The organism is Erythrobacter aureus (assembly GCF_003355455.1).
GTDB classification, from domain to species: Bacteria; Pseudomonadota; Alphaproteobacteria; order Sphingomonadales; family Sphingomonadaceae; genus Qipengyuania; species Qipengyuania aurea.
In genome coordinates, this window is record NZ_CP031357.1 from 551,367 (window position 1) to 606,230 (window position 54,864).

Annotated in this window: 60 protein-coding genes and 1 pseudogene (2 of these 61 running past the window's edge); 36 read left to right on the forward strand and 25 right to left on the reverse strand. The window is 63.2% G+C overall.

The genetic code is table 11. The features are described 5' to 3' along the window. The 4 genes in view from mnmG to DVR09_RS02750 are tightly spaced (each overlapping or abutting the next) and all read left to right on the forward strand, a layout consistent with a single transcriptional unit that may run on beyond the window. Positions 1-60, forward strand: the 3' end of a protein-coding gene (mnmG, locus tag DVR09_RS02735; protein ID WP_115415579.1) for a tRNA uridine-5-carboxymethylaminomethyl(34) synthesis enzyme MnmG. It extends 1,791 nt beyond the left edge of the window; the window shows 60 of its 1,851 coding nt (coding positions 1,792-1,851); the start codon falls outside the window, past its left edge; its stop codon occupies positions 58-60. Next, the gene (rsmG, locus tag DVR09_RS02740; RefSeq protein WP_115415580.1) at positions 57-686 is read left to right on the forward strand and encodes a 16S rRNA (guanine(527)-N(7))-methyltransferase RsmG; all 630 of its coding nucleotides are present in this window, start codon (positions 57-59) and stop codon (positions 684-686) included. The genes mnmG and rsmG overlap by 4 nt, the downstream gene beginning before the upstream one ends. Further along, positions 683-1,474, forward strand: coding sequence for a ParA family protein (locus tag DVR09_RS02745; protein WP_115415581.1), 792 nt, complete (start codon positions 683-685; stop codon positions 1,472-1,474). The genes rsmG and DVR09_RS02745 overlap by 4 nt, the downstream gene beginning before the upstream one ends. Then, positions 1,471-2,448, forward strand: a complete 978-nt coding sequence (locus DVR09_RS02750) for a ParB/RepB/Spo0J family partition protein (protein ID WP_115415582.1) — start codon at positions 1,471-1,473, stop codon at positions 2,446-2,448. The genes DVR09_RS02745 and DVR09_RS02750 overlap by 4 nt, the downstream gene beginning before the upstream one ends. Positions 2,449-2,973: 525 nt before the next feature. Here the strand turns inward: DVR09_RS02750 and DVR09_RS17510 are convergent. Further along, entirely contained in the window at positions 2,974-3,960 is a 987-nt protein-coding gene (locus tag DVR09_RS17510) for a glycine zipper 2TM domain-containing protein (protein ID WP_234041529.1), read from the reverse strand. Between the two features lie 120 nt (positions 3,961-4,080). Further along, positions 4,081-4,563 carry a GAF domain-containing protein gene (locus DVR09_RS02760; RefSeq protein ID WP_115417745.1) on the reverse strand — a complete coding sequence of 161 codons (483 nt, stop codon included), beginning with the start codon at positions 4,561-4,563 and terminating at the stop codon, positions 4,081-4,083. A 77-nt stretch (positions 4,564-4,640) separates the two neighbouring features. On the opposite strand from DVR09_RS02760, the gene DVR09_RS02765 reads away from it, so the two are divergent. Further along, entirely contained in the window at positions 4,641-6,101 is a 1,461-nt protein-coding gene (locus tag DVR09_RS02765) for a PQQ-dependent sugar dehydrogenase (RefSeq protein ID WP_115415583.1), read from the forward strand. A 7-nt stretch (positions 6,102-6,108) separates the two neighbouring features. Here DVR09_RS02765 and DVR09_RS02770 read toward each other — a convergent pair. After that, a pseudogene (locus DVR09_RS02770) lies at positions 6,109-7,846 on the reverse strand (acyl-CoA dehydrogenase family protein). A 46-nt stretch (positions 7,847-7,892) separates the two neighbouring features. Here DVR09_RS02770 and DVR09_RS02775 point away from each other — a divergent pair. Further along, a complete protein-coding gene (locus DVR09_RS02775; protein ID WP_115415584.1) occupies positions 7,893-8,822 on the forward strand; it encodes an L-threonylcarbamoyladenylate synthase in 930 nt (309 codons plus the stop codon). Here DVR09_RS02775 and DVR09_RS02780 read toward each other — a convergent pair. From DVR09_RS02780 to DVR09_RS02815, 8 genes are all read right to left on the reverse strand, one after another. Then, on the reverse strand, positions 8,819-9,148 hold the full coding sequence (locus DVR09_RS02780; protein ID WP_174223713.1) for a hypothetical protein: 330 nt from the start codon (positions 9,146-9,148) through the stop codon (positions 8,819-8,821). The two genes, DVR09_RS02775 and DVR09_RS02780, sit on opposite strands and share 4 nt — an antisense overlap. A 54-nt stretch (positions 9,149-9,202) precedes the next feature. Next, positions 9,203-10,030 (reverse strand): head GIN domain-containing protein, encoded by an 828-nt coding sequence (locus DVR09_RS02785; RefSeq protein WP_115417747.1) that lies wholly within the window; start codon positions 10,028-10,030, stop codon positions 9,203-9,205. A gap of 136 nt (positions 10,031-10,166) precedes the next feature. Then, positions 10,167-10,904 carry a head GIN domain-containing protein gene (locus DVR09_RS02790; RefSeq protein WP_162814830.1) on the reverse strand — a complete coding sequence of 246 codons (738 nt, stop codon included), beginning with the start codon at positions 10,902-10,904 and terminating at the stop codon, positions 10,167-10,169. Positions 10,905-11,060: 156 nt separating this feature from the next. Continuing rightward, positions 11,061-11,594, reverse strand: coding sequence for a CarD family transcriptional regulator (locus DVR09_RS02795; RefSeq protein ID WP_115415586.1), 534 nt, complete (start codon positions 11,592-11,594; stop codon positions 11,061-11,063). Positions 11,595-11,816: 222 nt separating this feature from the next. Beyond that, positions 11,817-12,605 (reverse strand): YihY/virulence factor BrkB family protein, encoded by a 789-nt coding sequence (locus tag DVR09_RS02800; RefSeq protein ID WP_115415587.1) that lies wholly within the window; start codon positions 12,603-12,605, stop codon positions 11,817-11,819. A 13-nt stretch (positions 12,606-12,618) separates the two neighbouring features. After that, the gene (gene fdxA / locus DVR09_RS02805) at positions 12,619-12,957 is read right to left on the reverse strand and encodes a ferredoxin FdxA (RefSeq protein ID WP_115415588.1); all 339 of its coding nucleotides are present in this window, start codon (positions 12,955-12,957) and stop codon (positions 12,619-12,621) included. Positions 12,958-13,009: 52 nt separating this feature from the next. Next, on the reverse strand, positions 13,010-13,267 hold the full coding sequence (locus DVR09_RS02810; RefSeq protein ID WP_115415589.1) for an RNA-binding S4 domain-containing protein: 258 nt from the start codon (positions 13,265-13,267) through the stop codon (positions 13,010-13,012). A gap of 13 nt (positions 13,268-13,280) precedes the next feature. Continuing rightward, positions 13,281-15,785 (reverse strand): helicase-related protein, encoded by a 2,505-nt coding sequence (locus tag DVR09_RS02815; RefSeq protein ID WP_435867802.1) that lies wholly within the window; start codon positions 15,783-15,785, stop codon positions 13,281-13,283. A 242-nt stretch (positions 15,786-16,027) separates the two neighbouring features. On the opposite strand from DVR09_RS02815, the gene DVR09_RS02820 reads away from it, so the two are divergent. From DVR09_RS02820 to DVR09_RS02845, 6 genes are read left to right on the forward strand one after another with little or no spacing between them, the layout of a single operon-like run. Then, the gene (locus DVR09_RS02820; protein WP_115415590.1) at positions 16,028-17,596 is read left to right on the forward strand and encodes a M23 family metallopeptidase; all 1,569 of its coding nucleotides are present in this window, start codon (positions 16,028-16,030) and stop codon (positions 17,594-17,596) included. A 37-nt stretch (positions 17,597-17,633) separates the two neighbouring features. Then, on the forward strand, positions 17,634-18,632 hold the full coding sequence (gene hemB / locus DVR09_RS02825) for a porphobilinogen synthase (protein ID WP_115415591.1): 999 nt from the start codon (positions 17,634-17,636) through the stop codon (positions 18,630-18,632). Then, the gene (locus tag DVR09_RS02830; RefSeq protein ID WP_115415592.1) at positions 18,625-19,182 is read left to right on the forward strand and encodes a GNAT family N-acetyltransferase; all 558 of its coding nucleotides are present in this window, start codon (positions 18,625-18,627) and stop codon (positions 19,180-19,182) included. The genes hemB and DVR09_RS02830 overlap by 8 nt, the downstream gene beginning before the upstream one ends. Then, entirely contained in the window at positions 19,175-19,732 is a 558-nt protein-coding gene (locus DVR09_RS02835; protein ID WP_115415593.1) for a GNAT family N-acetyltransferase, read from the forward strand. Before DVR09_RS02830 ends, DVR09_RS02835 begins: the two co-directional genes overlap by 8 nt. After that, positions 19,729-20,301, forward strand: a complete 573-nt coding sequence (locus DVR09_RS02840) for a gamma carbonic anhydrase family protein (RefSeq protein WP_115415594.1) — start codon at positions 19,729-19,731, stop codon at positions 20,299-20,301. The genes DVR09_RS02835 and DVR09_RS02840 overlap by 4 nt, the downstream gene beginning before the upstream one ends. Further along, entirely contained in the window at positions 20,282-20,560 is a 279-nt protein-coding gene (locus DVR09_RS02845) for a DUF167 domain-containing protein (protein WP_115415595.1), read from the forward strand. Before DVR09_RS02840 ends, DVR09_RS02845 begins: the two co-directional genes overlap by 20 nt. Here the strand turns inward: DVR09_RS02845 and DVR09_RS02850 are convergent. From DVR09_RS02850 to DVR09_RS02875, 6 genes are all read right to left on the reverse strand, one after another. Beyond that, a complete protein-coding gene (locus DVR09_RS02850) occupies positions 20,557-21,198 on the reverse strand; it encodes a DUF1275 family protein (RefSeq protein WP_115415596.1) in 642 nt (213 codons plus the stop codon). The two genes, DVR09_RS02845 and DVR09_RS02850, sit on opposite strands and share 4 nt — an antisense overlap. Positions 21,199-21,228: 30 nt before the next feature. After that, positions 21,229-22,821: a cisplatin damage response ATP-dependent DNA ligase gene (locus DVR09_RS02855; RefSeq protein ID WP_115415597.1), complete on the reverse strand. Its 1,593-nt coding sequence runs from the start codon at positions 22,819-22,821 to the stop codon at positions 21,229-21,231. Further along, the gene (locus tag DVR09_RS17515; protein WP_369692549.1) at positions 22,821-23,330 is read right to left on the reverse strand and encodes a DUF5946 family protein; all 510 of its coding nucleotides are present in this window, start codon (positions 23,328-23,330) and stop codon (positions 22,821-22,823) included. Before DVR09_RS17515 ends, DVR09_RS02855 begins: the two co-directional genes overlap by 1 nt. Then, positions 23,311-24,315 (reverse strand): ligase-associated DNA damage response exonuclease, encoded by a 1,005-nt coding sequence (locus tag DVR09_RS02865; RefSeq protein ID WP_115415599.1) that lies wholly within the window; start codon positions 24,313-24,315, stop codon positions 23,311-23,313. Before DVR09_RS02865 ends, DVR09_RS17515 begins: the two co-directional genes overlap by 20 nt. 67 nt (positions 24,316-24,382) lie before the next feature. Then, a complete protein-coding gene (gene clpA, locus DVR09_RS02870; protein ID WP_115415600.1) occupies positions 24,383-26,767 on the reverse strand; it encodes an ATP-dependent Clp protease ATP-binding subunit ClpA in 2,385 nt (794 codons plus the stop codon). A gap of 129 nt (positions 26,768-26,896) precedes the next feature. Next, the gene (locus DVR09_RS02875) at positions 26,897-27,097 is read right to left on the reverse strand and encodes a DUF1192 domain-containing protein (protein WP_115415601.1); all 201 of its coding nucleotides are present in this window, start codon (positions 27,095-27,097) and stop codon (positions 26,897-26,899) included. A 141-nt stretch (positions 27,098-27,238) separates the two neighbouring features. On the opposite strand from DVR09_RS02875, the gene DVR09_RS02880 reads away from it, so the two are divergent. The 5 genes from DVR09_RS02880 to DVR09_RS02900 all read left to right on the forward strand — a co-directional run bounded on the left by DVR09_RS02880 (position 27,239) and on the right by DVR09_RS02900 (position 32,879). Beyond that, positions 27,239-28,216 (forward strand): NAD(P)H-quinone oxidoreductase, encoded by a 978-nt coding sequence (locus DVR09_RS02880; RefSeq protein ID WP_115417749.1) that lies wholly within the window; start codon positions 27,239-27,241, stop codon positions 28,214-28,216. Positions 28,217-28,316: 100 nt separating this feature from the next. Next, positions 28,317-29,201 (forward strand): UDP-2,3-diacylglucosamine diphosphatase, encoded by an 885-nt coding sequence (locus DVR09_RS02885; protein WP_174223714.1) that lies wholly within the window; start codon positions 28,317-28,319, stop codon positions 29,199-29,201. Between the two features lie 92 nt (positions 29,202-29,293). After that, entirely contained in the window at positions 29,294-30,280 is a 987-nt protein-coding gene (locus DVR09_RS02890; RefSeq protein ID WP_115417750.1) for a glycosyltransferase family 4 protein, read from the forward strand. A gap of 104 nt (positions 30,281-30,384) precedes the next feature. Next, the gene (locus DVR09_RS02895; RefSeq protein ID WP_115415603.1) at positions 30,385-31,110 is read left to right on the forward strand and encodes a DUF1013 domain-containing protein; all 726 of its coding nucleotides are present in this window, start codon (positions 30,385-30,387) and stop codon (positions 31,108-31,110) included. 95 nt (positions 31,111-31,205) lie between these two features. After that, entirely contained in the window at positions 31,206-32,879 is a 1,674-nt protein-coding gene (locus DVR09_RS02900; protein WP_115415604.1) for a long-chain-fatty-acid--CoA ligase, read from the forward strand. A 105-nt stretch (positions 32,880-32,984) separates the two neighbouring features. On the opposite strand, the gene DVR09_RS02905 is transcribed toward DVR09_RS02900, so the two are convergent. Further along, entirely contained in the window at positions 32,985-33,368 is a 384-nt protein-coding gene (locus tag DVR09_RS02905) for a bactofilin family protein (RefSeq protein WP_115415605.1), read from the reverse strand. 16 nt (positions 33,369-33,384) lie between these two features. Then, complete coding sequence (locus DVR09_RS02910) at positions 33,385-34,542, reverse strand: M23 family metallopeptidase (protein WP_435867803.1); 1,158 nt, start codon at positions 34,540-34,542, stop codon at positions 33,385-33,387. A 255-nt stretch (positions 34,543-34,797) separates the two neighbouring features. Here DVR09_RS02910 and DVR09_RS02915 point away from each other — a divergent pair, with 255 nt between their 5' ends. From DVR09_RS02915 to DVR09_RS02925, 3 genes are all read left to right on the forward strand, one after another. Further along, positions 34,798-35,460, forward strand: a complete 663-nt coding sequence (locus DVR09_RS02915; RefSeq protein ID WP_115415606.1) for a nicotinate-nucleotide adenylyltransferase — start codon at positions 34,798-34,800, stop codon at positions 35,458-35,460. A 57-nt stretch (positions 35,461-35,517) separates the two neighbouring features. Further along, positions 35,518-35,937 carry a ribosome silencing factor gene (gene rsfS, locus DVR09_RS02920; RefSeq protein WP_115415607.1) on the forward strand — a complete coding sequence of 140 codons (420 nt, stop codon included), beginning with the start codon at positions 35,518-35,520 and terminating at the stop codon, positions 35,935-35,937. Positions 35,938-36,067: 130 nt separating this feature from the next. Continuing rightward, entirely contained in the window at positions 36,068-36,490 is a 423-nt protein-coding gene (locus DVR09_RS02925) for a 23S rRNA (pseudouridine(1915)-N(3))-methyltransferase RlmH (protein ID WP_115415608.1), read from the forward strand. Here the strand turns inward: DVR09_RS02925 and DVR09_RS02930 are convergent. After that, positions 36,437-36,880 carry a hypothetical protein gene (locus DVR09_RS02930; RefSeq protein WP_115415609.1) on the reverse strand — a complete coding sequence of 148 codons (444 nt, stop codon included), beginning with the start codon at positions 36,878-36,880 and terminating at the stop codon, positions 36,437-36,439. The two genes, DVR09_RS02925 and DVR09_RS02930, sit on opposite strands and share 54 nt — an antisense overlap. Positions 36,881-37,067: 187 nt before the next feature. Between DVR09_RS02930 and DVR09_RS02935 the strand changes: the two genes are divergently transcribed. The 7 genes from DVR09_RS02935 (at position 37,068) to wecC (ending at position 43,365) form a co-directional block, all read left to right on the forward strand. Then, entirely contained in the window at positions 37,068-37,721 is a 654-nt protein-coding gene (locus DVR09_RS02935) for a murein hydrolase activator EnvC family protein (protein ID WP_234041531.1), read from the forward strand. 104 nt (positions 37,722-37,825) lie between these two features. Then, positions 37,826-39,166, forward strand: coding sequence for a S41 family peptidase (locus DVR09_RS02940; RefSeq protein WP_115417752.1), 1,341 nt, complete (start codon positions 37,826-37,828; stop codon positions 39,164-39,166). 15 nt (positions 39,167-39,181) lie between these two features. Beyond that, a complete protein-coding gene (locus tag DVR09_RS02945) occupies positions 39,182-39,658 on the forward strand; it encodes a disulfide bond formation protein B (protein WP_115415611.1) in 477 nt (158 codons plus the stop codon). After that, complete coding sequence (locus tag DVR09_RS02950) at positions 39,655-40,182, forward strand: demethoxyubiquinone hydroxylase family protein (RefSeq protein ID WP_115415612.1); 528 nt, start codon at positions 39,655-39,657, stop codon at positions 40,180-40,182. Before DVR09_RS02945 ends, DVR09_RS02950 begins: the two co-directional genes overlap by 4 nt. A gap of 92 nt (positions 40,183-40,274) precedes the next feature. Next, entirely contained in the window at positions 40,275-40,865 is a 591-nt protein-coding gene (locus tag DVR09_RS02955; protein ID WP_115415613.1) for a hypothetical protein, read from the forward strand. A 41-nt stretch (positions 40,866-40,906) separates the two neighbouring features. After that, positions 40,907-42,031 carry a non-hydrolyzing UDP-N-acetylglucosamine 2-epimerase gene (gene wecB / locus DVR09_RS02960; RefSeq protein ID WP_115415614.1) on the forward strand — a complete coding sequence of 375 codons (1,125 nt, stop codon included), beginning with the start codon at positions 40,907-40,909 and terminating at the stop codon, positions 42,029-42,031. 68 nt (positions 42,032-42,099) lie between these two features. Then, a complete protein-coding gene (gene wecC, locus DVR09_RS02965; RefSeq protein ID WP_115415615.1) occupies positions 42,100-43,365 on the forward strand; it encodes a UDP-N-acetyl-D-mannosamine dehydrogenase in 1,266 nt (421 codons plus the stop codon). 101 nt (positions 43,366-43,466) lie between these two features. Here the strand turns inward: wecC and fabI are convergent, their stop codons facing one another. From fabI to DVR09_RS02980, 3 genes are read right to left on the reverse strand one after another with little or no spacing between them, the layout of a single operon-like run. Continuing rightward, positions 43,467-44,276: an enoyl-ACP reductase FabI gene (gene fabI / locus DVR09_RS02970; protein ID WP_115415616.1), complete on the reverse strand. Its 810-nt coding sequence runs from the start codon at positions 44,274-44,276 to the stop codon at positions 43,467-43,469. Further along, complete coding sequence (locus DVR09_RS02975) at positions 44,273-45,289, reverse strand: YihY/virulence factor BrkB family protein (protein ID WP_115415617.1); 1,017 nt, start codon at positions 45,287-45,289, stop codon at positions 44,273-44,275. Before DVR09_RS02975 ends, fabI begins: the two co-directional genes overlap by 4 nt. A gap of 3 nt (positions 45,290-45,292) precedes the next feature. Then, positions 45,293-46,246: a DnaJ C-terminal domain-containing protein gene (locus tag DVR09_RS02980; RefSeq protein ID WP_115415618.1), complete on the reverse strand. Its 954-nt coding sequence runs from the start codon at positions 46,244-46,246 to the stop codon at positions 45,293-45,295. Between the two features lie 201 nt (positions 46,247-46,447). On the opposite strand from DVR09_RS02980, the gene pdxH reads away from it, so the two are divergent. Genes pdxH through DVR09_RS02995 form a run of 3 tightly spaced genes read left to right on the forward strand, consistent with a single transcriptional unit; the run spans position 46,448 to position 48,782 of the window. After that, positions 46,448-47,056 carry a pyridoxamine 5'-phosphate oxidase gene (pdxH, locus tag DVR09_RS02985; protein ID WP_115415619.1) on the forward strand — a complete coding sequence of 203 codons (609 nt, stop codon included), beginning with the start codon at positions 46,448-46,450 and terminating at the stop codon, positions 47,054-47,056. Beyond that, positions 47,053-47,988 (forward strand): cation diffusion facilitator family transporter, encoded by a 936-nt coding sequence (locus tag DVR09_RS02990; protein ID WP_115415620.1) that lies wholly within the window; start codon positions 47,053-47,055, stop codon positions 47,986-47,988. The genes pdxH and DVR09_RS02990 overlap by 4 nt, the downstream gene beginning before the upstream one ends. Beyond that, entirely contained in the window at positions 47,985-48,782 is a 798-nt protein-coding gene (locus tag DVR09_RS02995; RefSeq protein ID WP_435867804.1) for a PhzF family phenazine biosynthesis protein, read from the forward strand. Before DVR09_RS02990 ends, DVR09_RS02995 begins: the two co-directional genes overlap by 4 nt. Here the strand turns inward: DVR09_RS02995 and DVR09_RS03000 are convergent. Next, positions 48,779-49,909, reverse strand: a complete 1,131-nt coding sequence (locus DVR09_RS03000; protein ID WP_115415621.1) for a serine hydrolase domain-containing protein — start codon at positions 49,907-49,909, stop codon at positions 48,779-48,781. The genes DVR09_RS02995 and DVR09_RS03000 overlap by 4 nt on opposite strands. A gap of 31 nt (positions 49,910-49,940) precedes the next feature. Here DVR09_RS03000 and DVR09_RS03005 point away from each other — a divergent pair, with 31 nt between their 5' ends. Next, positions 49,941-50,285, forward strand: coding sequence for a hypothetical protein (locus DVR09_RS03005; protein ID WP_234041532.1), 345 nt, complete (start codon positions 49,941-49,943; stop codon positions 50,283-50,285). Here DVR09_RS03005 and mnmA read toward each other — a convergent pair. After that, positions 50,282-51,436, reverse strand: a complete 1,155-nt coding sequence (gene mnmA / locus DVR09_RS03010; RefSeq protein WP_115415623.1) for a tRNA 2-thiouridine(34) synthase MnmA — start codon at positions 51,434-51,436, stop codon at positions 50,282-50,284. The two genes, DVR09_RS03005 and mnmA, sit on opposite strands and share 4 nt — an antisense overlap. Before the next feature lie 104 nt (positions 51,437-51,540). On the opposite strand from mnmA, the gene DVR09_RS03015 reads away from it, so the two are divergent. From DVR09_RS03015 to DVR09_RS03035, 5 genes are all read left to right on the forward strand, one after another. Next, on the forward strand, positions 51,541-51,834 hold the full coding sequence (locus DVR09_RS03015; protein ID WP_115415624.1) for a hypothetical protein: 294 nt from the start codon (positions 51,541-51,543) through the stop codon (positions 51,832-51,834). Then, on the forward strand, positions 51,831-52,130 hold the full coding sequence (sciP, locus tag DVR09_RS03020; RefSeq protein WP_115415625.1) for a CtrA inhibitor SciP: 300 nt from the start codon (positions 51,831-51,833) through the stop codon (positions 52,128-52,130). The genes DVR09_RS03015 and sciP overlap by 4 nt, the downstream gene beginning before the upstream one ends. Before the next feature lie 138 nt (positions 52,131-52,268). Further along, positions 52,269-52,532 (forward strand): GlsB/YeaQ/YmgE family stress response membrane protein, encoded by a 264-nt coding sequence (locus DVR09_RS03025; RefSeq protein ID WP_115415626.1) that lies wholly within the window; start codon positions 52,269-52,271, stop codon positions 52,530-52,532. A gap of 259 nt (positions 52,533-52,791) precedes the next feature. Continuing rightward, positions 52,792-53,994, forward strand: coding sequence for an efflux RND transporter periplasmic adaptor subunit (locus DVR09_RS03030; protein ID WP_115415627.1), 1,203 nt, complete (start codon positions 52,792-52,794; stop codon positions 53,992-53,994). Between the two features lie 14 nt (positions 53,995-54,008). Further along, positions 54,009-54,864, forward strand: partial view of an efflux RND transporter permease subunit gene (locus DVR09_RS03035; RefSeq protein ID WP_115415628.1) — the 5' portion only. It continues 2,594 nt past the right edge of the window; the window shows 856 of its 3,450 coding nt (coding positions 1-856); its start codon is at positions 54,009-54,011; the stop codon falls past the right edge of the window.

Consider the following 54,864-nt stretch of genomic DNA (forward strand, 5'->3'; position numbering starts at 1 on the left):
ACGCCGGCGGCGCTCGCCGCTTTGCTCGTTCATGTCCGAAAGAGGGATCGTGCGGCATGATCGCCAGCGAAGACGAAGCCCGCGCCTATGTTGCCCGCCTGTCCGACCGCTTCGCGCTCGATCGGCTCGATATGCTCGTCAGGGATTTATCCGCAGAGAATCAGCGGCAGAACCTGATTGCCCGAGCGACACTGCCAATGGTCTGGCAGCGGCATATTGCCGATTCGGCCCAGTTGCTCGAGCTATGCGAGCCGTGCGACGGCCCCTGGCTCGATCTTGGAAGCGGCGCGGGATTTCCAGGTTTGGTCATCGCCGCGATGCGTCCGGATCTATCTGTGGTTCTCGTGGAATCGAGACGCCGCCGTATCGAATGGCTGGAAGCCACCATCGCGAATTTGGGGCTCGAGAATTGTCGGGTAGAGGGGCAACGTCTGGAGAATGTTACGCCTTTCGAGGCCCGGATTATCTCCGCTCGGGCCTTTGCTCCACTCGACCGGTTGCTGACTTTATCCGCGCCCTTCTCCACAAGCTCTACCCATTGGGTGTTGCCCAAGGGCCGATCGGCGGCGCATGAAGTAGCGGGACTGCCCAAGAATCGCCGTGCCATGTTTCACGTGGAACAATCGGTGACCGATCCGGAGGCTGGGATCGTGGTCGGTCGCGGAGAATGGAGCGCAAAAGCATGATCACCATTGCTATCGCCAATCAGAAGGGCGGAGTGGGTAAGACGACCACTGCCATCAACATCGCGACGGCTATGGCTGCGACGGGGTGGAAGACTTTGCTGATCGACCTTGACCCTCAGGGTAATGCGTCGACCGGGCTTGGCATAGCGGCTGCCGCGCGTGAAAATACCAGCTACGATCTCCTGCTTGACCAGGCCGCCCTGGCAGAATGTGCGCAGCCGACGGATATACCCGGCCTCGATATCGTTCCGGCGACGCAGGATCTATCGGGAGCGGAGGTCGAGCTCGTCTCGGTAGAGGATCGCACAGCGAGACTTAGGCGGGCGCTCTCGTCACAAGCTCGCGGGAGTTTTGCGGGCTATGATGTATGCTTTATCGATTGTCCGCCCTCGCTTGGGCTTCTGACTCTCAACGCCCTGTCCGCTGCGGATACGTTGCTTGTGCCGCTGCAGTGCGAGTTCTTCGCGCTTGAAGGTCTCAGTCAGCTTCTCCAGACTGTCGAGCGCGTACAGCAGGGGTTCAATGCCGATCTGGGCATCGTTGGGATTGTTTTGACGATGTTCGACCGCCGCAACCGGCTAACCGATCAAGTGGCCGACGATGTGCGAGATTGTCTCGGCAATCTGGTCTTCGAACACGTGATTCCGCGCAATGTGCGCCTTTCCGAAGCGCCGAGCCATGGAATGCCGGCACTGGTCTATGACCACAATTGCCCCGGAAGCCGGGCCTATATCGGCCTGGCTCGGGAACTCATCGGGCGTCTGCCGGAAAGGAAAAAGGCGGCATGAGTGACGGCGCGGACAAATCGGGAGCCAGAACGATCGATCGCAAGAAGAAGCTGGGGAAGGGACTTGGAGCCCTGTTAGGCGAAACCCGCCGCGAGGAACCGCTTGTCCGGTCGGGCGCGGATGGGGGTGGGGGCCAGCAAGCGGGGTCCTCGGCGGGTGTGAGCCAGGCCCATCCGAGCGATGGGCTCGCTTCCATTCCGGTGGCGGATATCGAACCGCTTCCCGGACAACCCCGGACGCGCTTCGACGAGGAATCGCTCGAAGCACTCGCGTCTTCCATCGAATCGCGTGGCGTGATCCAGCCAGTCATCGTGTCGCCGCTGGGACAGGGTCGTTATCGCTTGGTTGCGGGCGAGCGCCGCTGGCGCGCCGCGCAAAAGGCGCGATTGCACGAGATACCGGCACTGATTCGCGAGCTTGAACGGCGCGAAGTGATGGCGCTGGCGCTCATCGAAAATCTCCAGCGCGAGGATCTCAACCCGGTCGACGAGGCGCGCGCGTACCAAAAACTCGCCGAAGATGAGGGGATGACCCAGGCGGAGATCGCAAAGCTTGTCGACAAGTCGCGCAGCCACGTCGCCAATCTCCAACGCCTCCTGAGCCTCCCCGATAGCGTGCTGGAGTTATTGGCCGAGGGTGCACTTTCCATGGGGCATGCGCGTGCCTTGGTCGGCCGGGATGAGGCCGAAAGCCTCGCGGAAAAAGCGGTCTCCGATGGTTTGTCCGTGCGCGAAATGGAGGCGCTGACCCGCAAGCCGGGAAAATTGCGGTCGGATACGCCTTCGGCCCACCCCCATCAAAGCGAAAACGACGCCGATATCACTGCCGTGCAGGGTCACCTCGAAGAATTCCTTGGCATGCCGGTCAGGATCACCACCGATGTCACGCCCAACACGGGTAGCGTGACCATTCGGTATCGCACCCTCGATCAACTTGACCTTATTTGTCAAAGGCTTACGGGCGGCGATATTTAACGGAAAGCTGGTCGAAGCGAGGCCTGAAAGCATTTCTCTACCTTGGCGCTCGAGCCCAAGACCCTCTCGCGACCGAGAGGAAGTTCAGACTATCGAGAGCGAAAGGGATGGTCCGGGATCATCGATTTCATCAGGCTGCCCGATCGGGAAACGCTTCGTTCGGCTTAGATCGTGTAATCCGGCGACTGGCGGTATAGAAGTCTCCGGCGCGGCGATGGTCCCAGCGACATCGATGTTGCGCGGCGCGACTTAGAAGCTGCGGGCACTGCTCCCCTTCTGGCCCGGGGGCGTCGACTATGATCTCGAAGCGTTTCGATCGGGTGGGGAGCCCGCGTAAATCGCGACTTTCGTCGCCTCTCGCGCTCGCCAAGGCCGCAGGGCACGGTGCGATATAACGAACCTGCTCATTCGCGGGGCGGCGCATATCGCTCGGGCAGAGACCGTTATTCCGTCCGCGCGCCATTCACCTTCGTCGGCCCCTGGTGCCCGAGATGCCGGTGCGCCGCATCACCATCGCCCTTGGGTTTAGTTCGCGGGAGTTCCGTCGCGATACACTGCGCGCTGGGGCACTGCTACGGTCACCGGGACCAGCATGTATTGACCCGGCTGGGCATACTGTGTGGTTCCCGCACTGGCGGTAGCTTTTTGCATATAGTCGTCGAGATAGGCCTGGCATTGCCCGTAGCTGTCGGTCGGACGGCGATTGCCATCCTCGATCGCATCCCCCACGGCCATTCCGGCAAGCGCGCCGGTGCCCGCGCCGATCAACGTGCCCGCCGTGCGATTGCCGCGCCCGGCTATGCGATTGCCGAGCACTCCTCCTGCAACGCCTCCGATCAAGGCGCCGATGATTTCACCGCGATCGCTATCGCTCTCATAAGTGTCGAGCCGGGCACGGCATTCTTCGAGCCATGCGTTGCGATCGAACGCCACGACCTGCGCCCCGGCCGGCAGATAGGTCGGGACCCCGCCGTAACCCGGCTGATAGCCATATCCATATTGTGCCGGGACGACTTGCATTGGCGTTTCGCGATAGATCACTCGCGCCGCACCGGCTGGCGGCTGCGTATAGCTCATGGGCGCCTGATGCACATAGATGACCTGCGGTGGCTGCTGCACATAGACATAGGTCGGTTGCTGCCCTTGCGTTGCGTAGACTGGTGCTCGCGTCGGGATCGTCCGAGTTGCTGCCATCGGCATAGTGCCGACCTCATCGTGCCGATAATATCGAGGGTCCGATGGGTCGATCGCCTGGATTGTGGGCTTGCTTACAAAGACCGGGGCTTGCGCAGCCTGCCGAGCGGGGATGACTCTGGCGGCGCCTATGGGGCCAGGTTCGACCACCACCGGCTCGGCCACCGTTTCGGTGACCACATCGTCATCGAGTTCGGGCAGGGGTTGGGCGTATTCATACGCACCTGTTTCGTACGACATGGCCTCCTGCGCGAAGGCGGCGCCCGGCAGAACCGCGAAGGCCGACGCTGTCAGGGCGAGAGCGGAACGGGTAGGCATGGTACGAACTCCTCTTGGCGACTCGGCAGGGGGCCGCGCCGCGCGCAGGGCCGAGTTTAGCACCCTACCGGCGCATCGCAAAAAGAGTGGCGGGGTTGTGCCGCGATGGGTCAGCGATGGTCAGATTCGCTCGGCGAGAATTCTGGCCAGCGCCTCGATACCGGCGGCGTCCTCGGCGTCGAAGCGGCCCTTGGCCGGGCTGTCGAGGTCGATGACCGCGATAACGCTGCGATCGCGCATGACCGGCACGACCAGCTCGGAGTTGGTCGTGGAATCGCAGGCGATGTGACCCGGAAAGCTGTGAACGTCCTCGACTAGCTGTGTGGCGCCGTCGCCGGCCGCCCTACCGCAGACGCCTTGGCCGACCGGAATGCGAATGCAGGCGGGCCGCCCCATGAAAGGGCCGAGCACGAGTTCGTCGTCGATGACACGGTAGAAACCCGCCCAGTTGAGCTCGGACAGAAAGTCCCACATCAAAGCCGCGACATTGGCCATATTGGCGACTGTGTCGGGTTCACCTGCGGTCAGCGCCTCGGCCGCCTCCAGCAGTTGGCGATAGGTTTCGGGCTTGGGGGTGCCGGGCTCGGGACGAAAATCGAACATGGCGCGCGATGTAGCGCGCCCACGCCGCCCCGCAAGCCCCATTGCTCCCCGTTGCACGCTCGCTTATCCCTTCTGGCATGAGCATCCTGAAAAAGCTGGGCATCGCGCTCCTCGTCATCCTTCTGGTGATTCTGGTCGCCGGGTACTTCCTTACCCGGGGAGACACTGCGGATATCGCTTTCGAAGAGACGGTGGGGACCGACCCGACACTCGACGAGCCGGCCGAAGAGAGTTTCCCGACAGTCGCCATCGCGGAGCCGGTCGGCTGGGGCGAGAGCGAGGCTCCGATCGCGGCAGAGGGCCTTTCCGTCAATCGCTTCGCCGAAGGGCTCGATCATCCGCGCACGCTGCAGGCACTGCCCAATGGCGATATCCTCGTCTCGTTGACCCAATCGCCCAAGATCGAGAGCGGCGACAGCAACTGGCTGCGCGATCTGGTTGCCGGTTTCCTCTTCCGCAAGGCGGGAGCGGGCGGCGAAAGCGCGAATCAGCTTGTCCTCTTGCGCGATGCCGATGGCGATGGTGTGGCGGAAGGCCGCTTCGTCTTGCGCGACGATCTCGATTCGCCATCCGGGATCGCATGGGGCGATGGCACCCTCTATGTCGCCAATCACGACGAAGTGCTGGCCTTCGACTACGAGCTCGGCGCGACGCGGCTGACCGGCGAAGGGCGCAAGATCGCTGTCCTTGCAGAGGGAACGGGCCACTGGATGCGCAACCTCGCGCTGCATCCCGACGGAGACCGGCTCTATGCCGCCGTCGGGTCGAAGTCGAATATCGGCGAAGACGGCATGGACATCGAGGAAGGCCGCGCCCTTATCTGGGAAATCGATCTGGATACCGGGCGTCAGCGCGTGTTCGGTGCGGGGCTGCGCAATGCGAATGGATTGGACTTCAGCCCATGGTCCGGTGAACTTTGGACCACGGTAAACGAACGCGACATGCTCGGCTCGGACCTGGTGCCCGACTACCTCACCAATGTCCCTGTCGGCGTTCATTACGGCTGGCCCTGGGTATATTACGGCGACAATTTCGACCGCCGCGTCAAATATCCGATCCCGCAATTCATCAGCTATGTCAGGACCCCTGAATATGCGCTCGGCCCCCATGTGGCTGCCCTCGGGCTGGTGTTCAGCCGGGAAGGGGCGCAAATGGGTGAGCAATTCGCAAGCGGTGCCTTCATCGCGCAGCACGGATCCTGGAACCGCAAGCCGCCATCGGGCTACGATGTCGTCTATGTCGCCTTCGACGAGCGCGGCAATCCAACCGGAAAGCCGATTCCCGTGCTCACCGGCTTTCTCAAGGATGACGGCACGACGCGCGGACGGCCAACCTGGGTGGAATGGGCGGGCGATGGCTCGCTGCTGGTATCCGACGATACGGCGGGGATCATCTGGCGCGTCGTTGCGCCGGGTGCCGAACCGCAAGCCGGGCTCGACCGTGTGACCGGCGACCGGCTTCCTGCCCAGCGCGAATTGCGCGGGCAGGAAGCGACCTTTGGCCAGGACGATTATGCGCGGCGCGTCACCGCTGAATAATAGTTCTTCAGCCCGCCAACTGGTCGGACGAGACCGCGTAGAGCGGCGCGGCCCCTGCCATGGCGGCGGTTTTCAGCCCCGACGCCTCGGGCACGATCCGATCGAGGAAGAACCGTACGCTGGCCGGTTTCGTGGCCGCCAGTCCGGGCGCTTCACCCGCTTCCACGGCGCGCAATTGCTTCAGCAGTTGCCACCCCGCGACAGTGACGGCGAACATCGTGCAAAACGGCACCGATCCGGCAAGGCGATCGTCTAGGCTGGCCCTTCGCGCATCCAGTCGGCCACCGCGGCACAATCCTCCGCGAGCTTGGCCAGTGCCGGTTCGTCGCCGGCGTCTTTGGCGGCATCCGCAATCAGCCTGGAAAGGGCATTCCCCCATCGAGGCCAAGCTTGCGGGTGACGAGGTCGGCGGCCTGTATCCCGTTGGTCCCCTCGTAGATCGGCGCAATTCGCGAATCACGCCAGTGCTGCGCGGCGCCGGTTTCTTCCACGAATCCCATGCCGCCATGGATCTGAACGCCAAGGCTGGCGACCTCGATTCCGATATCGGTACCCCACGCCTTGATCAGCGGAGTGAGCACTTCGCCTCGCGCTCGGGCATCGACATCGCCCAACGTGCCCCGATCGACCTGGCCGGCGGTATAATAAAGCAGGGCGCGCGCGCCTTCGGTCAGCGCTTTCATCCGCAGCAGCATGCGGCGCACGTCCGGATGCTCGATGATTGAAACCGGTGACTTGTCGGGCGAACCGGCGCGGGCGGATTGGACGCGCTCCCGCGCGTATATCAGGGCTTGCTGAGTCGCGCGCTCGCCGATCTGGACGCCCTGATTGCCGACATTGATCCGCGCATTGTTCATCATTGTGAACATGGCCATCAACCCACGGTTTTCCTCGCCGACCAGCTCGCCGATACACTCGTCCTCGTCCCCATAGCTCATGACGCAGGTGGGGGAGGCGTGGATGCCGAGCTTATGCTCGATACTGACGCAGCGCAGATCGTTGCGCGATCCGAGCGATCCATCTTGCTTCACGTGATATTTGGGCACGATGAAGAGCGAGATCCCGCGGCTTCCTTCGGGCGCATCGGGCAGGCGCGCGAGCACGAGGTGAATGATGTTCTTCGACAGATCGTGTTCGCCCCAGGTGATGTAGATCTTCTGGCCCTTGATCCGGTATTTGCCCGCGTGCTCGCCATCGGTGATGGGCTCGGCCGTGGTGCGTAACGCGCCTACGTCCGATCCCGCCTGCGGTTCGGTCAGGTTCATCGTGCCCGACCATTCCCCGCTGACCAGCTTGGGCAGGTATTTTTCCTGCAGCTCCTTCGATCCGTGATGTTCGAGCGATTCGATCGCGCCCACACTGAGCATGGGGAGCAGGTTGAAGGCCATGTTCGCCGTGCCCAGATTCTCGAGCACATTGCACGATAGTGTGAAGGGCAGCCCCTGCCCGCCAAAGTCGACCGGCCCGGAGATCGCGTTCCACCCTTGCTCGACATACCCGGCATAGCCCTCGGCGAAACCATTGGGCAGGCGAACCGAGCCGTTTTCCAGCTTCGCTCCTTCGAGGTCGCCAACGCGGTTGAGCGGAGCCCATTCACCAGCCGCGAACTCTCCGATTCCCGCCACGATCGCTTCGACCATATCGGGCTCGGCCGCAGCGAATTTCTCACTTTGGGCAAGCTCGTCGATGCCCGCATTGACGCGAATGGCGAGCAACTGGTCCTGGGTGGCGGGGGTATAGGTCACAGGTAATCCTCTTGGCTTTGCGGGGGTTCAGATATAGCGCGCATCCATGGGCGGCAAATACGCTACGGAAACGCTTGACGCGGATGAGGGTGGCATCGCTCGGGCGGTGCATATCCTCCGTGACGGGGGCCTTGTGGCCGTGCCCACCGAGACCGTCTATGGCCTTGCTGCCCGCGCCGATAGCGACACGGCGGTGGCGCGTATCTATGAAGCGAAAGGCAGGCCCAGTTTCAACCCGCTGATCGTCCATGTCGCTTCGCTGGAACAGGCAAGAGAATTTGCCGAGTTCCCACCTGCGGCCCAGCGGCTTGCGCGCGAATACTGGCCCGGCCCGCTGACGCTCGTGCTTCCGCGCCATCGCGGCGCAAGGCTCGCCCCTGCCGTCACGGCAGGTCTCGAAACGCTCGCTCTGCGGATGCCCGCGCACCCGGTCATGCGCGCATTGCTTGAGCGAACCGGCTTTCCCCTCGCGGCCCCTTCGGCCAACCGCAGCGGGTTCATCAGCCCCACTTCGCCAGCGCATGTACTGGCTTCGCTGGATGGCCGTATCGATGCGGTTCTGGACGGCGGTGAATGTGAGCGCGGTCTCGAATCGACGATTGCCGCGGTTCGGGCCGACGGGTCGGTAGAGGTGTTGCGCCCGGGGCCTATCGCCCTTGGCCCTTCGGCCGAGGGACCGGGACGGATCGAAGCCCCTGGCCAACTGGCCAGTCACTATGCGCCGGGCAAGCCGGTCCGTCTGATGGCGTCAGAAGTTGCGCCAGACGAGTTCTGGATCGGATTCGGGGAACATCCGGGAGAGTGCACTTTGTCCGCGAGCGGCGATCTAACCGAGGCAGCCGCGCGGCTCTATGCTTGCCTCCACGAGGGCGCACGTTCGGACAAGCCTCGTATCGCCGTAGCACCGATCCCGGACGAGGGGATCGGCATCGCCATCAACGACAGGCTTCGCCGGGCGGCAACTCCGGTCGACTAGCGTTCGGGCTCGGTCGGAATGCTGGGTATGATCTGCTGCATCTCGGCATAGGTGTCGCGTGCTTCGTTGCACGCCCGGCGAGCGCCGTCTTCGCACTGGTCGAGCTGTTTTTCGTAATCGCGTTCGAGCTTTGCCAGACGCTGCTCGCGCTTGCGGATTTCCCGGCCCCGTTTTTCGTCCGCCTCCGATTGGCTTGTGGTGGCGAGGTCCACCCCTTTACTGACCACTTTGACCGGAGCTGTCGCGACGTCGACCACGGTCTTCGCCAGACAGCCGGGTAACATCACAGCCGATGGAAGGAGAACCAGAATAGCTAGGCGACGCATGTGAGTTCCTTTCACTGTGCCGCCTAGCCGATAATCGGTGTGCCGTCGATGAACTCAGGCTCCCGGTGCGCCGGGCTCCTTGGGCTCCTCGGGCGCTTCGGGTGTTTCGGGTGAAACCGGCGCCTCCGCTGCTTCGGCGGCGCTGCGCGCCTCGCGACAATTGAGCTTGCCCGAACCCATCGAGCTGACGGTGCAGTCCGCGCGGCCATTCACGGTGATCGTGCCCGATCCCATAATGCTGGCGTCGACCTCGCCATCGGACGAGAATTCGGCGTCACCCGATCCCGCGACTGAAATATCGGCCTTGCCGACCTTGAGCCCTTCCATAGCGGCCTTGCCCGAACCGGCAATGGTCAGGTCGAGCGTGTCCACCTGGCCGGCCCCTTCGAAATCGCCGGACCCGGCGATTGTCAGGTCGAGCGAATCGGCGTCGAAATCGGCGACTTTGGCGGTACCCGATCCGGCAATGGTGACATCTGTCTTGCCCGTCATCGAAGCCGCCTCCAGCTCGCCCGAACCAGCCAGGACCATGGCGCGCAGGCTGGGCATGGTCACTCGAACCGTGGCTTTGCCGCGATCTTTCCAGCTATTTTTCTCGCGACTGATGATCAGCGAATCGTCATCCAGGGCGAAGCGCATGGCATCGACCGCTTTGTCATCACCCGAAACGGCAATGTCGAGTTCGTCGCCCTGAGTGACGATCACCTTGTCCGGGCCGGCAAGTACCAGTTCGCTGGGATTGGCACCGGTCATGTCCAGTTCGGCCAAGGGAACGCCTTCGACGTCGCCAATCTGGATATTCATCCCGTCGCACCCGGCAACGAGCGTGGCACCGGCGAGGACGGCAATCGGGGCGAGGCCCCTGAAAATTCGATGGATCATCGCGGTCGTGTTCCTTTCACTACGGCAGTCCGTATTGCTGATATAATACAGCATGCCAAGATCATCAAGGTCGGCAAACAAGGGGCGCTCACTTCGAGCGCCCCTTGTTTGGACATTGCGGCAGGTCAGACGAGGTTCAGCGCGAACAGGTCAGGCGCCCGGAGCCCATCCGAGTCTGGGTGCAATCGGTGGTGCCAGAGACGATGGCATCGCCGCTGCCGACAATGCTTGCAGATACGCTGCCGTCTGCACTGAAGCGCGCATCGCCCGATCCGGCAATCGAAACGCTAGCCCGTTCGAGGCGGAGCCGCTGGCCATCGATTTCGCCGCTACCGGCGATCGTAATACGCCCATTGCCTGCCCGCCCGGCGATGCGCAGGTCGCCGGACCCTGCAACCGTTGCCGTCAGTTCCCTGGCGGCGATACGGCCGACCTCGATCGTACCCGATCCGGCCACGATGGCGTCGACCTGGTCTGTATCCATCGTATCGATCGAAAGGTCGCCCGACCCGGCCAGAGTGACTCCTTCGACATCAGGGGCGATCACTTCGATCCTCGCGCTGCCTTCAATCTTGTCGCGGTTCGAGCGGCGACCGATAATCAGTGCGCCATCTTCGACCTTGAAGCGCAATTCGGCGAGCACGACGGGATTGCCGCTGGCCCTGATGCGCCAGCGATCGCCACGCGTCACGCGAACATCGTCTTTGCTGGCAAGCGTCACCTGATCGAAGCGCGCGGTGCCGGACCAGGAGGTTGAGATGCGTTCTCCATCGTCGAGGGAGGAGCGCCACTCTTTCCCCGGATGCGCTTGAGTGGCGGGTATTGCGGCGAAGGCGGCAAGGCCGAGTGTGCAGGCGGCGAGCAGACGAAACATGGCGGTTCTCCCGATGGATGGCTGCGTGCTTCCCATTAAGCGGAGCGCGTGTCGAGTCCGTTCGTCGACAAGTGTAATCGTTTGGTGGAGTGGTCCTGTGAAAAAAAGGGGGGCGCCTTGCGGCACCCCCCTTTACCTGTCCGAATTTCGACGCGCTTACGCGTCTTCGGTATTTTCGTAATATTGCGGCGCGTGTTCGCGTAGGACGTCGAGGATCTTCTCGAGAGCGGTCGCCTCGTCGGTTTTTTCCATCGCCGCGAGCTCGCGGGCGAGGCGGCTCGAGGCCGCTTCGAAAATCTGGCGCTCCGAATAGCTCTGCTCGGGCTGGTCGTCGGGACGAAAGAGATCGCGCGTCACTTCCGCGATCAGCACGATTTCGCCCGAATTGATCTTCGCTTCATATTCCTGGGCGCGGCGGCTCCACATGGTGCGCTTCACCTTGGGCTTGCCCTTGAGGGTTTCCATGGCTTCCTTGAGGGTCTTGTCGGAAGACAGCTTGCGCATGCCGATCGATTCGACCTTGTTGACCGGAACGCGCAGCGTCATGCGTTCCTTTTCGAATCGCAGGACATAGAGGTCGAGCTGCATACCGGCGATTTCCTCGCTCTGCAGCTCGATGACACGGCCGACACCGTGCTTGGGGTAAACAACGTAGTCGCCAACGTCGAAGGCATCAGCCTTGCTAGCCATGCAATCTATCCTTTCATCCAGGCCCGGCCGGAGTGAACAACAGCGTCACGGGAACTCAAGGCCGCAATCCCACAGGGGGGAGCGCGGTCTGGCACCAAATATGACGGTGTTGGTGGCCTGCCCTTTCAATTCTCACACCTGCCCGGGAGCAAACCGGTGCAGTTGTTGCATTATATAGCACACTGCCCCCAATATTGCGAGTCTGGGCGGGAACGCGGCTATTCAGGCCGTGTTCCGGGTGCTGCGAAGGGCCGCATACTCGGCCCCGAATAACAGCAGGAAACCTGTCGCCCAGAACCATGTGATGAGCGCCAGTACCGCTCCAAGCGTGCCGTAAGTCGCATTATAATTCCCGAAATTCGCTGCGTAAAAAGCAAAACCGGCAGTGGCAACGAGCCACGAGGCAGCGAACAGGGCGGCGGCAGGCCATATTGCCGACCACGCCGGGGCAGGGGCATTGGGTGCGAAGCGGTAGAGCATGCCCGCCGCAAGAGTGGCCGCGATACCGGCAAGCACCATACTCGCCGAACCACCGACCACGCCGCCGAGATTGGCGAGTGCCGCGCTGGCGATACCCGCCGCGATCATGCTCGCAAGACTCGCGGCCGTGATTGCAACCGCGACCAGATTGCCCCTGACGAAGCCGCGTTCCTCATCTGCATGAAACACGATGTTGAAGCCGGTCATCAGCGAGCGAGCCCCGCTTCGCGCGCCGAACAGCGCGATTGCCAGCGACACAAACAGGCCGACGCCCTGAGCACCGGACGATCCGTCCGACACAGCTTTCAATTGCCCGGCTATCAGGTCCGCCGCAGATGCGGGAAGCCGGTTCGTCAACAGCTCGATATGCGAGCCGACGGTCTGCGGAGCGGCGAAGACGCCGTAGGCGAGCACGATTGCGCCAAGGGCGGGGATGAGAGCGAGCAAGGCATAATAGGCGACGCCCGCAGCTATAAGCCCGATATTGTCCCGCGATCCGGCTTGCCAGGCCCCTTTCAGCGCAGAGAGCATGCGCGCCTAGCGTTTAGTCGCCTTCACCCGGTTCGGGAGAGAAGTACTGCTCGTACTTGCCTTCCTTGTCCTTGAATTCATCGGCATCGGCGGGCGGCTCTTTCGACTGGGTGATGTTGGGCCATTCCGCGCTGAACTTGGTGTTCAGTTCCAGCCACTTTTCAAGGCCGTCTTCGGTATCCGGAAGAATGGCTTCGGCAGGGCATTCGGGCTCGCACACGCCGCAGTCGATACATTCGCTGGGATTGATGACCAGCATGTTCTCGCCCTCGTAGAAACAGTCGACCGGACAGACCTCGACGCAATCGGTGTACTTGCACTTGATGCAGGCATCGGTGACGACATAGGTCATGGGTAGCGTAATCCTCGCGAAGTGTTTCCCTGATCCGCGCTGCTAGGGCGGATTATCCGTTGGGGTCAAGCTCCCGATAGCAGGCCTGTGCTTCGCGCGGCGGCCCGCGGCGTTTGGGCAGAGCCAGGATTTCCACCAGCTTGACCGACTTGCCGAGGGGAAGGGTGAGGATATCGCCCTCCGCAATGTCGCGCGAACAGCGCGTCACGCGCTCGCCATTGCGGCGAATATGCCCCTTGTCGACCAGCTTGTGCGCCGCGCTGCGGGTGCGCGTGAAGCGCAGATAGCACAGCAGCCGGTCGATTCTCACGCGGGCTCCGCCATCAGCGTACCAGATCGGCGAGCGCCGCGAAGGCGTTGCCCTCGCGGGGCTGAGCGGGCCTGGCGCGTTCCTGCTTGCGGCGCGAAGGGCGCCATTCCCAGCGGTCGGGCCGGGGCGGTCCGAACTGCCCTTCGGGAAGAGGCCTGGCCTTCTGGACGCGAAAACCCGCATTGCCCAGCAACCGCGCGATATTCGCTTCTTCCAGACCGATCGAAACGGGGAGCGCATAATCCAGCACGAATTTGCGCTTGCGATCTTTGGCCTGAGCCTTGGCACGCGTTTCATGCGCGGCGCGCAGGACTTTTTCCGCCAGATCGATGCGAATCGCCTGGCTGCCCGCATGGCGATAGCCCGAAGGCAGCTTCTTCACGTCGGCGATCACCGGGAGCATCGCCTCTTGCAAGGCCCGCCGGTCGAGCCCGAGCGCGTGGAGTAGCCGGCGTGGTGCCGGCTTGAGCAGCGCGGGAGCGAAGATATCGAGTGCACCGAAGGTCACGCCGATCTTGCGCAGGAAGGGCCGCATCTCCTTCGGCAGATGCTCGATGCCCGCCTTCTCGCGTGTGACGTAGCCATGTCCCGCGATCAGGTTGAGGAGCAGCGCGCGGGCTTGTGACCCGGCATCGGGATTGCTTGCCGCGTGGTGCATCTTTTCCAGCGGAGCAAGCGGTTCGAGCGTCTTGGCGAGCCAGGCCTCCAGTGCTGCCAAGAGCCTGGTGCGCGCGGTCTCGGGAAGCGCAGCGACTTCCCGCACGGGCTTTACCAGCGGTGTCACGGTGCCATCGCGATGCTCGAGCTTTGCGAGCTCTTGCCCGTTCCAACGGATTGCCCCGCCTGCCAGTTCGATATTGTCCATATCCGACGATGCGAGCGCTTCGGCCTTCTCGCCGAGCAGTCTGGGCAGTGCCTTCTCGGCAGCCGCCAGCAACATGCGGCGGTCCTCGTGCCGGGCGGAGGGATCGACGGTGAAGCGGAGCCCCTCGACATGGCCCAGCACTTCGCCTTCCACGCTAACCTCGCCCGCATCACTCAATTCAATCGGCAACATGCCTGCATCCTGTCCTAGCGACTTCATCAGGATCGCCGTCCTCCGGTTTACGAATCGTTCTGTCAGCCGCGCATGCAGCGCGTCCGACAGTTTTGCCTCTACCGCCCGTGCGCGCGACGCCATCTCGTCCCGCGCCAGCACCCAATCGGGCCGCTGACAGATATAGGCCCAGCTGCGAATCGCCGCGATCCGCCCCTGCAGCGTATCGATGTCTCCGGCCATATTGTCGAGTTCGCTGATCCGCGCGGCGACATAGTCCGCGCCGATATAGCCCTGCGCGAGATCTTGCCACAGGCGCGCGACGAAGCGCGCATGAACGTCGGGGCCGCGCTGCCGGAAATCGGGTAGCGAGCAGACTTCCCAGAACCGCCGGACCGCACCGTGTCTGCGCACATCGGCCGCGACAGGTTCCTCTGCGAGGCGCTTGAGCGTGGCCAGGTCGATCGCCTCGGGTGCGGCGCGCAATGCGGGATCCCCCGGCGGCGCCTCGAGATCGGCCATCAATGTGGCCAGCGAATCGAAGCGCGGCTCGGGCTCGCGCCAGTAAAGATGAGTCAATGGCGCGAAGCGGTGCTCCTCGATCGCGTAGACCTCTTCCTCGGTAAATTCCGGCGGCGCGCCATGCTTGTTCGTTCCCGAGAGCGTTCCGAAGGTGCCATCGCGCTGGTGGCGGCCCGCACGTCCGGCGATCTGCGCCATTTCCGCGGGCAGCAGCCGTCGCATTCGCACCCCGTCGAACTTGGTCAGGCCCGCAAAGGCGACATGATTGACATCGAGATTGAGCCCCATGCCGATCGCGTCGGTGGCGACGATGTAATCGACCTCGCCATTCTGGAACAGCGCGACCTGCTTATTGCGTGTTTCGGGACTGAGGGCGCCCATGACCACTGCCGCGCCGCCGCGAAACCGGCGGAGCATTTCGGCCACCGCATAGACTTGTTCGGCGCTGAAGGCGACGATCGCGCTTCGGGGTGGCAGGCGCGATAATTTGCGCGGCCCGATATGCGTCAGCGTCGAGAACCGCGGGCGCTCGGAAATTTCCGCCTGCGGCACCAATTGGCGAACCAGCGGTTCGAGCGTGCCGGCGCCCAGCAGCATCGTTTCCTCGCGCCCCCGCATATTCAGCAGGCGATCGGTGAAAATGTGGCCGCGCTCGCGATCGGCGGAAAGCTGGGCCTCATCAAGCGCGACAAAAGCCGCACCCGCCCCGTCGCGCGGCATCGCCTCGACCGTACAGCACATATAGCGCGCGCCCTTGGGCTCGATCCGTTCTTCGCCGGTAATCAGGGCCACCGCATTGTCGCCCTTGATCGCGCGGACCCGGTCATAGACTTCGCGCGCGAGCAGACGCAGCGGAAAGCCCATGCAGCCGCTCGAATGCGCCGCCATGCGCTCGATCGCCAGATGCGTCTTGCCGGTATTGGTTGGTCCGAGGACCGCCTTGATCGCGCTACCCTGCACGTCCCCTAAGTGGCAGTGCGCGATCACGGGTGCAACCGCGCGCCGCGCCTTCGCATCGATTCACCGCAATCCGGACTCGCATGATCGCAAGTTAAGCCCCGCTTTACTTTGTTTTGGCAGGCACGACGGGCAAAGGATTCACAAGAAGGGGCGCGCGCCATATCCGTTCGCACCGGATCGGCCAACTGGAAGGGACACGAGACGTGTACAGGTCCCACGCGGACACAGATGGAGCGGGAAGAATGGTCGAATCCGGCGGTTTCGGTCGGTCCGCTGCCGCGCTCGCGCATGATCAGATCGTCTCCCCTGCCGAATCCCCGTCCTTTTCTCTCAAGACCGTATGCGAACAGTTCGCCGGCCGGCTGGCAGCGTTCGATCTCGTGCCGGACCTCGGCAGCGATATCGGCAGCAAACGGTGGTTTCGCGGGTTCGCGACCTTTTTTGGCCTGTCGGCCACGGCTCTGGCATTCTGGCCGAGCTTCGCCCCGCTGGAAGCGGCGGCGCCGACCCAAATCGACGATGCGGCGCGCGACGAATATCGCAGCCAGATGATCATGCCTCTGGCGCTCGGCGCGGATAGCGGGCGGCACATGGGCGCGACTGCTCTTGTCGCTCCTCTGGCCTCCGCGCCAGAGCGACCGAGGCTGGAAATGGTCGCGACCCTGGCCAAAGGGGACAGTTTCGAACGCATGTTGCGGCGGGCAGGTGTCGGGAGAGCCGACACTGTAAAGGTGGCCGAACTCGTCGGCGGTGCGATTGCGCTGGACGACCTCAAGCCCGGAACGAAATTCGATATCGCGCTGGGACGCCGCCCAGCACCCGGCGAACCCCGCCCGGTCGAATCGATAGCCTTTCGCGCGCGTTTCGATCTTGCTCTCGATATCGGGCGGTTCGACCAGGGCACCGAACTGTCGCTGACGCAGAAAGTCATTCGGGTGGACGAGACGCCACTGCGTATCAGGGGGGTGGTCGGGGATAGTCTGTATCGCTCGGCACGGGCTGCGGGCGCGCCCGCCAGCGCCGTGCAGGCCTATCTCAAGACGCTTGGCCAATATGTGAACCTGGACCGCGACGTGCGTTCGGACGATACGTTCGACTTCATCGTCGCGCATCGCCGCGCGGCCACGGGCGAACGTCAGGCGGGCCAGTTGCTTTACGCCGGGCTCGAGCGCGATGAGAAGCCGCGTGTACAGCTGATGCGCTGGGGCGAGGATGGCGAATTTTACGAGGCCTCCGGTGTCGGCGAGCAGCGCGGCGGTCTCATGGCCCCCGTTCCCGGCCGGACAACATCGCGTTTCGGCATGCGCCGTCATCCCATCCTGGGATATCGGCGCATGCATGCCGGCCTGGATTTCAAGGCTCGCCACGGCACCCCGATCGTTGCCGTCACCGATGGCCGCGTGACCGGTGCGGGTCGGATGGGTGGTTGCGGCAATGCCGTGCGGCTGCGCCATGGTGGCGGGCTCGACACGCGTTATTGCCATATGAGCCGCATTGCTGTCCGCCGGGGGCAAGACGTGCGGCGCGGCCAGGTGATCGGCTATGTCGGATCGACCGGCCTGTCGACGGGGCCGCACCTGCATTACGAGATGTATCGTGGTGGCCGGGCGATCAATCCTGCCTCGGTCACATATGTGACCCGCGCCCAACTCGCCGGAGCCGAGCTGCGCCGCTTCAAGGATACTCTCGGCAAGATGAAAACTATCGAACCGGGGGCCGCGCTGGCCGAACTGCAACAGACCGCAGCCGAACTCGCGGCGCAGGAGCCTGAGCGCGAAATCGACAAGCTGTCGGCGCCCAAGAACAGTTGAGATTGCACCGCGCGTGCGCTTGCGGCAGAGCGGCGCCATGACCAACGCAAGCTACCCCGCCACCCGCCTGCGTCGCACCCGTGCCACCGGCTGGAGCCGCGCGATGCACCGCGAAACGGTGCTTACGCCGGCCGATCTGATCTGGCCGCTCTTCGTGACCGATGGGTCGAGTGTGGAAGAGCCGGTGACGAGCCTGCCGGGCGTCTCGCGCTGGTCGGTAGACGGGATCGCGAAGCGCGCGAGGGAAGCGGTCGATCTCGGCATTCCCTGTATTGCGCTGTTTCCCAACACGCAGCCCGAAAAGCGCAGCGACGACGGGGCCGAGGCGCTCAACCCCGACAATCTCATGTGCCGGGCGATCAAGGCTGTGCGCGATGCCTGCGGCAGCGATATCGGCATCCTTACCGACGTGGCGCTCGACCCCTATACCAGCCACGGGCAGGACGGGCTGCTCGATGAGACCGGCTATGTCCTCAATGACGATACCGTGGCCGTTCTGGTCGACCAGGCGGTCAATCAGGCCGAAGCGGGCGCGGATATCATCGCACCGTCGGATATGATGGACGGTCGCGTCCGCGCGATCCGCATGGCGCTGGAGATGAACCAGCACCCCAACGTCCAGATCATGGCCTATTCGGCGAAATACGCCTCGGCCTTTTATGGCCCGTTCCGCGATGCGGTCGGGTCGGGCGGACTGCTCAAGGGCGACAAGAAGAGCTACCAGATGGATCCGGCCAATGGCGATGAGGCGCTGCGTGAGATCGCGATGGACATCGCCGAGGGCGCTGACAGCATCATGGTCAAGCCCGGCCTCGCCTATCTCGACGTGATCTGGCGCGCTAAGCAGGAATTCCAGGTGCCGGTCTTCGCTTATCAGGTGAGCGGCGAATATGCGTTGATCGAAGCGGGCGCGGCGGCGGGCGTGGGCGATCGCGACGCGCTGCTTATGGAAAAGCTGATCGCGTTCAAACGCGCCGGATGCAGCGGGGTCCTGACCTATCATGCGCCGCGCGCCGCGGAGCTCCTCAATGGGTGATTTTCGACACGAGACCGAGCGGTTGGTGCTGCGCGACTGGCGCGACGAGGATTGGCCGCGTTTCTGGCAAGGCACCAATACGGAAAATGTCATGCGCTGGCTCGGCGGGGTGGCCGACGAGACGAAGCGCAAGGGCGCGCAGGAGCGTCTGCTCTCCTACGAACGCGAGCATGGGCACACCTTCTGGTGCGTCGAGCGCAAGGAGGACGGCGCGATTCTCGGCTTTTGCGGGCTGAAACGCTCCAACCAGGCGGGCGGGCCGATCGGCATGATGGAAGCCGGCTGGCGCTTGCGCGAGGATGCCTGGGGCAAAGGCTATGCGCGTGAGGCGGCGCAGGCCTCGCTCGAGCTGGCCTTCGAACGTTTCGGCGCGGAAGAGGTGATTGCGCTCACCGTTCAGCGCAACGAGGGCAGTTGGGGCCTGATGAAGCGCCTCGGCATGCGTCGACGCGAGGATCTCGATTTCGAGAATGATGAGTTCGATGCGGAAAACCCGGTTATAATTGTCTACTCGATCGACAAGGCGGAGTGGGAAGCCGTTCGTGGCTGACATTACCGCCGAAACCGATCGGCTGATCCTGCGCACGATCGAAGAGAGCGATGCGGAAGAGCAGATGCGCGTGCTCAACACGCCGAGCGTGATGGCGCGGCTTGGCGGCGTCAAGGAATTGCACGAGATCGAGGCCAAGCATGCCAAATCCATGGCGCTCTACGCACGCGAAGGCTTCAGCTTCCTGTTCATGATCGAGAAGGCCACCGGCGAGATGGTCGGCCATTGCGGGATCAAGCGCGTCGACAACCCGCTCGCGCCCAATCAGGGCGATCACGAGGTGGGCTGGCTGGTACGCGAGGATCGCTGGCGGCTTGGGCTTGCCGAAGAGGCGATGCGCGCCGTGCTCGACTGGGCTTTTACCCGCGTCGGCGCGCCGCATGTCGTGGCGCTGACCAGCGGGGCCAATGTCGGGAGCTGGAAACTGATGGAAAAGCTCGGCATGGTCCGCCGCGAAAATCTTGATTTTTCCGACCCCGCCTTTCCGCCGGAAGACAATCCGACGATCCAGTATTCGCTCACACACGAGCAATGGGAGAACACCCGATGACCGCGAGCCGCCCCGGCGTCACCATCATTCCGATCCACGGCCACACGCCGAAAATTCACGATAGCGCTTTCGTCGCGCCGGGCTGCACGATCATCGGCAATGTCGAGATCGGGGCCGACAGCTCGGTCTGGTACAATTGCGTGTTGCGCGCCGATGTCAGCCGCATCGTGATCGGCGAGCGCAGCAATATCCAGGACGGAAGCGTCTGCCATTGCGATCCCGAACGACCGGGCGATCCCGACGGTTCGCCGCTGATCATTGGCGACGACGCGCTGATCGGCCACATGGCGATGGTCCATGGCTGCACGATCGAGGATCGCGGCTTCGTCGGTCTCGGCGCGATCGCAATGAACAAGGCAGTGATCGGCTCGGATGCGATGCTCGCCGCCGGGGCCATGCTGACCGAAGGCAAGGTGATGGGCGCGCGCGAGCTGTGGGGCGGCCGCCCCGCGCGCAAGATGCGCGATCTCGACGATGCGGCAATTGCCGGGATGCGCATCGGCGTCGCGCATTATGCCGAAAACGCGAAGCACCACAGCGCCGCCATCGATGTCGCGGCCAAAGCCTGAACTTCCCGACCCCGCCGCGCTTCGCGCCCTCTTGGCAGGAGGGCAATTGCGCGTGCGTGCCACACCGGGTGCCCGGACAGAAACCATCACTCTCGAAGGCGATCGCGTATTGGTGAAGGTCCGCGCGAAGGCGACCGACGGCAAAGCCAATGCCGCCGTCGAAAAGCTGGTGGCCCGCGCTCTCGGAGTGCCGGTATCGCATTGCCGGATTGTGCGCGGCGAAACTTCGCGGGAGAAATGCCTGCGCGTGGATGGCTAGGGTGCGCGACGTTCGATCCTAAAAGCGAAGACGAACAAGGCCAGCGCCAGCGCAGCGGCAGCTCCCGCCGCCGCTACCGGCTTCACGCCATAGAGGCCGGTCCCGCAGACGGCCCCCGCCGACAGCGCCAGCCATAGCGATGGATAGCCGCGCATCGCGGCCGTCGATCGTCCCATCATGCGCGCCGCCAGGCCCTGTCCGGTACGTACGAGCGCCCCGGTCATATACGTGACTCCGACGGTAACCTCGCCATCGCGTGAAAACACATTGTTGGCGGCTCCCATGGCGAGGGCGGCCAGCGCGAGAAACAGCATTTCCTTTTCAGCGCTCAACGCTGACGCGCCCATCCCGAGTACCCCGGCGATACCGGCAAGCAGGATGCGCTTGTGCCGCCCCTGATATCGGGCGGCAACCACCGATCCGACAGTGACGCCTGTTACGAAGAAACCGATCAGGATAAGCGGTATCCAGGGTAGCGTATCCATATCGAACAGTTCGACCCCAAGCCGCGTGGTGTTGCCCGACATGAAAGACGTGAAATAGCCGCCCGCCACGATGAACCCCGTGGCATCGACTTGCCCGGCAAGGAATGCCAGCGCGATGGCGAGTGCCTGTCTGCTGCGATCATAGCGGCGCATTTTGTCAGCATGCCTACCACGCGGAGGATTTCAATCGCGGATCAGGGCCCGCAAAGCCGCGATCCGATCCGCCTCGTGCGGCGGCTTGTCCCAGCGGATGCGATGAATGCGGGGAAAGCGCATGGCAAGCCCGCTTTTGTGCCGCTTGCTTTCATGCACGCTGTCGAAGGCGACTTCGAAGACCAGGCTCTTGTCGGTTTCGCGCACCGGGCCGAACCGATTGACCGTGTTCTGGCGCACATGCCGGTCGAGCTTTTTGAGCTCCTCGTCGGTAAAGCCCGAATAGGCCTTGCCCACGGGAAGCAGGTCGGCGCCGGTATCGGGATCGCCGTCCCAACAGCCGAAAGTGTAGTCCGAGAAGAAGCTCGAGCGCTTTCCCGAACCGCGCTGTGCGTACATCAACACGCAATCGACCAGCAGCGGGTCGCGCTTCCACTTGTACCAATATCCGACACGTCGCCCCGCAATATAGGGACTGTCCCTGCGCTTGAGCATCAGCCCCTCGATCGCGTCTTCGCGGCTTCCTGCACGGATTTCGGCGAGGCGATCGAAGTCGCGCGCCTCGACCACCGAACTGATGTCGAAATGGCTTTCGGGCAGGCGGGCCATCAGGGCTTCGAGCCGCAAGCGGCGCGCGGTCCAAGGCTGTTCGCGCACGTCCTCGCCCTCGATCAACAGCGCATCGTAAAGGCGCACGAAGGCGGGAAACTCGGCCAGCATCTTCTTGCTCACCGTCTTGCGCCCCAGCCGCTGTTGCAGCGCATTGAAACTGGCGGCGCCGCCTTCCTCGCCGCCCTGCGCCGAACCGCGCACCAACAGCTCGCCATCGAGCGCCGCCGGGAAGGGCAGGGCATCGATAAGTTCCGGGAAAGTCGCCGAAATGTCGTCGCCCGAGCGGCTGTAAACCCGCGTTTCCTCGCCAGCGCGCACCAATTGGACGCGGATACCGTCCCATTTCCATTCCGCCGCATAGTCGGCGAGGTCGACCACCGTGTCCTCCAACGGGTGGGCGAGCATGAACGGCCGGAAAGTGGGAAGGTTCTCGATGTCGGGCGGGGCCTGGCCATGCGCCGCCCAGGCGAAGAGTGGATCATAGGGTGGCTCGAGGCCGTGCCAATATTCTTCCACTTGTTCGACCGACACTTCGAAAGCCTGCGCGAAGGCGGTTTTGGCCAGTCGGCTCGAGACACCGATGCGCATCCCCCCCGTCGCGAGCTTGAGCAATGCATAGCGGCCCGACGCGTCGAGCCGGTCCAGAAGGTTTGGCAAATCGACCATGACGCTCTTGCGGGTCATCGCCGAAAGCAGTTCCACGGTTTCGGACACGCCCGGGGGATCGGGTTCGCTATCGGGCGCAGGCCATAAAAGGCTTGCGGTCTCGGCCGTATCGCCGACGAAATCGCGGCTCAGCGTCCACAGCACCGGATCGACACGATCCTTCATCAAATTGCGGATGGTCGAGCTCTTCACGGCGGGAAAGTCGAGCCCGTCGCTCAGCGCGGCAAGCGCCCAGCCGCGGTCCGGGTCGGGTGTGGAGCGCAGGTACTCCGCGATCAGTCTCAGCTTCTCATTACGGCCGCGCGTATAGACCAGCGCATCGACCAGGGCGGCGAATTCTTCCATCAGGCGAATGCGGCGATCCGGGTGGCAAGACCGGGCACCGCCTCTTCATAGGAGGCGAGCGCCGTGTCCGCCCAACGCCGCACGATCTCGATGTGATTTTCCACCGACAATTCTACACAGATGTCTCCAGCAACCAGTGGGAACGGGGCATGGTCAGGCTGGTCCGGCCAGTCGCAATCGGCATCAGCTAGCTTGTTCAACAGAGCATATCTGTATTCTGGTTTGCGGCCCTGTCGCAGGACGGCATGGAGCCCCGCGAGATGAAGCCAGACCGATTGGCGAGCCCTCCGGTCGCCACGGTCACCAGGGTGCTGGACCGCAAAAACATCGACTGTGAGAAAGTGGGTCGGCATCAGGGCAGGGGTGGAATACTCGCGACCCAGAATGGCACTATAGCGCCGCCAGCATGCCGCCGACGAGATCATGTAGGCGTGGGTTGCCCCCTGCTCTGCTGGCGCGACGAGGCCGCAACCAGGACAAGTATCGCTATCAGTCATCCTCGTCCTCATACCCTACGAGCGCGAGTGCCCGGGCGCGGCGTTGGTGAAGTTGGCACCAGCGCAGCAGAGCATCCTCGCGACCATGCGTGATCCAGTTCTCATATGCGTCGACCTCTGCGATGGTGCGCGTGAGTTCGCTCCAGTCGGCGTGGTCGGAAATCACCAGGGGCAATTCGACATTCCGCTGGCGGGCGCGTTGGCGCACGCGCATCCAGCCGCTTGCCATGGCGGTGATCGGCTCGGGCAAGCGGCGGCTCCAACGGTCGTTGAGCGCGGAGGGTGGGCACATGACGATCGCGCCGCGCATGTCCTCCTTCGTATGATCCGCTACCAGGCGCAGCTCGCCCAGACCGACACCGTGTTCTTCGTAAAGGCGGCACATCTTCTCCAGCGCACCGTGCAGATAGATCGGGTCGCGATGGCCTGCTCGGCGCAGCTCGGCGATTACCCGCTGCGCCTTGCCGAGCGCATAAGCCCCGACAAGCACGCAGCGTTCGGGATGCGCGGCCAGCCGCTTGAGCAGCTTGGCCATCTCCCCCTCGATCGGCGGGTGGGTGAACAGCGGCAGCCCGAAGGTCGCCTCGGTAACGAAGATGTCGCAGGGTGTGGCTTCGAAAGGCGGGCAGGTCGGGTCTGCGCGGCGCTTGTAATCGCCGGTCACGATCACGCGCTCGCCCGCATGTTCGAGCAGGATTTGCGCACTGCCGAGCACGTGCCCGGCAGGGATGTAGGTCGCATCGACCCCGCCAGGCAGTTTGATCGTTTCGCCATATGCCACCGGCGTGGCCCCGTCCGAAGTTGCGTAGCGCAACTTCATGATCGCCAGCGTTTCGGGCGTCGCGACGGTCTGCCCATGCCCACCGCGCGCATGATCGGCGTGGCCGTGGGTGACAAGCGCCTTGGCTACCGCACGGCTGGGATCGACCCAGCAATCGCCGGGGACGATATGGATGCCGTGCGGCTCGGGGCGAATCCAGGAGAAGTCTGTGCTCACTCCCGACTCAAGCGGGCAGGGGGGGCAAGCGTTCCCGCGAGCGCCCCTGTTCTGCCCCTGCCGCAGGTCAGCCCTTCGTTTCGTTCTTGCCTTTTTCGGTATCGGCTTCCAGCTTCTTGGGCGCCGCGGTGCCCTTCGCAGCCTTCTTCTTCGCGGGAGACTTGCGCTTGGCCCTCGGCGGAGCCGGGGTGAGTTCGAAGCTCGGTTTGCCGTCCTTCAGCGTCACCGACACTTCGCCCCCGTCGGCGAGCTTGCCGAACAGCAGTTCTTCCGCCAGCGGCTGCTTGATCTTTTCCTGGATCAGGCGGCCCATCGGACGGGCGCCGTATAGGCGATCATAGCCCTTGTCGGCCAGCCAGGCACGCGCGTCCTTGTCGAACTGGATATCCACATTCTGCTCGGCCAGTTGGAGTTCGAGCTGAAGAATGAATTTGTCGACCACGCGGGCGACGGTTTCCTTGCCAAGGTAGCCGAACGGAACGATGGCATCGAGGCGGTTGCGGAATTCGGGCGTGAACATGCGTTTTACCGCTTCCTCGCTTGCGTCTTCCTTGCTCACATCGCCGAAGCCGATGCCCTGGCGCGCCATGTCGGCGGCGCCGGCATTGGTGGTCATGATGAGAACGACGTTGCGGAAATCGACCGTCTTGCCGTGATGATCGGTCAGGCGACCATTATCCATGACCTGCAAGAGGATGTTGAACAGGTCCGGATGTGCCTTCTCGATTTCGTCGAGCAGCAGGACGCAGTGGGGGTTCTGGTCGACCGCATCGGTCAGCAACCCGCCCTGATCGTAGCCGACATAGCCCGGTGGCGCGCCGATCAGGCGGCTGACGCTGTGACGCTCCATATATTCGGACATGTCGAAGCGCTTGAGTTCTATGCCCATGATGCTGGCGAGCTGGCGCGCGACTTCGGTCTTGCCGACGCCGGTGGGGCCGCTGAACAGGAACGAGCCGATCGGCTTGTCCGGATCGCGCAGACCCGCACGACTGAGCTTCATCGCGGTCGACAGCTTGTGCACCGCCGGGTCCTGGCCGAAGACGACGTGTTTGAGATCGCGTTCGAGATTCTCGAGCGCCTTTTTGTCGTCCTTGCTGACCGATTTCGGCGGGATCCGCGCCATGGTCGCGATCACGGCCTCGATTTCCTTGGCGGTGATCTTCTTCTTGCGACGGCTCGGCGGAACCAGCATTTGCATCGCGCCGACCTCGTCGATCACGTCGATTGCCTTGTCGGGCAGCTTGCGGTCGTTGATGTAGCGCGCCGAAAGCTCAACCGCGGTTTTCAGCGCGTCGACCGTGTAGGTCACCTTGTGATGATCCTGGAACGCGGTCTTCAGGCCCTTGAGGATCTTGATCGTGTCCTCCACCGTCGGCTCGTTCACATCGATCTTCTGGAAGCGGCGCAGCAGCGCGCGGTCTTTCTCGAAATGGTTGCGGAATTCCTTGTAGGTGGTCGAACCGATGCAGCGGATCGCACCGCTGGAAAGCGCGGGCTTCAGAAGGTTCGAGGCATCCATCGCCCCGCCGCTGGTCGCGCCCGCACCGATCACCGTGTGGATTTCGTCGATGAACAGGATGGCCTCGGGCATGCCTTCGAGTTCGTTCACCACCTGCTTCAGGCGTTCCTCGAAATCGCCGCGATAACGCGTTCCCGCCAGCAGCGCTCCCATGTCGAGCGAATAGATCACCGCGTCTTGCAGCACTTCGGGCACTTCGCCTTCGACGATCTTGCGCGCGAGACCTTCGGCAATAGCGGTCTTCCCGACGCCCGGATCGCCGACATAGAGCGGGTTGTTCTTGCTGCGGCGGCAGAGGATTTGGACGGTCCGGTCGACTTCAGGCCCGCGACCGATCAGCGGATCGATACGCCCGTTCTCGGCCTTCTTGTTGAGGTTGACCGTAAACTGGTCGAGCGCGGTTTCCTTCTTGCCCCTTTCGCCGGGCTTGTCCTCGCTCTGCGTCTCGGAGTTCTCCGCGCCGTCGGGCGGGCGGTTCTCAATCTGCTTGCCGCCTTTGCCGATGCCGTGGCTGATGAAGCTGACCGCGTCGAGACGGCTCATGTCCTGCTGCTGGAGGAAATAGACCGCATAGCTATCGCGCTCGGAGAACAGCGCCACCAGCACATTGGCTCCGGTTACCGTATCCTTGCCCGAAGATTGAACATGCAGGATGGCACGCTGGATCACGCGCTGAAAGCCCGCCGTCGGCTGCGGATCGGCGCTCTCGTCCGATTGCAGCGACTGGTATTCCTGCTCCAGATACTGTTTCACCACTACCGTGAGTTCGGTCAGATCGACACCGCATGCGGCCATGACCTGCGCGGCATCCTCATCGTCGATCAGCGCGAGCAGCAGATGCTCGAGCGTCGCATATTCGTGCCGACGTTCGCCCGCATCGGTCAGCGCTGCGTGGAGGGTCTTTTCGAGATTGGCGGCGAAGCTGGGCATTCAGATGTCTTTCTCATGGGACTCGCGCGGGGCGATGACAGGACAGCTTATGGGCCGAAGGTTAGCCAATGCTGTATGCGCGTTCGATATGGGCATTGAGGCAGGATTTTGCAGCCCCTGCACTGCCAACTAATCCTTGCGCCCGAACAATGCTTCGGCCGCGTCGCGATGCGCGGCGGCGGCGAGGCGGTGCTTTTCCACGCGCACGATTTCGGCCTCGAGCAGCGCGATGCGCGTTTCCAGTTCGTCCTGCGAATAAGGGCCGAGATCTTCCGTGGCGAGCAAGCTCGCGGCATCGCCTCGCGGGCGGGGACTCTCGTCGGTATCCATCGTGTGCAGTCTCGCAATTCTGCGCGGTTGCTGTCAACGGGGTCGCGCGGTATTGCACCGTCGCGTGGCTGAGATGCCACGGGGGATGACACGACAATGGGGGCGCAGGTGGCAGCAGATTTGCCCGAAACGATGACCGCAATGGGTTTCGACAAGCCGGGCGGACCCGAGGTGCTGCGGGCGGAAACCCTTCCCGTTCCGCAACCGGGTGAAGACCAGGTGCTGATCCGTGTCGCCTATGCGGGCATAAACCGGCCCGATGTCATCCAGCGACAGGGTTTCTACCCGGCACCGCCGGGCGCGTCGCCGATCCCGGGACTGGAGGTTGCGGGGACGGTCGTTGCGCTGGGTGCAGGCGTCATGCCCGAAATGCTCGGGCGGCGGGTTTGTGCGCTCGTTTCGGGCGGGGGCTATGCGCAATACTGTCTGGCCGATGCGGGGCATTGCTTGCAACTGCCCGAAGCGATGCCATTCGATGTCGCCGCGGCGATCCCGGAAACGCTTTTCACTGTATGGCATAACGTCTTTCAACGCGGCTGGGCAGGCGATGGCGACACGCTGCTTGTCCATGGCGGCACCAGCGGCATCGGGACGATGGCGATCCAGTTGGCCAAGGCGTTCGATGTCACGGTGATCGCCACCGCGGGCAGCGAGGAAAAATGCCGGGCCATCCGCGATCTCGGCGCCGATCTCGCGATAAATTACAAGACCCAGGATTTCGTCGAGGAGGTGAAGGCCTTTACCAAGGGGGCAGGCGTCAATGTCGTGCTCGACATGGTCTCGGGCGCTTACGTCGCCCGTAACATCGAATGTCTGGCACCCGACGGACGCCATGTGACAATCGCGGTGCTTGGCGGGCTGAAGGCCGAAATCAACATGGCCACGGTCATGCGCAAACGCCTGGTTCTCACAGGCTCGACACTGCGTCCGCGCTCCGACGAAATCAAGGCTCTCCTTACCGACGAAATCGAGAAGCATGTCTGGCCCCTGTTCGAAGGCGGCACGGTGGCTCCGGTAATGGATCGGACGTTCCCGCTCGAAGGCGCGGGCGCCGCGCATGAGCACATGGAGGCAGGGGATCATATCGGAAAGATCGTTTTAGCGGTTTCCGGCTCCTGACGCGCCACGGACATCTTGTCGCCGATCCGTAATGGTACTGTGAATCGCATGTAACAATTATGCGTCATGACCATGCCGACACTGGTCGGGGGCCATGACCATGAATGATCTGCCCAGAAACTTCGACGTTGCCCACAAGGTTGCGAATTTTCCGTCGATCAAGCCCAGCGTGCCCGAACGGGTCGTTGGCGAAAGGCGCAAGTTCCGCACGATCTGGATCAGCGATGTGCATCTTGGCACCAAGGGGTGCAATCACGAGCTGCTGATCGATTTCCTGGATCACACCGACAGCGAAACGATGTATCTTGTGGGCGATATCATCGACGGCTGGCGGCTGAAGAAAAAGTTCTACTGGCCTGCCGAGCACAACGACATCGTCTGGCGCATTCTCCGGCGTGCCAGGCGCGGTACGCGGATCATCTACATTCCGGGCAATCACGACGAGATGGTGCGGCCCTTCAGCGGCATGAACTTCGGCGGGGTCGAAATCATGCGCGCGGCCTTTCACACCACTGCCGATGGCAGGCGCCTGATGGTGCTGCACGGCGATGAATTCGATACCATCATGCTGGCGCACCGCTGGCTCGCCTTCATCGGCGACGCGGCGTACCATTTGATGATGAAGCTCAACAACTGGGTGGCGGCCGCGCGCAACCGGTTGGGTCTTCCCTATTGGTCTATCTCCAAGGCCGCCAAGCACAAGGTCAAGAACGCGGTCGAGTTCATCTCGAAATATGAGGAGGTGGTCGCTCGCGCAGCGGCCGAACGCGGGGTCGACGGTGTCGTCTGCGGCCATATCCACACCGCCGAGTTCCGTGTTTTCGACGGTGTCGAATACTGGAACGATGGCGACTGGGTGGAAGGGTGCAATGCCCTGGTGGAGCATTTCGACGGGTCCATGGAAATCCTCAATTGGCCCGAAGAAGTCGCGCGGCGCGAAACGGGGCGGACTGACGCCAAGACGAAAGTCCGGGAGGCGGCGTGACCTTGTCGATCGCGGCGCCGGCCCGAACCGCGGGGATCCCGCCCACGCCTCCGCAACGGATCGCTATCGTTACCGATGCCTGGCTGCCGCAGATGAACGGCGTGGTGCGAACTCTGACCACGACTTGCGAGCAACTGTCACGGCAAGGCCATCACGTGATGGTGATCTCTCCCAACCAGTTCGCATCGGTTCCTTGCCCGACATATCCCGAGATCCGGCTTGCGCTGGCCCTGCCGGGAGCGGTCGCGACCCGCTTGCGCGAGTTTGCTCCGGAGGCGATCCATATCGCAACCGAGGGACCGCTCGGCATGGCGGCACGGCGTCATTGTGCCCGCCACGGAATATGCTTCACCACCGCCTACCACACGCAGTTCCCGGATTATCTGGCCAAACGCACTCGCCTGCCGGTCGAGTGGTTCTGGCACTACATTCGCTGGTTTCACCGCCCGGCCAAACGCGTGCTGGTGGCGACCGAGAGCATTTGCGAAGAACTGCGCGCTCACGGCCTCGCGCGGCTGCACCGCTGGAGCCGGGGAGTCGATCTGGCCTGCTTCACGCCGGATGCGCCGCCGCCGCCCGAATATGCGGGGCTGCCGAAACCGATCCAGCTTTATGTCGGGCGGGTCGCCGTAGAGAAGAATATCGAGGCCTTTCTCGCCAGCAGCTATCCCGGCAGCAAGGTCGTGGTCGGCGACGGGCCTTCGCTCGCCTCGCTCAAGGACAGATTTCCCGAAGCGCATTTTCTGGGTCGGCGGTCCGGCCGCGATCTGGCCGGTTGCTATGCAGGGGCGGATGTCTTCGTGTTTCCCAGCAGGACCGACACGTTCGGCCTGGTCATGATCGAAGCGCTTGCCTGCGGCATTCCGGTGGCAGCCTTTCCGGTTCCCGGACCGCGCGATATCGTGACCGACGAGGTGGGGGCGCTGAGCGAAGACCTCGACCGGGCGATTGCCGCCGCCCTGTTTTGCGACCGCAGGGCTTGCGCCGAATATGGAGCCGGCTTCAGTTGGACTGCGGCCACCGGCCAGTTTCTCGACGGGCTTGCGACCCTGGAGAGGGAAGAACTGCCCGCTGCCTAGCGAAACGCTTGCCCAATCCGCCACTCTCGCCTACATCGGCACGATAACGGCCGTCCCGCGAGGGGCGGCCCTTCTATTTTCGCATGACGAGAAAAGGCACGTTCATGGCCGACCAACCCAAACCGCTGATGCCGCATGCGACCGCCACCTGGCTGGTCGACAACACCGGTCTGTCCTTCGAGCAGATCGCCGAATTCTGTGGCCTCCACCTGCTCGAAGTGCAGGCTATGGCCGACGATCTCGCGGGCAGCAAATATACCGGGCGCGACCCTGTCCACTCGGGCGAACTGACGCAGGAAGAGATCGAGCGGGGCCAGGCCGATCCCGAATACAAGCTGAAGATGCAGCGCGCACCTGTGGCAGTCAGCCGCACCAAGGGACCGCGCTACACACCGGTTTCCAAACGGCAGGACAAGCCCGATGGCATCGCATGGATTCTGCGCAGCCATCCGGAAATCTCCGATGCACAGATCGGCAAGTTGATCGGCACCACCCGCAATACGATCACGGCGATTCGCGAGCGTAGCCACTGGAACATCCAGAATATCCAGCCCAAGGATCCCGTCACGCTCGGCCTGTGTTCGCAACGCGAACTCGATGCGGTGGTCGCGAAGGCAGCCAAGAATCTGCCGGTCGAAGACGAGACCGCTCCGGCGACACCGACCGGCACCAGCGATCGCGACAAGTTGATCGAGGAACTGCGCGCCGAACGCGACGCCAATGAAAAGGCCGCCGCCGAAGCGGCGCAGGAGGCCGAGGCCGCCGCCTGGCTCGAAGCCAAGCGCGCAGCGGAAGAGGCCGACGAGGCCGGGGAAACCGGCGAAGCCTGACAGCAAGGGCACCCAGTATCTCACGAGGCGGGAGAGGCATGAGCTTCTCCCGCCTTTTTACTTGCGTTTAAAGCGCAATACTCCATGTTACTGACATGGATGTAAGCAAGTTGCCGAACTACCACCCGGTCGCATGGGATACGCGTTTCGAACCGATCGCGCTTCCCGACATGTTCGCGCGGACAGCCCAGGCCTCTCCCTCTGCGCCATTGCTGCATTTCCTCGGGCGCACATACAGCTATTCCGAACTCTATCGCGACGCGCGGGCTTTCGCTCATGCCCTCAAGGCGCGGGGTATCGCCGAAGGGGATCGTGTCGGCCTGTTCCTGCCCAATGTGCCGAGCTACGTGGTGGGCTATTACGGGGCGATGATGGCGGGGGCCGTGGTGGTCAATTTCTCTCCGCTCTATGCGGTCGAGGAACTGGAAGAGCAGGTTGCCGATTCCGGCACGCGTCTGCTCGTCACCGTCGATGTGCCCGAACTCTACGCAACGGCGGAAGAGGTGTTGCGCGGTTCCGAGCTTGAAACGCTGGTCGTCAGCTCGCTCTCGCAAATGCTCCCCAGGCTCAAGGGAATCGCCCTGCGACTGTTCGCACGCAGCAAAGTGGCGAAGGTCGATTATCGCGCGGATATTCTCCGCTGGAACGATTTGCTGAAGCAGGGCGAAAGGTCAGGCGGACAGCTTCCGACGGTCGATCCGCAGTCGCTCGCGCTTCTTCAATATACGGGCGGGACGACCGGCACGCCCAAGGGCGCGATGCTTACCCATGCGAACCTTTCCATCAATGCGCAGCAAACCGCCGGTCTCAACCCGTTCGGTGATCCGGCGAACGAAGTGTTCATGGGCGCGCTCCCCTTCTTTCACGTCTTCGCCAACACGGCCTTGCTCAACCATGCGGTCGTGACGGGGGCGTCGATCGCGATGGTCCCGCGGTTCGAAACCAAGCAAGTGCTGCAAACGATAGAGAAATATGGCGCGACCGGGTTTCCCGGTGTGCCCACCATGTTCCAGGCGTTGCTCGACCATCCGGATCTGGCCAAGACCGATCTTTCCAGCCTCCGAATATGCATCTCGGGCGGCGCACCGCTGCCCGGCCCCTTGCGCGAAAAATTCGAGGCGGCGACGGGTGTGCGTCTGGTCGAAGGCTACGGTCTCACGGAAAGCGCGGGCGTGGTCTCGGCCAATCCCTATGAAGGGACGCGCAAGCCCGGAACCATCGGCCAGGTCCTGATGCAGACCGAGGTTCTGCTGCTCGACAAGGAGGATCCCGCGATTGTCGTAGCTGACGGGGAACCGGGAGAACTCGCGCTTCATGGCCCGCAAGTCATGCAGGGGTATTGGAATCGGCCCGAGGCCGCCCAAGAGGTCTTCATCGAGCATCGCGGCAAGACGTGGCTGCGTACCGGCGACGTCGCGACAATGGACGAAGACGGGTTTCTCCAGATCGTCGATCGTATCAAGGACATGATCGCGGTAGGCGGGTTCAAGGTCTTTCCCAGCCAGGTCGAAGACGTGCTGGTGGAACACGAAGCGATCAAGGAGGCGCTGGTTATCGGCCGTCCGGACGCGTATCGGGGCGAAGCGCCGGTGGCCTATGTCACGCTGGAGACAGAAGGGCAGGCAACCGCGGAAGAGCTTCGCGGCTGGCTCAACGCGCGTATCGGCAAGCATGAACGGGTCGATGAGGTCGTGATCCGCACCGATTTGCCGAAAACGATGATCGGCAAGCTCGACCGCAAAGCCTTGCGCGCCGAAGTTCTGGACTGAACCGGCGCGTTCCTGCGGGAAGCCGGGCAGCCCCGACGGAATGCAAAGAGAAGGCCGCCGGCGTCGTTGCGCAGGCGGCCCTCATCCCCTCCAAACTTAACCTGCTCAGCCGGCCACGGCGAGTTCCGGCTTGCCCGCAGACTGTGCGGGCGTCTTGGCCCGCGCGTCGCGGTGAGCGAACCGCCCTTCGACCTGTGCGCCCTGTTCGATCGTAAGCGCATCGTAAAAGACATCGCCGGTGATCTTGGCGGTCTTCAGAATGACCAGCTCGCGCGCCGCGATCGAGCCCTCGATCGTGCCTGCAAGGCGTGCGCTCTCAGCCTCGATGGCGCCTTTGACGCTGCTCGTTTCGCCCTGGACCAGCGAGGAACAACTGATGTCGCCCTCTACCGATCCGTCGATGTGCAGGTCTGCGGAGGCCTTGATATCGCCGGTGATCGCAGTGTCGGAACCGAAGACGGAAAAAGTGGAATTGCCCTTGCTGGCCATGCGTTCGCGTCCCGGATTATTCGGCTGAGGCGAATTGGGGAGCTCGCCGGATTTCTTCGAGAACATTGGGGGCAGTCTCCAGAAAGGTGCGCGGGTTGACCGCGCGATTATTGATGCGAACCTCGAAATGGAGGTGGGGTCCGGTCGATCGGCCGGTATTGCCGATCGCGCCAATGGTGTCGCCCGCTTCCACGCGCTGACCCACCTTTGTTTCGAAGCGCGACATATGGGCGTACCGTGTCATCAGGCCATTGCCGTGCGTGATCTCGACAGTCTTGCCATAGCCACCCTTCCAGCCGACGAAGCTGACGCGACCGGTCGAAGCGGCGCGGATCGGCGTGCCGATTGCGCCCTTGAAGTCGAGACCCTTATGCATGGCGCCACGGCGGGTGAAGGGATCGCGCCGATAGCCGAACCCGCTCGAAATCATGTCCTTGCGTGCCGGGGTGACCTGCGGGATACCGGCGAGGCCACGTTCGAGTGCCGCCATCCGCGCGATCGACAGGCCGAGCCGCTCGAAACGCGGGTCGATCGTGCCATCGGCACTGGTCACGAGCTTTTCCAGCGGACCACCCATGGCGCTGCGGTCGGCGTTGCGGATCATGGTGTCGGGATTGAGGCCAAGCGACTTAAGCGCGGCGGCAGCGCGCTGGGCGCGCCAGTCCGCATAGCGGGTCAGCCCTTCGACGAAAGCAAGCTGGCGGGCTTCGATCCGCGCAAGTGCGGTGGCCTCTGGAATCGACAGGCTGACCTTGTCGACCGTGGCGGCAGCTTCACCCGCCGAATTGCTCACCTTGGCGACCGACTTCACATCATCCGGTAACGAGGAAACCATGTCCTCGATGAATTCCTGGCGCTTCACCAGGTCTGTCGCGACAGCATCGATGTCTTCGCGGTAAGCGTTCACACGCTCGGTTGCGGTGGCAACCTTCGCTTCGCGGTCGAGCAAGGAAAGCCGATCGGCAGTCGCCCGATATTGAGTCCAGCCAGCTACAGCCATCGAAACGGCCCAAACGATCAGCGCCGCCAAAGCGATGGCGGCGACGGTTATCTGGACTTTCGACGAAATGGTGATGAAGCGAACCTGCCCTTCCGATCGCATGAAGAATTCGCGATCGGGAAACCAGCTTCGCACGCGGCTCCCCCAGCCACTCGTGGCAATCTTGTTGCTCAAAACGACCCGTCCCTTATGGTCTTTAACGTCCCGGGCCGAGCGCTAACAAAGGTTGCCGATGAAATCGAATCGCGGTTCCCGAAGAATCCACGAGTTGAAGCTTAAGCGGGACGAGTCGTTCGATGGCGACCCGGTCTCTGAAATATGCGAGGAGCCAAAGCGTAAATCGTGGTTTACCAAAGACTTGGCTTGCGCCAACACAGGGTCTGTCAACCCATTGTATAAAAACGACAAAAAAATCCGGAGTGGGTTTTGATGCACGTTCGGCGGCGAATCGGGCTGTTGGGCGGCAGTTTCAATCCGGCGCATGGCGGCCATCGGCGGATTTCGCTATTCGTCCTCCGCGCCCTCGCGCTCGATGAAATCTGGTGGATGGTTTCGCCTGGCAATCCGCTCAAGCCCAAAGCGGGCATGGCGCCGCTCGATGCCCGCGTCCGTTCGGCCATGGACCAGGCCAGGCGCGCGCCGATCCGCGTGACCGCGATCGAACGAGAGCTGGGAACGCGCTATACCGTGGATACGCTCGGTGCGATGGGTCGGCGCTACCCCCGATATGAATTCGTGTGGTTGATGGGGGCGGACAATCTCGCGCAGTTCCACCGCTGGAAGGACTGGCGGGGGATCGCGCGAAGGATGCCGATTGCGGTCATCGCCCGACCTGGTTATGATGCGGGTGCTATCGCGAGCCCCGCGATGGCCTGGCTGAGGCGCTTTTCCGTGCCCCTGTCCAGCTTCGTGAACAGGGGCGAATGGAGCGCACCGGCACTGGTGATATTGCGTTTCGATCCCGATGAACGATCGGCCACGGCCATTCGCCGCGCCGATCCCGATTGGGCCGCACGTTACACCGGGCCGCCTCCGAGGGACCAAGTGACACATCGTATGATTTTGTCGGGGGAGGAAACCACCGCGCCATGATGCGCGTTGTTCCTTCCATGGCCCGAGCCTCTCAATCCAGGAGTATCGCATCCGCCTATGACACAGGCGCATACAGGCCCGGCTTCATCCGGGACCGAACCCGCCCAGGTGATCAACTTGGCTGACGCTACAACCGATCCGCTGCTCAAACTCGTGCTGCAACAGCTCGACGACGATCAGGCGCAGGAAGTCGTGACCATCGATCTCGAAGGCAAAAGCTCGATCGCCGATCACATGGTGATCGCTTCGGGGCGTTCGACCCGTCAGGTCGCAGCGATGGCGCAGAAACTTGCCGAAAAGGTTAAACAGGCGGGATTCGGGCCGGTAAAGCTCGAAGGGCTTCCCGCTGCCGACTGGGTCCTGCTCGACGCCGGCGACGTGGTCGTCCACCTGTTCCGCCCGGAGGTCCGTAGCTTCTACAACCTCGAGCGCATGTGGGCTTTTGGCGACGCGCCACCCGTGGCTGGCACGGCCTAGTCCGTTTCTCGCAGCCCCTTTGTGGGGCCGCATTCCCGACGCCGCTTCTCCGCCGAGCGCTTGCGGGTGAACGGGTGTCCTGGCCGACCCGGAAGGGGCCGGATGACCGCCGGTCTGGAGGAGCGAAGCCATTCTTCTTCACGTCATTGCCCGAGGAAAGATCGGTCGGTCGCCCGAGGCCGAACTGGTCGCGCGCTATGAAAAGCGCCTTACATGGCCGACCAAATATACCGAGTTGCCCGATACCGGGGGGCGTGTTCCCGAACCGCAAACACCCTGCCGGACCGTGCTTCTCGACGAGCGCGGAAGAGATCTCTCGTCCGAGAAACTCGCCGAAATACTGGGGCGCTGGCGCGATGACGGCATACGTGAATGCCGCTTCATGCTGGGCGCGGCGGACGGGCATCCGGAAGAGGACCGCGATGAGGCCGATCTCTTGCTGGCTTTTGGCAAGGCCACCTGGCCTCACCTTCTGGCCCGCGCCATGCTTGCCGAACAACTATATCGCGCAACGACCATAATTGCCGGCCACCCCTATCATCGCAGTGGATGATAGGGCAGAAACGCGGCCATGAACCGCCGCCTCCCCGTCATCGCCGGATTGACCTTGGCAGGCCTGCTGAGTCTGCCTGCGATCGCGCAGGCCCCGGTCCGCTTCGAAGCGGTGGAACAGGCGCGCGAGGCGCTCGACGCCGCGCGTCAGCAGCAACGTAACGCGCGGGCGCGGGGCGAGCGGCTGGAACAGCGCGCGGCGCGCTCTCGCGAAGCGTCGGAAAAGGCCAGGGCCGAGGCGGCGGCGCTGGCGGCGCGCGTGCAACAGGCCGAAGCCGGGATCGCGGCGTCCGAGGCGCGGCTGGCGCTGGCCGATCGCGAGAAGCGCATGCTCGATCGCAAGCTGGCCCGTCGGCGGACTCCGCTCGTCCGGCTGACCGCGGCGCTTCAATCGATGTCGAGCCGCCCCTTGGCGCTTTCTGCATTGCAACCGGGCAGTTTGCGCGATCTCGTTTACACGCGCGCGGTGCTCGACAGCACCATTCCTCTTGTGCGCGAAAAAACGTCGGCCCTGCGCGGCGATCTGGAACGTGCGCGGACCTTGCAGGCAGAGGCGCGCCAAGCGCTGGCCGATCGGCGTGAAAGCGAGGCGGTGCTGCTCCGGCGGCGAAAGGAACTCGTCGCCCTCGCCGAGCAGGAACGACTGCGGGCGCGCCAGGCCGCGGGCGGCGCGGATAGGGAGGCGCAGCGGGCTCTCGTCCTTGCCGAGCAGGCGATCGATCTGGACGAGCTGGTGGGGCGGTTGGAAGCGGCGGGCTCGCTGCGCGAACGACTTGCCATGCTGCCCGGCCCGGTGCCGCGCCCCGCCGATCCAGGGGCCGCGAGGGTCGCCGTCACGCCGCCCAGCCCGAACCCAGCGCCACCGAACCGCCAGCGCGCTACCTGCTGCCTGTCGCGGGCGAGATTACCGCGGGTTTCGGCGAGGCGAGCGCCAGCGGCCAGCGACAGGCCGGGATCGCACTCGCGGCCCGGCCACGCGCGCAAGTCGTCGCTCCGGGGCGGGGCGTGTCGGATTCGCCGGGCCGTATCGCGGCTTTGGCAGAATCGTCATTATCGAGCACGCCAATGGCTGGACCACGCTCGTCACCGGTCTCGAAATTCTCGATGTTGCGGTGGGACAGAATGTGACGGCAGGCTCACCGCTCGGTCTCGCCCCAACGCAGCGCGGCGAAGTGACGCTCGAGCTGAGGCATGGCGGCGAGCCGGTGAACCCGCTAGACCACCTGCGATAGATCGCCGGTCGAAAATCGCTTCCCCGCGGCATACCCGCCATGCTCATGTGGCATTCAGCGCCGACAAGCGATAATATGGTCCGCGCAAAGGAGTTTTCATGCCGTTGAAGTTCGCCGCACTCGCCCGCTCGGCTGCTCTCGTGACTGCGGTCGCGTTGATCCCTGCGACCACTGCCAGCCTGGCGCAGGTCGAGGGGCGCGCGGGTCCGGAGTTCGCCCGCGTCCTGGCGGTCTACCAACGGATCAAGACAAGCTATGTCGAGCCGGTCGATGACGACAAGCTTGTGCGCGGCATGATCGACGGCATGCTGACCGCGCTCGATCCCCACTCGGGTTATCTCGACGGCAGCGATCTCCAGCGCCTGGAGACCATGATCGACGGGAACTATTCGGGGCTGGGCCTGTCGGTCGTCGCCGAAGATGGCGCGGTGAAGGTGATATCGCCCTTCCGTGGCAGTCCGGCCGACGAGGCGGGGATCAAGGCCGGCGACTTCATCACGCACCTCGACGGGCGGCTGATCGTCGGGCAGAAGCTGGACGAATCCGTTGCGCAGATGCGCGGCCGTTCGGGAACGTCGATCGATCTGACCATCTTCCGTCCCGGCCGCGACGAGCCCTTCGATGTGACCGTTACGCGGGGCGTGATCGAACTCGAGCCCGTCACCTGGGAACTGCAGGACGGCAATATCGGCCACATCATGATCAACGAATTCTCACGCGATGTCGGCAGCGATGTCTTTGCCGCGTGGGAAGGCCTGCGGAGCAAGGCTACGGGGCGTCTCAACGGTCTCGTGCTCGATCTGCGGTCCAATCCCGGCGGTTCTCTGGATGAAGCGGTGGCGCTGTCGGATCTGTTTCTGACCGACGGACGAATCGTCTCGCAGCGTGGCCGCGCCCGGGGAGAGAACATCACCTACGATGCGGAAACGGTGTTCCGCGGCGACATAGCCGAAGGGCTCCCAATCGTCGTGCTGATCGATGCGGGGTCCGCTTCGGCATCGGAAATCGTCGCCGGTGCGTTGCAGGACCATCGCCGCGCGGTGGTCATGGGCGAGCGCAGCTTCGGCAAGGGCAGCGTTCAATCGCTGCTGCCGCTGGGCCGCGATGCAGCGCTGAAGCTGACGACGGCGCGTTATTATACGCCGTCGGGCCATTCGGTTCAGGAGGGGGGGATTACCCCGGATATTACCGTGCCGCAGCTTTCCGATCCCGATCTTGCGAAGCGTTCGCGCTTCCAGATGCGCGAATCGGATCTGCGCGGCCATCTCATCAACGAGCTCGGCATTGACGATGACGCGGTGGAAAAGGACAAGCGTGACGATCCGCGCTTTCTCCAGACAGCGGAAGAGCTGAAGGAGAAGGGTATCGAGGATTTCCAGTTGCACTATGCGCTGGAAACGCTGCGCCGGACCAGCCCGAAGAGCATTGCCGCGCGGACGAAATAGGCTACATCGCGCCCCATGGACCTTTCGCAGAACGCCCGTTTCGCCCGTGGCTTGGCTCTTGCCTCGCCCGCGCTGTTATTGGGCGGCGCCTATATTTCCGAATATGGGTTCGGCCTCTACCCATGCGAAATGTGCTGGTGGCAGCGCTGGCCGCATTTTGCCGCCGTTGGGCTCGCGCTGATCGCCTTCGTCATTCCCCCGGCGCGGGTCTGGACGGCCCTTGCCGCCCTGGCGATACTTGCATCGGGCGCGATCGGCCTGTTCCATGCCGGGGTCGAATACGGCTGGTGGCCCGGGATCACATCCTGCGCGGTGGTTTCGGGCGGCGGCAGCGGCAATGCGCTGGAAGACATCATGAACACACCGCTGGTGCGGTGCGACGCACCGGCCTGGACGCTGTTCGGCATCAGCCTGGCCGGCTATAATTTCCTTATCTCGACGGCTGGCGGACTTGCGGTGCTGGGGCTCTTGGCGAAGGATCGCCGCGCATGACCAAGGTTCCCGACCATATCGCCCGTATGATCCGCGTCGATCAGGCGGGGGAATTCGGCGCAACGCGTATTTATGCAGGCCAGCTTGCCGTCATGGGCGACCGCGGGCCTCATTCGGCCGAGATCGCCGGCATGGCGGAACAGGAAGTCGGGCACCGAGAGAAATTCGATGCGCTGATGGCGCGCCGCGGTGTGCGCCCGACCGCGCTTCAGCCATTCTGGGACCGCGCGGGTTTCGCCCTGGGCGCGGTGACCGCGCTGATTGGCCCGGAAGCGGCCATGGCCTGTACCGCCGCGGTCGAAACCGAAATCGACGATCATTATTCGAAGCAGCTCGACCAATTGCATGAGACGGGCGAAGACCCCGAACTGGCCGCGATGATCGAGGAATTCCGCGAGGATGAGCGCGAACACCGCGACGCAGCGCTTGCCGCCGGTGCCGAACGCGCGCCCGCCTATCCGCTGCTGTCCGGCCTCATCCGCCTCGGTTGCCGCGCCGCAATCCGCATTTCGGAGCGCGTGTGAGCGGAATGACCGATATACGAGCAATGCTTCACCGAGAGTTCACCCCATCGGGCGTCTATTGCCCCAGCACGAAATCCGCCAAGAGGACCGACATGTCGAAACCGTTGATTGCCATCGCCAGCCTTGCGCTCGCTGTCCCCGCAATCGGGCAGGCGCAGGAAAGCACCGTCGCAGATGACGACAGTTACAATATGGTGATCGTCTACGGAGACGACGAATGCCCGGAAAGCACGGAAGACGTCATCGTCGTCTGTGCGCGGAAATCCGAAGACGAGCGCTATCGCATCCCGCAAAATCTGCGCTTCTCGGACAGTCCGGAGAACAAGTCCTGGGCGGAACGCGTGGAAAGCTTCGAAATGGTGGGCGATTTCGGTACCATGTCGTGTTCGCCGACCGGCGCGGGCGGGTTCACCGGCTGCACCCAGGAAATGATCAACGCCGCCTATGCCGACAAGGCCAATGACGCGGGCGTACGCTTCGGCGAGATCATCGCTGCCGAACGCGCGAAGCGTCTGGCAACGATCGACGAGGATGCCGCCGCCGAGCAGGAGCGGGTCGAGATGATCGAACGCGAATATATGGAGCGGCTCGAACGCGAACGCGCGGCCGAAGTGCCGGGGGAAGAGGCGTTGCCCGAGCCCGAGCCCCGGACCGAACCCGATAGCGACGAAAGCCAGCTCTGAGGTCTATCGCCGCTTAACCATTTGCCCTTACTAGGGCGGGCATGGCTACGCCCCGCAAGATCCTCACCGTTTTCGGGACGCGTCCCGAAGCGATCAAGCTGTTCCCGCTGGTCCACGCTCTCGCTGACGATCCGCGTTTCGAAAGTCGCGTGTGCATTTCCGCGCAGCATCGCGAGATGCTCGATCAGGTGCTCGATATCGCCGGGATCGTGCCCGATCACGATCTCGACCTGATGACGCCGGGGCAGACGCTCGATGCGCTGACCGCGCGGGCGCTTGTCGAGATCGGCGCCGTGCTTGACGAGGAGAAGCCCGATTGGGTGGTCGTCCAGGGCGATACCACCACGGTAATGGCGGGGGCTCTCGCTGCCTATTACCGGAAAATCCCCGTCTGCCATGTCGAGGCGGGTTTGCGCAGCGGTGATATCTACCACCCCTGGCCCGAGGAAGTGAATCGCCGCGTGGTCGGCGGCTTCGCCGCGCTCCATTGTGCGCCGACCGAAACCGCGCGCGAGGCTCTGCTGCGCGAAAACGTCGATCGGGAAAACGTCCATGTCACTGGAAACACGGTGATCGACGCGCTCCAGTGGGTGACTGCGCGAATTGCCCAGGAGCCATCGCTTGCTTGCGGCCTCGCCGACCTCGAGGCGCGTTTCTCGGGCAAACGGATTATCGGCATGACCAGCCATCGCCGCGAGAATTTCGGCGAGGGCATGCAAAATATCGCCAATGCGGTTAAAGATATAGCTTCACGTGATGACGTTGCGGTTATTTTCCCGGTGCACCTCAACCCTAATGTGCGCGCCGTGATGAAAGAACAGCTTGTCGGTCTCGACAATGTCGCGCTGATCGAGCCGCTAGATTACCCGCATTTCGCGCGTTTGCTCGATATCAGTCACATAATGCTCACCGATAGCGGGGGCGTGCAGGAGGAAGCGCCTGCCCTGGGCAAACCGGTGCTTGTCATGCGCGAAACCACCGAACGACCGGAAGGCGTCGAGGCCGGAACCGCAAAGCTGGTCGGTACCGATACGAACACTATCGTGCGCGAAACCAACCGCCTGCTCGATGACGGTGCGGCCTATGCCGCCATGGCCCGCGCCCACAATCCTTTCGGTGACGGGCACTCGGCGGCCCGCATCGCGGACCTTCTCGCATCCGCCTGATCGTCGTTACTGTAAAATTTACCGACAGGCGCTAGACCCGCTTGTGAACGGTTCAGGGATACACATTCATGCGTGGTGACACCAAGCCCGAAGTCTGCGTCATCGGCCTCGGTTATATCGGCCTGCCCACCGCCGCGATCATCGCGCGCGCGGGCTGCCCGGTGCACGGGGTCGACGTGACCCAAACCGTGGTCGACACCATCAATCGCGGTGAAATACATATAGAGGAAGTCGATCTCGACGGGCTGGTGCAGGCGGTGGTCCAGCGCGGCCTGCTGAAGGCCTCGACCGAGATCGCACCGGCCGATGTCTTCGTGATCGCGGTGCCGACGCCCTTCGCGAAGGATGGGAATCACACACCCGATACCTCCTATGTCATGGCCGCGGCCGAGAAGGTTGCCGAGGTGCTCAAGAAGGGCGACACGGTGATCCTCGAATCGACCTCGCCCGTCGGCACGACCGAAGCGATGCGCGATGCGATCGCGGCAAAGCGCCCCGATCTCGCCATGCCGGGCCTCACGGACGACCGAGCTGACATATCGCTCGCCTATTGTCCCGAGCGCGTCTTGCCCGGCAAGATCCTCGAGGAACTGACGCATAACGATCGATCGATCGGCGGCATCACGCCGCGCTGCGCGAGGAAGGCGCTCGCTTTCTACAAGCGGTTCGTGAAGGGCGAATGCGTCACCACCGATGCGCGCAGCGCCGAGATGACCAAACTGGTCGAAAACGCGTTCCGCGATGTGAATATCGCCTTCGCCAACGAACTGTCGATGATCGCCGACAAGCAGGGCCTCGACGTGTGGGAGGTTATCCGCCTCGCCAACCGGCATCCGCGCGTGAACATTCTGACGCCCGGCCCGGGCGTCGGCGGGCATTGCATCGCGGTGGATCCGTGGTTCATCGTCCACGGTGCGCCCGAAGAAGCAAAGATTATCCGCCAGGCGCGCGAGGTCAACGATGCCAAGATGCACCACGTTCTCGCCCGTGCGAAAGCGCTGATCGAAGCCAATCCGGACGCCAAGGTCGCTTGCCTGGGCCTGGCCTTCAAGGCCAATATCGACGACTTTCGCGAGAGCCCGGCGCGCTATGTCGCGGCAGGCCTTGCCCGGGAATTCGGGGCGCGCATTCAGGTGGTCGAACCCTATGCGAGCGAATTGCCCAGGGAATTCGACGGCACCGGAGCCGAACTCGTCGACATCGATACGGCGCTGGAGGAATCAGGCGTACTCGTCGCGCTGGTCGATCACGATGTCTTCAAGGTCATTCCGCCCGAAGAGCGGCGGGACAAGGCCGTTTACGATACGCGCGGGATCTGGCCCGACGCGGCATAGACCAATTCATAGCCATTGCGCGGAGCCGCAGGCGACGCGGCAATCCAGAACGGTCCGGACTGGATTGCTTCGCCATGCTCGCAATGACTTAGTGAGGACACTCAGCCCTTGTCCAACGCGATATCCGGCGCGTCTTCCTGCTTCATGCCGACAACATGATAGCCCGCATCGACATGGTGCGTCTCGCCGGTCACGCCCGATGACAGGTCGGACAGGAGATACAGGCCCGACCCGCCGACATCGTCGATCGTGATATTCCGCCGCAGGGGCGAATTAAGCTCGTTCCATTTCAGAATATAGCGGAAATCGCCGATGCCGCTCGCGGCCAAGGTCTTGACCGGACCCGCGCTCAGCGCATTGACGCGGATATTCTGCGGCCCAAGGTCGTTGGCGAGATATTTCACGCTGGTTTCCAGCGCAGCCTTGGCCACACCCATCACGTTGTAATGCGGAATGACCTTTTCCGCGCCGTAATAGGTCAAGGTCAGGATCGATCCGCCATGGGGCATCATGGTCGCCGCCCGCTGCGCCACCGCGACCAGCGAATAGGCGGAAATGTTCATCGTCATCAGGAAATTGTCGAGGCTGGTATCGACATATTTCCCGCGTAGCTCGTTCTTGTCCGAAAAGCCGATGGCGTGGACGACGAAATCGATCGTCTCCCAGCGCTGTTTGAGCGTGTCGAAGGCGGTATCGAGTGCCGCCATATCGGACACGTCGCATTCGATCAGGAAATCGCTCCCGAGCTTTTCCGCCAATGGCCCGACGCGCTTCTTGAGCGCTTCGCCCTGATAGGAGAACGCCAGTTCCGCCCCGTGCCGGGCAAGCTGCTGCGCGATGCCCCAGGCCAGAGACTTGTCATTGGCGAGCCCCATGATCAGCCCGCGCTTTCCTGCCATCAACCCGCTCATCCGGCGTGCTCCTCTTCTTCCATTTCCCTTGCCAGCGCTGCCCTGCGCCCTTCGTCGGTTTCCTCGGCCAGTTTCTCTTCCGGCGTTTCGGCCAGCGCGGCATTCAGTTCCGCGCCGATAACCACCCCGAGCCCGACAAGCCAGAAAAAGAACAGCGCGATCATCACACCCGCCAATCCGCCATAGGTGAGATCGTAGGCGAAGAAATTGCGCAGCACCGTGGGCATGATCGTCGTGACCGAAATCCACCAGAAGGTGGTCAACAATACCCCCGGCCATTTGGGATAGCGCTTGCGCCGGTATTTCGACGGGGTGAGCGAGTAGAAGATCAGGTAGAGCGAACCGAACAGGCCGAGCGAAGGCACGATACGGGACAGGCGCAGCGCCACCACCCTGTCCACCAGCTGGGGAAAATAGGCTTCGATGACTTCCTGCGCGGTGCCGATCAGGAATTGCGCGATCAGGCTCAGGAGGAGGAGGAATACCGCGGCCAGGATCACGCCGGAGGACAGCAGCCGGTATTTCCAGAATGCATGTGTCGCCTGCGTGCCATAGGCGCGGCGCAGGATATCGCGGATGGTTTCCACCAGACTGCCTACGGTCCACAATCCGATCAGCGCGCCGACCCATAGCAGCCAGCCGCTGCGCGCTTCGATCACGTCGCGCGCGACCGGCTCGATGACATTGCCGACCATGGGCGGCAGGGCGAAGAGGACGGCGTTGATCGTCGCCGCGCGTTCCGCCTCCTCGCCAAAGGCGGAAAAGATCGCCGCGCCGAGAATGAAAAAGGGGAAGATCGCCAGCATCGACAGATAAGCGAGGTTCCCGGCGTGAATGAAACCGTCATTATAGGTGCCGACAAAGGTGCGCTTTGCGATTTTCCACACGCGGGTTCCGGGGCCGACACGGTTCTCGATACGACCCCTGAGATTGCCCGCTTCCTTCCGGCGTTGCTCGGGAGACAGCGACTGGATCTCGCGTTCCTGACTTTCCGGAATTGGTTTTGGCGACAAGGGCTAGACCCCTAGCTTGCTCCGCGGATCGCTGGTGTCCTTCCACCCCTCGAGCCGCTTGGCAAGTTCGTCCAGATTATCCGGCAATTGTATCTCGAGCGTCACCAACTGGTCTCCGCGCGTGCCATTCTTGCGCGTGAACCCCTTGCCCTTCAGGCGCAATACGGTGCCGCCATGTGTGCCGGGCTTGATTGTCATCATGACCGGACCGTCGACCGTGGGTACGCGGACCTTGCCGCCGTTCACTGCTTCATCCAAGGTGATCGGCAGGTCGAACCGCACGTCGTCGCCGTCGCGCCTGTAGAGTTTGTGTCGGTCGATCGCGATCGTCACCAAGCCGTCGCCCGCGCCGCCAGGGCCTTGTTCGCCCTTGCCCTTGAGGCGCATTTGCGTGCCGGTTTCGACGCCCTTCGGCAATTTCAGGTCGACCGTCTTCCCGTCGGACAGCGTGATGCGCTGCGTCTTGAGGGTGGCGGCATCCACAAAGGGCACCCGAAGCTTATAGGCGATATCGGCCCCTTTCCGTGGTGGCGGGCGGTGTTGTTGCGCACCGCCGAAGGGGTTGCCTCCGCCGCGCGGGCCGCGGCCGCCGAACAGCCCTTCGAAAATATCGCCCAGATCGACCTGGTCGTTACCGAAGCCTTGAAAATCCTCCGCCCGGAAGCCGTGTTGGCCGCCGTTCGGGCGGAATCCGCCTCCGCCCCCCATGCCGGCAAAGGGGTTGGCGGGATTGCCATCGGCATCGATCTCGCCGCGGTCGAATTGCGCGCGCTTATCCTTGTCGGACAGCAGGTCGTAGGCGTTGGTGACCTGGCTGAAGCGCTCGGCCGCGTTGGGATTGTCCTTGTTGCGATCGGGATGAAGTTCCTTGGCGAGCTTGCGATAGGCGCTTTTGATGTCCTTTTCGGACGCTCCGCGCGCAACGCCAAGTATGGTGTAGGGATCGGGTGTGTTCATGACCATTTGGCGTGTTAGCTAGGCATCACAGCGCGGCTACGCAAGCGTGAGCGGTTTCCTAGGAGACCGATTGGCGATAGGGGCCATGGCATGGACGGTAAACCTTCCCCGTTCGTAGCGGATTCCGGGGCAAGAACGGGTCTCGGCGTGTTTTGCTCCTGAACTGTAATCCAAATGTTCCATTCTGTAGGATCTGTCCCGATGCAGAACGATGAAAGCGCCATCCCGCAAAGCGACCCCTTCGCCCTGTTCGAAGTCTGGTTTGCCGAAGCGAAGGAGAGCGAACCCAACGACCCGAATGCGATGGCGCTGGCAACAGCGTCCGACGATGGTTTCCCATCGGTCCGCATGGTGCTGTTGAAAGGCTACGGTAGCGATGGTTTCGTCTTCTATACCAATGCGGAAAGCCGCAAGGGAGAGCAGATCCGTGCCAATAGGCGTGCTGCTTTGCTGTTCCACTGGAAGAGCCTGCGCCGCCAGATTCGCCTCGAAGGCCCGCTGGATGAAGTAACCGAAGCCGAGGCGGACGCCTATTTCCATTCGCGCCCGCGTGTTTCGCAGATCGGATCCGCCGCCAGCGACCAGTCACGCCCGCTGCCCGACCGGCAGGTCTATCTCGACCGGGTTGCGGCGGTAGAGGCGCGTTATCCCGATGGTGACATTCCGCGCCCGCCGCACTGGACGGGTTTCCGCCTGAGCCCGCGCCGGATCGAATTCTGGCGGGATCGACAGTATCGCCTTCACGACCGCCGATTGTTTTCCCGCGATGACGCGAGTGACCCGTGGACCAATACGCTGCTGTATCCATGAGCCATAATCGCGCCTTTCTTGCCCGATCGGCGGCCATGGCCTCGATTTCGGTCGCGCTGGTGCTGGTCGCGCTCAAGACTTGGGCCAGCTGGCGCACCGGGTCGACCGCCATGCTCGGCAGCCTTGCCGATTCGGCGCTGGATCTCATCGCCAGCCTCGCGACGCTTACCGGGGTGTGGATCGCCTCCCGGCCTGCCGATGAGGATCACCGTTTCGGCCACGGCAAGGCCGAGGCGCTGGCAGCGATCTTCCAGGTCATGCTTATCGCGCTGTCGGCCTTCGGCATCGCGGTACGGGCGATCATGCAGCTTGCCGGACAGGGCGAGACCGCGGCCGCCGGGGAAGGGATCGCCGTTTCCCTGATCGCCATCGCGCTGACTTTCGCCCTGCTCGGATGGCAGCGCTATGTGATGAACCGGACGCGCAGCCTCGCGATCCAGACCGATCACCTGCATTACAAATCGGATCTGTTCCTCAACCTGGCTGTCATCGCAGCTCTGATATTCGACCAGTATCTCGGTTTCGGGGTCGCCGATCCACTCTTCGGCCTGGCTATTGCCGCATGGCTTGCTCGGGGCGCGTGGCGCGGGATGAGCGAAGCGGTCGATGACTTGATGGACCGCGAATGGCCAGAAGAAAAGCGGCTGGCTTTCATCGAGGCGGCGGCCGCGCATCCCGAACTTTCAAACCTGCACGATCTGCGCACGCGCACCAGCGGCAACCGCGATTTCGTCCAGTTCCATGTCGACCTGCCGCCGGACATGACGATCGAGCAAGCTCACGTAATAATCGAGAAAGTAGAAGGAGACCTCTGCTGCAAATTCCCGTGCATGGAGCTGCTCATCCATATCGATCCCGAAGGGCATGTCGACGAGCCCGACAATCCGCTGGTCGAGGAAAACGAGTTCGCCAAGCTTGAGAAGGACGCATGATGCGCGCGCTACCATACTGGCATGTCGATGCCTTCGCCGACCGGCCCTTCGCCGGAAACCAGGCAGCGGTGATGCCGCTTGAGGATTGGCTCGATGACGCCACTTTGCTGGCCATTGCGGAGGAGAACAACTTCGCCGAAACCGCTTTCGTGGTCCGCGACAAGAGCGGTGCGGCCGATTGGGAACTGCGCTGGTTCACTCCTACCGAGGAAGTACGGCTGTGCGGCCATGCGACATTGGCCAGCGGGCACGTCCTGCTGACCCGCGATGGCGGCGATCGCGTGACGTTCCGCACCCGCAAGGCGGGTTTGCTCGACGTGTCGCGGGCGGATGCGGGTTATGAACTCGCCCTGCCGCTGATCCGCACCCAGCCGGGCGAATGGGCCGAAGCGGTCGCGCTGATCGGCGCGCCGGCGCAGGAGGTCTGGCTCAGCCCCGATCGCTACGGCATTTACCTGTTCGACAGTGAAGATCGGGTGCGCGCGCTCGATCCCGATTTGCGGGGGTTGCGCGCGCTCGGGAACGACCAGTTCATCTGCACCGCGCCAGGGCGGGACACCGATGTGGTCAGCCGCGTGTTCGTTCCCGGCGGCGGTGTGGACGAGGATAGCTTCACCGGCTCTGCCCATGCTGCGCTGACCTATTTCTGGACCCAGCGGCTCGGGCGCGACGATTTCACCGCCTTCCAGGCCTCGCGGCGCGGGGGGCATGCGATCTGCCGCCGCGACGGCGAAAAGGCGGTGCTCAGCGGATCCTGCGTGACTGTGGTCGAAGGCAGCTTCTATCTGCCCTAGGTTTCCGGATAGAGTTCGATCACATCGGCAAGCTGCCGGAGCATCGCGATCCGTTCCTCGCGGTTCGAATGGCCAAGCCGTACCACGGTAAGCTTCTGCGTCGGCGATACGAAGACGTATTGCCCCATATGGCCGATCAGCGAAAAGGCGCTATGCGGCGCGCGGTCGGGGAACAGCGGGTGTTCCTCGCCTTCGGGAAGAGGGCGGTTGAGCCAAGTCTGAAGGCCGTAATGCGGGCTTTTGGGGCTCGGTTCGATCATTTCATCGACCCATTGGCGGGGAACAAGTTGTTCGCCGCGATACGAGCCCTTGTTGCGCAACAGCTCGCCGAGCTTGGCCCAGTCGCGTGCCGTAGCGTGGATCAGGCTGCCGCCGATCAGCGTGCCCGCCCGGTCGAATTCGGGCACCGCGCTGGTCATGCCCAGCGGTGCGAAAAGGCGCGCTTCGAGATAGTCGGCCACGGCCTCGCGGCGTTCATCCGGGTCTTTGCTGTCGGTCAGCGCGCGTGCGGCAATATCGGCAAGTATAACGGTGGTGTTGGAGGAGTATTCGAACCGTTCGCCCGGCTCGGCTTCGAGCGGCTGGGCCGTGGCGTAATCGGCCATGTCGTCGCGCCCGTCGAGAAACAGCATGCGCACCTCGCCGCTTTCATAGGGCGGGTCGCCCGCTTCGGTGTGTTCGAGGCCGGCGCGCATCTGGAGCAGGTGGCGCAAGGTGATTTCGGCACGCGGATCGCCCGTGCGCTGCCAGCGCGGGACGGGGGCGGGCGCATCGAGGCGCAATTGCCCGTCCGCGACCAGCATACCGATCATCAGGGCGGTAACCGTCTTGGCCATCGACCAACTGACGAAGCGGGTGGTCTCGTCATAGCCAGGAGCGTAACGCTCCACTGCCGGTTTGCCGCCGTGATAGACGATCAGGGCGCGGGTCTCGCCAAGCCCGTCGAGCGTGAACAGATCGTCCGCCGCGCGTGCCAGCGGCCGCGTCGGCGCACCGGGGTCGGCGGTTACCGCTGCCAGCGCCTCTTGGCTGAGCGGCGGCTCTTCGACGGGACCGGGGGAGCCGCATGCCGCAAGGGTTGAGGTGGCGAGGGCAAGCGCGATAAGGGGGGCGGTCCGCGTGGTCATGACCCGCGTCACTCGCACGAAGGAATCCCGCTTGGCAACGGCCAAAACACGTTCCCGCAAGTCGCGCCTCTGGCTGTGGCTGATCCTATTTGTGACGGCGCTGCTCGGATCTGCCTGGCTCGCCTGGGGTGACGGCCTGCGTAAGACCGGCGGCGTCGGCTCCGCCTATGCCGCGCGAGTCGCCTGCTCGTGTCGTTTCGTCGCGGGACGCAGCATGGACGATTGTGCGAAAGACAAGCTGGAGGGAATGGAGCTTATCTCGCTAAGCGACGATGCGGCGTCCAAGAGCGTGACCGCCTCGATTCCCTTCATCGCCTCGGACACCGCCAGCTACCGCGAAGGCTATGGCTGCGTCCTGCAGGAGTGGAAGGATTAAGCGGCGACCCGGCTGGTCGATTCGATCCAGCCCCCACCGACGACCCGGTCGCCCGCATAGATGACGGCAGCCTGCCCCGGCGCAACGCCGAATTCGGGCGTTTCGAATCGGATGGTCGTGGGCGCGCCCAGGCCAAGCGGCCCGTCGAGCGCAATCGGGACCGGCTTCGCCAGGCTGCGGACCTTGGCGGTCAGCGGTACGTCTGGCAGCGGACCGATCCGGTTTGTTTCGATGATCCGCGCGGCGGTGACTGCCAGCATTCGCTTGGGTCCGACCCGGACCTGCGCGCTTTCGGCATCGATGCCCACCACATAAAGCGGCTCGGGCTGCCCCCCGATCTCGAGCCCGCGCCGCTGGCCGACGGTATAGTGGATCACCCCCTTGTGCCGGCCGAGTGTATCACCGGTAGCGGCATGGACGATGGCACCGGGACGACCGCCCTCGGGACGCATCTTCTTGACGATCTTCGCATAATCGCCGTCGGGCACGAAGCAAATGTCCTGGCTGTCAGGCTTCGCGGCATTGCGCAGGCCCGCCGCTTCGGCCAGTTCACGCACCTCGGCCTTGGGCATTCCGCCGAGCGGGAAGCGCAGGAAATCGAGCTGCTCTTCGGTGGTACCATAAAGGAAATAGGACTGGTCGCGCGCCGGATCGGCGGCTCGGTGCAGCTCCGGTCCGGCCGATCCCATCACCCGGCGAACATAGTGGCCCGTGGCAAGACAGTCGGCGCCCAATTCCCGCGCCATGTCCAGGAGATCGGTGAATTTGGGTCCCATGTTGCAGCGGATACAGGGCACCGGTGTGCGCCCGGCGAGGTAATCGTCGGCAAAGGTCTCGACCACTTCCTCGCGGAAAGCGCTTTCGTGATCGTGCACATAGTGCGCGATACCGAGCCGTTCGGCCACTGCGCGCGCATCGCGTATGTCGTCGCCCGCGCAACAGGCGCCCTTGCGGCCCGTGGCGGCGCCGTAATCATAAAGCTGCAGGGTAATACCGATCACCTCGGCGCCCGTACGCGCGGCGAGCGCGGCGACGACCGAGCTGTCGACCCCGCCCGACATGGCGACGACGATACGGCACTCGGCTGCCGGTCGTGGCAGGTCGAACAGCGCGGCGGCCTGGTCCGGCGAAAGGCTCGTGGTTGCGGGCATGCGGCGCCCATACACCGATACGTGTCGAACCGCCAGTAGGGCACCGTATCCCCCCCATATGACCTTTCACGGATCCTTTACCATGCAGCCTTATCCCAGCCGGTATGTTCGAGGGCCGTATCAAGGACAAATCCTGCGAGGATCCGCGCGAAAGCTCGGTCTTGCACCGAATGCGCTGGACCGATCTGGTGGCCAGGCTGGCCGCGACTCGGGACCTGCGAGACGAACTCGGCACGGTCGATGCGGGGTTCAACGCATTCGGAGAGGTACGGCGCGAAAGCCACGAAGAAGGTAAATCGGCCGTTAACCACGATATTTTAAGCGATGGCAAAGCTGCGGGTCTAGGCCTTGGGAATGCCGCGAACGATGCGGACCAAGGCGACAGAGAGAGAGAATGATCGAAAACCAGGACATCCGCCCTGCACAGGTTATCGGCCCCCTCGGGGAGCCGCTGACCCTTGACGACCTGCCTTCGCCCGACACGAAGCGCTGGGTTGTTCGACGCAAGGCCGAAGTCGTGGCGGCGGTCAATGGCGGTCTGCTGACGATTGACGAAGTGCTAGAGCGCTATTCGTTGAGCCTCGAGGAATTCGCATCCTGGCAGCGTGCCGTCGATCGTTCCGGCATGCAGGGCCTGCGCGTCACCCGCATCCAGCACTATCGCGACCTCTACGAACGCCAGCTCAAATACTGAGACAGTCCCGCGCGGGTGCGGGAACCAACGCCCCCTTCCATACGCTCTTCCAGCATCGCCGGACCGAACCGGGGAACCGCTCGTCGCGCCCGTCCGTTAAAAGGGGTGTATTGAGACGGGTTTAGAGGAGGAATTGTAATGGCTTGGATTATCGCGATTATCGTTGGTGGTATTATTGGCTGGCTCGCAAGTCTGGTCATGAACCGCGATGCCTCTATGGGCATTTTCTGGAACATCGTCGTCGGCATCGTCGGTTCTTTTATCGGCAAGTGGATCGGATCGCTCATCGGTGTTGGCGCAACGCTCACCGAATTCAGCGTCCCGGGGCTGCTGATGTCTCTGCTGGGCGCCATCGTCCTGCTGGGTATCGCCAATATGGTTCAGCGCGGACGCGTTCGTTAAGCGCCTTCGTTCTACCGACCCGAAAAACGGGGCGGGCATCGAAAGATGTCCCGCCCTTTTTCGTATCTCATATGCGCGGACTAGGCTCCGCACCTGTGGTCGCAATGCGACATTCGTCCTGTCGCACAAGCCCTCGGTCGAACCCTCGATTGCCCTACTATGGTGCCAGGTCTATCGCCCAATTACGAAATTCTTGCGCTGAGTGATATAGTGATATAACACACTTCTCGTTCGCAGCGCTTCTGGGGCAAGGTACGATATGAATTACGAATCCGGAGTGATAGCCGAAAAGGGCGAGCCCATTGCGGTCGGGATCGAACCGGAAGCCGAGGAGCAGGAAGAAAAGCGCCGGTTCGACCGGCGTAAAATCGTCATCATCGGCTCGCTTTTAGTTCTCGCCTTGGCCATTGCGGCCTATTTCGTGATGCGCGGCGGAGGAACGGCGACACCGGCGGGTGACGAGAATGCCCAAGCGCCGACCGTCACGGTCGTCACGCCCGGCAAGACCACGGTCGAAGGCCAGATCACCGCCACCGGGACCCTGGCCGCTCGCCGCGAAATGCCTGTCGGCGTCGTCGGCGAGGGCGGCCGGGTCGTGTCGGTTCCCGTCGATGCGGGTGACTGGGTGCGTCAAGGTCAGGTCCTGGCCAGCATCGATCGCTCGGTTCAGTCGCAACAAGTGCAAAGCGCCGCAGCACAAATTCAGGTTGCTCAGGCCGATGCGAATCTCGCCCAGGCCAATCTCGATCGCGCCCTTCAGCTCGTCGAGCGCGGCTTCGTATCCAAGGCGGATGTCGACCGACTCACGGCTACTCGCGACGCTGCCGCGGCGCGCGTCCGCGTGGCTCAGGCGCAATTGCGCGAACTGCGTGCCCGTACCGCGCGGCTTAATGTTCTCGCACCGGCTTCTGGCTATGTCCTCGAACGCAATGTGGAAACGGGGCAGACCGTGGGCGCCGGCTCGCCCGCGCTGTTCCGGATCGCGCGCGGCGGCGAGATGGAAATGCTCGCCCGCCTCAACGAAGATTCGCTGGCCGCGATTTCGGTTGGCACCAGCGCGCAAATCAGGCCCATCGGTACCGAGAAGCTTTTCACGGGGCAGGTCTGGCAGATATCTCCTACCATCGACCAGCAGGATCGCCAGGGTACGGCGCGCATCGCGCTTGCTTACGCGCCCGGCCTGCGTCCCGGGGGGTTCGCCACAGCGACGATCGCCAGCGGCACCGTCGTTGCCCCGATATTGCCCGAGAGCGCGGTTCTTTCCGATCGCGAGGGCGACTACGTCCTTATCGTCAACGGCGAAGACAAGGCCGAGCGTCGTCCGGTGACAACCGGGGCCGTTACGTCGAAGGGCATCGTCATCGCCGAGGGACTGAGTGGTTCCGAACGGGTGGTGCTGCGTGCCGGTGGCTTCCTGACCGAAGGTGAAACGGTCAGGGCGCAGCTGGCCAAGCTTGACTAAGGCGAGGTAACTCGATGAATTTCCGCAATATCTCCGCTTGGTCCATCCGCAATCCGGTCATCCCGCTGGTTGCGTTTACCGCGTTGTTGTTGGCTGGTCTGATCAGTTTCGCCCGGATGGACGTGGTCAACAATCCGGATATCGAATTCCCCGCCGTGAATGTCTCGGTCTCGCAGCCTGGCGCCGCGCCGACCGAAATCGAAAACCAGATCACTCAGCGCGTCGAGAGCGCGGTACGCTCGATCAACGGGGTCAAGTCGATCAATTCGACCGCGCGCGAAGGCAATTCGAACACGTTCATCGAGTTCGAGATCGGGACCGATCCCAACGATGCGGTCGCTGAAGTCAAGAATGCGGTCGATACCATCCGCGGGTCACTGCCCGACGGGATCCTCGAGCCGCGCGTGACCAAAGAGGAAATCTCCGGCGGCTTCCTCGCAATCTATGCTGTCGAAGCCGATGACATGACGATTGAGGGGCTGAGCTGGTTCATCGACGATACCGTTGCCAAGCAATTGCTCGGGATCGAGGGTATGGCCGAGGTGAACCGGTTTGGCGGTGTGGATCGCGAAATCGAGGTCATCCTGGACCTGCCGCGCATGCAGGCTCTTGGCGTTACCGCCAGCCAGATCAACGGGGTTCTGCGTCAGAGCAATATCGATGCCGCCGGGGGCATGGCAGAGGTCGGCGGCACACGCCAGTCTGTCCGCGTGCTCGGCAATAGCGAAGATGCCTATGCCCTGAGCCAGCGACAGATCCAGCTTGGCGGCGGGCGCACGATCAAGCTCGCCGATGTCGCCACCGTGCGTGATGGCTTTTCCGAACGCACCTCGATCAGCAAGGTGCGCGACAAGGAAGTCGTCAACTTCG

What these genes read in the sequence shown, in the direction of transcription:
- DVR09_RS02830 (WP_115415592.1), top strand. Translation starts at nt 18,625, where the DNA reads ATGGGTGATTTTCGACACGAGACCGAGCGGTTGGTGCTGCGCGACTGG.
- DVR09_RS02750 (WP_115415582.1), top strand. Translation starts at nt 1,471, where the DNA reads ATGAGTGACGGCGCGGACAAATCGGGAGCCAGAACGATCGATCGCAAG.
- DVR09_RS02800 (WP_115415587.1), bottom strand. Translation starts at nt 12,605, where the DNA reads ATGCTCTCTGCGCTGAAAGGGGCCTGGCAAGCCGGATCGCGGGACAAT.
- DVR09_RS02790 (WP_162814830.1), bottom strand. Translation starts at nt 10,904, where the DNA reads ATGTTTCGTCTGCTCGCCGCCTGCACACTCGGCCTTGCCGCCTTCGCC.
- hemB (WP_115415591.1), top strand. Translation starts at nt 17,634, where the DNA reads ATGACCAACGCAAGCTACCCCGCCACCCGCCTGCGTCGCACCCGTGCC.
- DVR09_RS02895 (WP_115415603.1), top strand. Translation starts at nt 30,385, where the DNA reads ATGGCCGACCAACCCAAACCGCTGATGCCGCATGCGACCGCCACCTGG.
- DVR09_RS03015 (WP_115415624.1), top strand. Translation starts at nt 51,541, where the DNA reads ATGTTCGAGGGCCGTATCAAGGACAAATCCTGCGAGGATCCGCGCGAA.
- DVR09_RS02890 (WP_115417750.1), top strand. Translation starts at nt 29,294, where the DNA reads ATGAACGGCGTGGTGCGAACTCTGACCACGACTTGCGAGCAACTGTCA.
- DVR09_RS02850 (WP_115415596.1), bottom strand. Translation starts at nt 21,198, where the DNA reads ATGCGCCGCTATGATCGCAGCAGACAGGCACTCGCCATCGCGCTGGCA.
- DVR09_RS02795 (WP_115415586.1), bottom strand. Translation starts at nt 11,594, where the DNA reads ATGGCTAGCAAGGCTGATGCCTTCGACGTTGGCGACTACGTTGTTTAC.
- DVR09_RS02780 (WP_174223713.1), bottom strand. Translation starts at nt 9,148, where the DNA reads ATGCGTCGCCTAGCTATTCTGGTTCTCCTTCCATCGGCTGTGATGTTA.
- DVR09_RS02945 (WP_115415611.1), top strand. Translation starts at nt 39,182, where the DNA reads ATGGACCTTTCGCAGAACGCCCGTTTCGCCCGTGGCTTGGCTCTTGCC.
- fdxA (WP_115415588.1), bottom strand. Translation starts at nt 12,957, where the DNA reads ATGACCTATGTCGTCACCGATGCCTGCATCAAGTGCAAGTACACCGAT.
- DVR09_RS02955 (WP_115415613.1), top strand. Translation starts at nt 40,275, where the DNA reads ATGTCGAAACCGTTGATTGCCATCGCCAGCCTTGCGCTCGCTGTCCCC.
- DVR09_RS02880 (WP_115417749.1), top strand. Translation starts at nt 27,239, where the DNA reads ATGGGTTTCGACAAGCCGGGCGGACCCGAGGTGCTGCGGGCGGAAACC.
- DVR09_RS03030 (WP_115415627.1), top strand. Translation starts at nt 52,792, where the DNA reads ATGAATTACGAATCCGGAGTGATAGCCGAAAAGGGCGAGCCCATTGCG.
- DVR09_RS02995 (WP_435867804.1), top strand. Translation starts at nt 47,985, where the DNA reads ATGATGCGCGCGCTACCATACTGGCATGTCGATGCCTTCGCCGACCGG.
- sciP (WP_115415625.1), top strand. Translation starts at nt 51,831, where the DNA reads ATGATCGAAAACCAGGACATCCGCCCTGCACAGGTTATCGGCCCCCTC.
- DVR09_RS02845 (WP_115415595.1), top strand. Translation starts at nt 20,282, where the DNA reads ATGTCGCGGCCAAAGCCTGAACTTCCCGACCCCGCCGCGCTTCGCGCC.
- DVR09_RS03000 (WP_115415621.1), bottom strand. Translation starts at nt 49,909, where the DNA reads ATGACCACGCGGACCGCCCCCCTTATCGCGCTTGCCCTCGCCACCTCA.
- wecB (WP_115415614.1), top strand. Translation starts at nt 40,907, where the DNA reads ATGGCTACGCCCCGCAAGATCCTCACCGTTTTCGGGACGCGTCCCGAA.
- DVR09_RS03025 (WP_115415626.1), top strand. Translation starts at nt 52,269, where the DNA reads ATGGCTTGGATTATCGCGATTATCGTTGGTGGTATTATTGGCTGGCTC.
- fabI (WP_115415616.1), bottom strand. Translation starts at nt 44,276, where the DNA reads ATGAGCGGGTTGATGGCAGGAAAGCGCGGGCTGATCATGGGGCTCGCC.
- DVR09_RS02775 (WP_115415584.1), top strand. Translation starts at nt 7,893, where the DNA reads ATGGGCGGCAAATACGCTACGGAAACGCTTGACGCGGATGAGGGTGGC.
- DVR09_RS02760 (WP_115417745.1), bottom strand. Translation starts at nt 4,563, where the DNA reads ATGTTCGATTTTCGTCCCGAGCCCGGCACCCCCAAGCCCGAAACCTAT.
- DVR09_RS02765 (WP_115415583.1), top strand. Translation starts at nt 4,641, where the DNA reads ATGAGCATCCTGAAAAAGCTGGGCATCGCGCTCCTCGTCATCCTTCTG.
- DVR09_RS02840 (WP_115415594.1), top strand. Translation starts at nt 19,729, where the DNA reads ATGACCGCGAGCCGCCCCGGCGTCACCATCATTCCGATCCACGGCCAC.
- clpA (WP_115415600.1), bottom strand. Translation starts at nt 26,767, where the DNA reads ATGCCCAGCTTCGCCGCCAATCTCGAAAAGACCCTCCACGCAGCGCTG.
- DVR09_RS02820 (WP_115415590.1), top strand. Translation starts at nt 16,028, where the DNA reads ATGGTCGAATCCGGCGGTTTCGGTCGGTCCGCTGCCGCGCTCGCGCAT.
- DVR09_RS02950 (WP_115415612.1), top strand. Translation starts at nt 39,655, where the DNA reads ATGACCAAGGTTCCCGACCATATCGCCCGTATGATCCGCGTCGATCAG.
- DVR09_RS02990 (WP_115415620.1), top strand. Translation starts at nt 47,053, where the DNA reads ATGAGCCATAATCGCGCCTTTCTTGCCCGATCGGCGGCCATGGCCTCG.
- mnmA (WP_115415623.1), bottom strand. Translation starts at nt 51,436, where the DNA reads ATGCCCGCAACCACGAGCCTTTCGCCGGACCAGGCCGCCGCGCTGTTC.
- rsfS (WP_115415607.1), top strand. Translation starts at nt 35,518, where the DNA reads ATGACACAGGCGCATACAGGCCCGGCTTCATCCGGGACCGAACCCGCC.
- DVR09_RS02785 (WP_115417747.1), bottom strand. Translation starts at nt 10,030, where the DNA reads ATGATCCATCGAATTTTCAGGGGCCTCGCCCCGATTGCCGTCCTCGCC.
- DVR09_RS02885 (WP_174223714.1), top strand. Translation starts at nt 28,317, where the DNA reads ATGAATGATCTGCCCAGAAACTTCGACGTTGCCCACAAGGTTGCGAAT.
- wecC (WP_115415615.1), top strand. Translation starts at nt 42,100, where the DNA reads ATGCGTGGTGACACCAAGCCCGAAGTCTGCGTCATCGGCCTCGGTTAT.
- DVR09_RS17515 (WP_369692549.1), bottom strand. Translation starts at nt 23,330, where the DNA reads ATGAGGACGAGGATGACTGATAGCGATACTTGTCCTGGTTGCGGCCTC.
- DVR09_RS02900 (WP_115415604.1), top strand. Translation starts at nt 31,206, where the DNA reads ATGGATGTAAGCAAGTTGCCGAACTACCACCCGGTCGCATGGGATACG.
- rsmG (WP_115415580.1), top strand. Translation starts at nt 57, where the DNA reads ATGATCGCCAGCGAAGACGAAGCCCGCGCCTATGTTGCCCGCCTGTCC.
- DVR09_RS02875 (WP_115415601.1), bottom strand. Translation starts at nt 27,097, where the DNA reads ATGGATACCGACGAGAGTCCCCGCCCGCGAGGCGATGCCGCGAGCTTG.
- pdxH (WP_115415619.1), top strand. Translation starts at nt 46,448, where the DNA reads ATGCAGAACGATGAAAGCGCCATCCCGCAAAGCGACCCCTTCGCCCTG.
- DVR09_RS02980 (WP_115415618.1), bottom strand. Translation starts at nt 46,246, where the DNA reads ATGAACACACCCGATCCCTACACCATACTTGGCGTTGCGCGCGGAGCG.
- DVR09_RS02905 (WP_115415605.1), bottom strand. Translation starts at nt 33,368, where the DNA reads ATGGCCAGCAAGGGCAATTCCACTTTTTCCGTCTTCGGTTCCGACACT.
- DVR09_RS02745 (WP_115415581.1), top strand. Translation starts at nt 683, where the DNA reads ATGATCACCATTGCTATCGCCAATCAGAAGGGCGGAGTGGGTAAGACG.
- DVR09_RS02915 (WP_115415606.1), top strand. Translation starts at nt 34,798, where the DNA reads ATGCACGTTCGGCGGCGAATCGGGCTGTTGGGCGGCAGTTTCAATCCG.
- DVR09_RS17510 (WP_234041529.1), bottom strand. Translation starts at nt 3,960, where the DNA reads ATGCCTACCCGTTCCGCTCTCGCCCTGACAGCGTCGGCCTTCGCGGTT.
- DVR09_RS02855 (WP_115415597.1), bottom strand. Translation starts at nt 22,821, where the DNA reads ATGGAAGAATTCGCCGCCCTGGTCGATGCGCTGGTCTATACGCGCGGC.